Source organism: Streptomyces sp. NBC_01474, from assembly GCF_035918215.1.
In the GTDB taxonomy this organism is placed as follows: Bacteria; Actinomycetota; Actinomycetes; order Streptomycetales; family Streptomycetaceae; genus Streptomyces; species Streptomyces aureus.
In genome coordinates this window covers 7,034,388-7,091,776 of record NZ_CP109449.1, presented here as the reverse complement: position 1 = coordinate 7,091,776, position 57,389 = coordinate 7,034,388, and the positions used below count along the sequence as shown (strand labels likewise).

The window sequence follows — 57,389 nt, the reverse complement described above, 5'->3', positions numbered from 1 at the left end:
AGTAGCGCACGCGTGTGCTCGCGCTGGAGGCGAGCGCGTCGGCGCCCGTGCCCAGTGCCGCAAAGCCGAAGCTGCCCGCCACCGTCAACCCGCCGAGTCCGGCCAGGAGTTGCCTGCGGTTCAGGCCAGGTCGTCCCATTCCCTGCCCCTACTGTTCGATATACCGAATGGTGCTCGTAACTTCGAACGGGACCGTAGGTTCGGGACGCGGCGACGTCAATGGGTTGAGCAACAGAAAGGTGCGGGACCTCCACCGGCGTGGGGGTCCCGCACCCTTCGGGACATTCGTCCGAACTCAGCCCTCGAACGCGGGTTGGGCCAGGCCACGGCCCATGCCGCGCAGGACGAGCAGTGAACCGGCGTACGGGGACGGGGCATCGAGGCCGACGCGCGCCGACGTGACGTACAGGTCGGTGAGGTCCGCGCCGCCGAACGCGCACGCGGTGGGGCGCCGCACGGGCAGCTCCACGACACGATCGAGCGCGCCGGACGGGGTGTAGCGGCGCAGCGCCGAGCCGTCCCAGAGGGCGACCCAGACACAGCCGTCGGCGTCGACGGTCAGCCCGTCGGGGTGCCCGGCACCCTCCTCGACCATCGCGAACTCCCGCCGCCGCACGACCTGTCGGCCGTCCACGTCAAAGACGTCGATGCGCCGCGTCGGGGTGTCGACGTAGTACATGAGGGTGCCGTCGGGGCTCCAGCCGGTGCCGTTGCTGACCGTGACGTCGCCGAGGATCTCAGTCGCGGTCCCGTCGGCGGCGAACCGCATGAGGTTGCCGCCGCCCGGTGCCTCGTCGTACGTCATGCTGCCCACCCAGAGCGAGCCGTCCGGGGCGATCGCCGCGTCGTTGCCGCGCCGCCCGGGCACGGGGTCGCGGTGCAGCCAGCGGAAGTCCTTGCCGCCGGGACCGTACAGGCCGATGCCGTCGCGGAGGTTCACGACGAGTCCCGCCCCGCCGGCCCGCGGCTTGGCCGCACCGACGTGCTGCTCGGTGGCCATGACCGTGCGGCGCCCGGTCGCGGGGTCGTACGTGTGGACCCGGCTCCCGAGGATGTCGACCCAGATCAGCCGGCCGGCCTCCGCGTCCCAGGTGGGGCCCTCCCCGAGCGTGGCCTCCGCGCGGACGGCCACCTCCGGCCTCATCGGCCGGCTCCCCGGTACCCGAGCCGCTCGGACAGGTCGGCGGCGCCCTTCACGGCGAGCTGCGCCAGCTCGTCCTCGCGCGGCGCGCTCCACCGGATCATCGGCACCGACACGGAGAGCGCGGCCACGACCCGTCCGGAGCGGTCGCGCACGGGGGCGGCGACACAGCTGACGTCCGGGTTGGACTCGCGGCTCTCGACGGCGACGCCGCGCTCGCGGATGCCGGCGAGGGCCTCGCGCAGGGCGGCGGGTTCGGTGATGCTGTTGGGCGTCATCGCCACGAGGTCCGCCGAGTCGGGGACGCGGGCGGCGAGTTCGGGCCCGGGCAGCGAGGCGAGGAGCATCTTGCCGACGGAGGTGCAGTGCGCGGGCAGGCGGCGCCCCGCGGCGGAGACCATCCGCACGGCGTGGGTGCTGTCGACCTTCGCGATGTAGATGACGTCGGTGCCCTCGAGGATCGCCACGTGCACGGTCTCGTCGCAGGTCTCGGCGACCTCGCGGGCGACCTGCTGGCCCTCGGCGGCGAGGTCGAGCTGCTCCGCGTACCGGCTGCCGAGCTGGTACGGGCGCACACCGAGGCGGTAGCGGCCGGGCTCGCCCGGCACCGTCACGATGTAGGAACGGGCAGCCAGCGTCGTGACCAGCTCGTGCACGGTGGTGCGGGGCAGCTGGAGCTTGCGGACGATGTCCGGGGCGGACAGGGTGCCGTCCCCGTCCAGGAACAGCTCGAGTATGTCGAGAGCCCGGGTCACGGCGGGTACGAGACGCCCCACGGCCGGCCCCCTCTCTATGTTCGAAATTTCAACAGTCGGTCGGTATCACGAACATAGGCTACTCACAGCCGCGTTGGGCGGGCAATGGCCCGGAGGCGCCTCCGTGCGCCGGCTCGCGGCTTTGTGACTGCACTCACACATCCCGTCCGCGTGTCACAGACGAGGGGGCGTGATCGTCTTAGGGGCATGACGGACGGAGTGCGGGCTTTCCGCCACCGAGGCCAGGGAGGAACCGCATGAGACGGGTCGAGGAGTTCGAGGAGCTGCGGCCTCTGCTGTTCTCGATCGCCTACCGCATCCTGGGCAGCGTGAGCGAGGCCGAGGACGCGGTGCAGGAGACGTGGCTGCGCTTCTCGGCGTCCACGACACAGCCCAGGTCGGCCAAGGCGTTCCTGTCGGCCACGGTCACCCGGATCTCGATCGACGTGCTCGGCTCGGCCCGCGTGCGGCGGGAGGCCTACGTCGGGCCGTGGTTCCCCGAGCCGCTCCTGTCCGACCCCTATGCGGATCCGGCGCGCTCGGTGGAGCTGGCCGACTCGGTTTCCATGGCGGCGCTGCTGCTCCTGGAACGGCTCAGCCCGCTGGAGCGGGCGGTCTTCGTGCTGCGGGAGGTGTTCGCGTTCGGCTTCCCCGAGATCGCCTCGGCCGTGGACCGCTCGGAGGCCGCGTGCCGCCAGCTCGCGGTGCGGGCGCGGCGCCACATGGACGCGGGCCGGCCCCGGTTCGAGGCCGACCGCCAGGAGCGGGAGCAACTGTCGGCTCGGTTCTTCGACGCGTTGCGGGAGGGCGACGTCGACGGCCTGCAAGAGCTGCTCGCCGCCGATGTGTCCCTGGTCGGCGACGGCGGCGGCAACGCCCCGCAGCTCGCCAGGCCCGTCGCGGGCGCGAGCAACGTGGCCCGGCTGCTGGCTTCGGTCTTCCCCGTGATGTTCCGGATCGACGTGACGTCCGAGCCGCACGAGATGAACGGTCAGCCGGGCGCGATCCTGCGCGACCGGGACGGCAGGGTCCTCAACACCGTCACGCTCGACGTGCTCGACGGGCAGATCCAGACGATCCGCTTGGTGATCAACCCCGACAAGCTCGGGCACCTGGGCCCGGTGTCGGACCCGTGGGCGGTCGACCGCGAGGTGCGGCAGGCCCGCCGGCAGCCGAAGGACTGACGGGTCGGTCACGGCCCGCCGTGCAGATCCCTCAACCGCCGTGCCCGCAGCACCAGTTCGAGCTCGAAGCGGCGGTCCGGGTCGTCGATCTCGTCGCCCCACAGCTCGCGGATCTGGCGCAGCCGGTAGCGGACGGTCTGCGGGTGGACGCCGAGCCGGGCGGCCACCTCGGGTGCGCCGCCGCGCGTCTCCAGCCAGGCGAGGAGGGTGTCGGCCATGCGGCGGGCGTGGGTGGGGCCGCAGTGGGCGAGGGGCGCGAGCGCGCGGCGCGACAGGTCGTCGATGAGTTCCTCGGGCTGGAGCAGCACGAGGGCCTGGGTGTGTTCGGTGCAGTGGAGCACCTCGCCCGCCGGGAGCAGCCCGCGCTCCACGAGCCGGACCGCGGCCTCGGCCCAGCGCAGGGACTTCGCCGCGTCGGGCAGCGGCACGGGCGGGCCGATCGCGCCGGACCAGCCGGCCATGGCGCGGCGCAGGAGTTCGGGGCGGCCCGCCGCGTCGGGATCGGGCACGACCATGCGGGGCTGCTCGGTCTCCATGTCGAGGAGCACGCCCTGTCCGACGGCGGGCGCGACGGCCTCGCGCGCGGGGCGCAGGAGGACTCCGACGGAGACCCGGCCGGGCAGGGGCCAGCCGATCCGCGCGGCCCGTTCGGCGAGGGCCCGCGCGGGGTCGGGCGGGGCGGCGGCGCCGCGTTCGGGGTGGCCGGTGTGCTCGGTCTGCTCGGCGAGCAGCAGGTCGATGAGTTTGCGCTGGAGGCGCAGGCGTTCGCCGGCCTGCCGGGCGGCGGCCTCGGCGTAGCCGCGTACGGACTGGTCGACGAGTCCGTCGAGGTACTCGAAGCCCGACTCGGCGAGTTCGTACATGGCGGGTGGCGGGATGAGGGCCCGCTGGCCGAGTTCGGCGAGGCGGCGCCAGGCCAGGCGAACGCCTAGCCGGTACATGGCCTGGAGGGAGTCGAGGCTGCGGCCGTGCAGGCTCTGGCCGCGGCCGAACTCCTGGAAGACGGCCGGATGGGAGCGCGGCCGGTCCTCCGCGTCGGCGAGCTGGAGCTGCACGAATCCCTCGATGGCTCTGCGGATGCCGACGAGCGCCATGGGCTCGCCGGACTCGTCGAGCACGAGGGGTAAGTGGGGGTATTCGCGGCGGATCTCCCGCAGGATGTCCTCCGCGAGGGCGGGCGCCTCGGCCATGGCGAGCCCGGCGAACCGTTTCACCTGGAGCCGGGGCACATCGCGCCAGGCCGAGCGCTCGGGCCGCACGGCGGTGTGGGCGGCAGGGCCGCCGGACGGAACAGGGGGCACCCCTCAGCGCTCCCGGCCGGCCGTCTCGTACGTCACGAGCGGCACGTTCGGCTGGTCCGGGGTGGCGTTCAGGAGGGCGACGACGCCCAGGGAGGCGCCGAGGGCGAGCACGGCACCTGCCGCGACGGTCAGGGCGGCGGCGAGCAGTCGGTTCATCGCAGGGTCAGCCTCTCGTTCTGGAGGTCGAATCCCCACCCGTGCGCAGCGCGTGCCGGGCCCCGTTCCGGCAAGTGCCCAGTCTCTGCAATGCATTGACACTCCGTCAAGGGTGCGCCTACGGTTCCCGGCCCAAAGCCGCGTTGCGCCCGCACCAGACCTCCCTCCCCCACCCCCAGGAGTGCCGGATGCGTCGAACAGCCTCACCTTTCTCCCTGCTCACACTGGGTCTCGGCGCGTTCCTTCTCGCCCTGGCCCCGCTGCTCGCGTGGTACGTCGAGCCGCGCGCCGAACGCACCCCCGTCGACGTCGACACGACGACCGTGTTCACCGGAACCGGAAGCTACTTCGACACCGGCGCGGTGAAGACCGTGCACGGCAGGAGGATCACCGTCACGCGCCAGGTGCGCGGCGATGTGGCCGCGTCCGAGAAGAGCGGCCGGGCGGTGTGGGACGTGTCCACGTCCGTCGACACCGACGCGTCACTGCCCGCGGCGGACCCGCACGACGCGCTCCAGTGGACCCTGGAACGATGGGTCACCGACCGCAGGACCAACGCGCCGGTGCACTGCTGCGGTGAGCAGCCGTCCTTCGAGGGCGAGGCCTACCTCAAGTTCCCCTTCGACGTGCACAAGCGCGCCTACCGCTGGTGGGACAACACGCTCGGCGCGACGGTCACGCTCACCTACCGGGGCACGAAGAGGATCCAGGGCTACGAGGGCTACCGCTTCACCGGCACCGTCCCCGCCACGAAGACCGGGTCACGTCTGGTGCCCGGGACGATCGTGGGACAGCCGAAGCGGAATCAGGTGCTGGCCGAGGAGTGGTACGCGAACCACGGCATCGAACTGGTCGCCGATCCGAAGACGGGCCGGATCGTCTACGCGGCGATCGGCCCGCGCAAGACGCTGCGCGCCCCCGGTTCGGCGAAGGACGCGGTCGTGCTCCTGGACAGCGAGCGCATCGCGTTCACCCCGGCCACGCAGCGGCAGCAGGTCGCTCTCGCCGACGACGACAGCGGCCGGCTCCACCTCCTCGGCGCGACGCTCCCGCTCGGGGCGGGCGCGGCCGGCCTGGCGCTCGCGGCACTGGGTGCCGTGTTCGTCGTACGGGGCAGGGGCGGACGGGGCGGTACGGACGGGAGCGGACCGTCGAATCCCGATTCGTCCCCAACAGTGCTGGAACCCTCCACGATGTGATGAGACGTCAGCTCCGGAAAGCTGAGAATTTGTCACCTCGGTGAGTAGCCGCATCGAACAGCTCGGCGAAAACTGTCCCACCCCACCTCCCGCACAGTTCACGCACGGCCCCCGCACAGCCCCGGCACAGCTCCTTCGTCACAGCCGCCCCGGCACCCCGTTCCGCAGCCCGAGCCAGTCCCCGTAACGGCGCCCGCGAAGGCACCGTCCCCGAACGCTCCACGCAAGTCCCCCCACACAGTTCCGCACCCCGAGACGAGTTGGAGCACCCATGCCCCAGCACGTGCCCACACCCCTGCGCACGCCCCACCCGGGCGACGCACGTCCCCACCCGGCGCTTCCCCCACCGCCGCGCCGGATCGTCTTCCTCGCCCACCGCGACCTCGGCAACCCGGCCGCGGGCGGCTCCGAACTCCTCGTCGACCGGCTGGCCGACGGGCTGACCCGCCTGGGCCACGAGGTGACGCTGCTGTGCGGCGGGCCCGCCGCGTTCCGCGCCTACCGCGTCGTGTCGGCCGGTGGCGACCTCGGCCACTACCTGCGGGCGCGCTCCGCGTTCGCCCGCCAGGTCGGCGACTGCGACCTGCTCGTGGAGGTGTGCAACGGCATGCCGTATCTGGCGCCGCTGTGGCACCGCGGCCCGACGCTGCGCCTGGTCAACCACGTCCACACCGATCTGTGGCGCATGCGCTTCGGCGGGCCGCTCGCGCCGGCCGCGCGACTCGGGCGACGGCTGGAGCACTGGGCGCTGTCCGGCGCCGAGCGCCGCGGTCTGCTGGTGGCCGTCTCGCCGTCGACGGCCACCGCGCTGCGGGCACTCGGCGTCGAACGCGAACGCATCCGCGTCGTCCACAACGGCGTCGAGGAGCCGGGCCCTCGCGCGGACCGCTCCCGTGAGCCGCTCTTCCTCGCGATGGGCAGGCTCGTCGAGTACAAGCGGATCGATCTGCTGCTGCGCCTGTGGGAGCGGGTGCGGCCGGTCACCGGCGGCCGGCTCCTCATCGTCGGCGACGGACCCGAGCGGGACCGGCTCGAACAACTCGCGGGCCCCGGCGTCGAGTTCAGGGGTCATGTCTCCGAGGCCGAGAAGAACCGGCTGCTGTGCGAGGCGTGGCTGCTGCTGCACCCCTCCGCCGTGGAGGGGTGGGGCCTGGTCGTCACGGAGGCCGCCGCGCGCGGGACCCCGGCGATCGGATTCGACGTGCCGGGGCTGCGCGACTCCGTCGAGGACGGGGTCACGGGTCTTCTCGCACGCGGCGAGTCGTCGTTCGCGGCGGCCTGGTGCGCGCTGGCCCTGTCCGGACAGCGGCGCCGGCTGATGGGCAAGGCCGCCGAGGAGCGCGCCGCGACCTTCCGCTGGGCGCACACGGTGCGGCAGTTCAGAGCCGTGGCCGCCGAGGCGGTGAGGAGCCCCGCGCCATGACGCACTCGACACGGACGTCCCCGCCCGACCCGTCGCTTCGCCGCTCGCTCGCCCTGTTCCGCGCGTTCCTGCGCGAACAGCAGGACCCCGAGGCCTGCTACTCCCTGCTGGCCCGCGACGCCGCCGACCAGGTCGAGGCGGTCTGCGGAGGCGTCGCGGGGAAGGTCGTCGTCGATGTGGGCGGCGGATCCGGCTACTTCACGCGGGAGTTCCGGCGGCGCGGCGCGCACGGCTTCCTCTTCGAGCCCGACGCGCAGGAGCTGGGCTCGCGGCCGGCCGCGCCCGCTGTCGTGGCGGACGGCTATCTGCTGCCGCTCGCGGAGGGCGCTGCCGATGTCACGTTCTCCTCGAACGTCCTAGAGCACGTGGACGACCCCCAGACGTTCCTCAGCGAGCTGGTCCGGGTGACGCGGCCGGGCGGGATCGTCTATCTCTCGTTCACCAACTGGCTGTCCCCGTGGGGCGGTCACGAGTGGGCGCCCTGGCACTACCTGGGCGCCGACCGGGCCCGCGCCCGCTATCAGCGGCGCACGGGCAGGCCGCCCAAGCACACGCTCGGCGAGAACCTCTTCGCGCATCACATCGGCCCGACGCTGCGCCAGGTCAGGGCCCGTGACGACATCACCGTCGTCTCCGCGCGCTCCCGCTACTGGCCGTTCCTCGCGGCGACCGTCGCGAAGGTGCCGGGGGTACGCGAGTTCGCCACCTGGAACCTCCTCCTCATCCTCCGGCGGTGTTCTCCATGACGAGCACGGTCCAGGCGCCGCCCCCGGCGGCGGCCCGCCCCGCCCCCTCCCGGCCAGGACACGGGCGGGGGCCGCGCTCACGGCGCTGGCTGCCGGCCTTCTGGGCGACGCTGTTCGTGCTGTTCGTGGCGGTGTCGCCCGGGCGCATGACGTTCGACACGAAGCTGGGTGTCGCGCTCGACCCGTGGAAGTTCCTCACGGACCTGGGCGACCTGTGGCACGACCGGGCGGGCTTCGGCGGGATCTTCGACCAGTACGTGGGCTACTCGTTCCCGATGCTGCCCTACTACGGGCTCGCGCGGCTGACGCACCTGCCGGTGTGGCTGGCCGAGCGGCTGTGGCTGTCGATCATCGTGACGGTGGCGTTCTGGGGTGCCCTGCGCCTCGCGGAGCGCCTCAGGGTCGGCAGCCCGCGGACCCGGCTGCTCGGCGCCGTGGCCTACGCGCTGTGGCCGGCGTTCACGATCGTCGTCGGCTCGACGTCGGCGGCCGCCCTGCCGGGCGCGTTCCTGCCGTGGGTGCTGCTGCCGCTCACGAACGACCGCACGAGCGCCCGCGTCGCGGCGACGCGCTCGGCGCTCCTCATCCCGTTCATGGGCGGGGTGAACGCGGCGGCCACTCTCGCCTCCCTCCTCCCGGTGGGCCTCTATCTCCTCTCCCGCCCGGCGGGCCCGCGCCGCCGCAAGCTGATCGCGTGGTGGACCCCGTCGGTGATCCTCGCGACGGCCTGGTGGATCCTGCCCCTGCTCCTCCTGGGTGTGTACGGCGAGAACTTCCTTCCGTACGTGGAGACTTCACAGACCACGACCGGCACCATGTCGGCCGCCGAGTCACTGCGCGGCGCCGGGAACTGGGTGGCGTACCTGCACTTCGGCGAGGCCTGGCTGCCTGCGGGCTGGACGGTCGCGACGGCGGCCGTGACTGTCGTCGGGTCGGCGCTCGCGGCGGCCTTCGGGCTCGCGGGGCTCGCCCGCCGCGATCTGCCGGAGCGCCGCTGGCTCGTCCTGACGGTCCTCACGGTCGCGCTGATCACCCTCGCGGGCTACGGCGGTGCGCTCGGGGCGCCCTTCCACTCCACGGTGCAGTCCTGGCTGAACGGCGGCCTGGTCCCGTTCCGCAACATCTACAAGTTCCAGACCGGCCTCGGGCTCGCCCTGGCCTTCGGGCTGATGCATGTGACGGCGGTCGCGGCCGAGCCGCGCGGCGCCCGCCCCCTGCGCCACCGCCGGTACGCGCCCCTCCTGGCGGCGGTGCTGATCCTGCCGGGTCTCGCCTGGCCGTACCTCAACGGCTCGATCCTGCAACCGGGTTCGTTCCGCTCCCTGCCCGCGTACTGGGACACGACGGCGCACTGGCTGAAGAAGCACTCGCCCGACTCGCGCGCCCTCGTCGTGCCCGCCACCGCGCACGGCATCTACACCTGGGGCTCCCCCATCGACCAGCCCCTCGACGTCCTCGCCGAGTCGCGCTGGGCGCAGCGCGACTACGTGCCGTTCGGCACTCCCGGCAACCGCCGCGCCCTTGACGCCGTCGAGCAGGCTCTGACCACCGGCGGTGAAGTCCCGGGTCTCCAGGACTACTTGAGCCGGGCGGGCCTGTACTTCGTCGCCGTACGCAACGACCTCGACCCCGACCAGCTGGGCTACGTACCGACCGCGACCGTCAAGCGCACCCTGGAGGAGTCCGGGTACCGGCGCGTCACCGGGTTCGGGCCCGTCACGACCGGCGGACGCATCGCCGAGGGCACCCCGCTCCAGGTCGAGGGGCTCTATCCGCGCCTGCGGGCGGTGGAGATCTACGCACCCGGCTCCGCGCGGCGCCCCGGGCAGGCAGCCCTGCTGCCGGTCTCCGGCACGGCGGAGGTCAGTGGCGGCCCCGAGTCGCTCCTGCCGCTGTCCGCCGACCCGGCGATGCGCGGCAGGCCCACCGTCCTGGCCGGCGACAACCACCCCGGCATCGGAACGCCCGCGCTGCGCACGGCCGGTGACGGCCTTCGCCGCGCCGACACCCGCTTCGGCCTGGTCGGCTCCAACACCTCGTACACGTACACGCCGACCGAGCGGAACTCCCCGGGCAGCACGCAGGACCCGGGGGCGAAGCCGCGGCAGATCCTGCCGGGCGACGGGGTCCGGCATCAGACGACCGCCGTGCTGCGCGGCGCCGCGCAGGTCACGGCGTCGTCGAGCGGGAACTGGCTGTTCCACCTGCCGCAGTACGACCCGGTGAACGCGTTCGACGGGAACCCGGACACGGCGTGGGCGGAGGGCACACCGGGCACGCCCGACGGGCAGTGGCTGCGGATCGCGTTCTCCTCGAAGACACCCGTGCCCGGCACGCTCCAGGTGACCCCCCTGCCGCAGGAGGGAGTCAGGGCCGCGCCGACCCGCATCCGCGTACAGACGGAATCCGGCTCGGCCACTTCGCCCCTTCAGCCGAACGGCAGGCGCCAGACCGTCAAGGCCCCGGCGGGCAACACCAGTTGGCTGCGGGTCACGATCCTGGGCGCGCAGGCGGGGCACACGGGTCTCGCGGGCGCGGGCTTCTCGGACGTCGACATCCCGGGCGTCCGGGTGACCCGGCTGCTTCGGCTGCCCCAGGACTCCACGGACGCACAGCAGTTCAGCTTCCACGCGACCACCGAGGAGCCGAACCTCGGGCGCCGGTTCACGACCGCCGCAGGCGGCACATACACCCTCAAGGCGAGCGCGCGGCCCGCTCCGGGCGACGCGTTCGACAAACTCCTCTACGAGGTGGCGCCCGATCAGCGCCGCCGGATCACGGCCACCGCGGACTCCACGTCCGCGCTCGGCGGCGACCTGTCGGCGCGCAATCTCACGGACGGCGACCTGACCACGGCGTGGATCGCGGGCGACCGGCCCACCCTCCATCTGCGCTGGCCGGACAAGCAGCCGGTGGGAGAAGTCGTACTCGCCGCCGCCGGCGGCCTCTCCACCCGCCCCGAGAAGATCGAGATCAGCTCGCCGGACGGGGCGGCCGTGGCGGGCGTCGACGAGAACGGCGTGGCCCGCTTCGACCCGATCACCACGGACCGCCTGGACATCACCGTCACGGCGACGGCGCCCCTCACCGTCCACAACCCGGTGGCGGACGCCGATCTGCAACTGCCGGTCGGGCTGACGGAGGCGTACCTCCCGGCGCTCGACCGGTACCGCACGCCGCAGCCGTCGCCCACCCGCAAGTTCAGCCTGCCCTGCGGCAAGGGCCCGGACGTCACGGTCGACGGCACACGCCACCACACCGGCGCGAAGGGAACGGTCAGGGACCTCGTGGAGCGCCGCCCCATCGCCGTCACCCTGTGCGGGCAGGCCCCTGCGTCGCCGGCGCTCCCCGCCGGCACCCACACCCTGGAGACACCACAGGACAAGGGCCCCCTCCGCCTCACCGACGCCACTCTCACCCGCACCGACGCACCCTCCACCACCCCGCCCGCCGGCCGCGCCCTGCGCATCCGCGACTGGCTCGGCGACCGCAGGGAGGCGACCGTCGGCTCCGGCCCCGCCACCTATCTGACGACGTACGAGAACGTCAACGACGGCTGGAAGGCGACCCTCGACGGCAAGGAGCTGACCCCGTTGCGCCTGGACGGCTGGCAGCAGGGCTTCCTCGTCCCCCAGGGCGCGGGCGGCACCGTGAAGCTGAGCTACGAACCGGCGCGGACGTACGAGGCGGGGCTGTTCGGCGGGGCCGCGGGCGTGCTCGCGCTGGCCGGGATCGCCCTCTTCCGGCGGCGCGCCGCGACCACAGATGTGACGCCGCCCGCCCCGCCGCCCGGGCTGCTGCTCGGCACGGTGGCGCTCACCCTGGTCGGCGCGGTGATCGCGGGTCCGCTCGCGCTGCTAGTCCCGGTGCTCGCGCTCGTGGCGTGGCGGCGGCACTCGCTCCTCGTCCCGATCGCGTTCCTGGCGATGGCGGGCGCGGGCATCGCCGCCGCGGTGGGAGCCGGGGAACCGTCCCGGTCGTCCGCGGGCGCCTTCGGTCCGGCGGCCCAACTCCTCGCGCTGGTGGCCCTGTTCGCGGCACTGGCCACCACTCACAGGCCGGCGAGGCCGCCGGCCGGTCCGTCGCGGCCGCCCGGCGGCCCCTCGCAGGAAGGATCGGCATGAGCGTGCCGGCCCCCGTCGCGCCGCGACGTGTCCCGTTTCCCGTGGTCGACGAGGTCGCCCGGCACTGTCTCCAGGACGAGGAGCCGGAGACCGTCCACATCGAGGTCCACCTGCCGGGCGCCCCTGACCCCGCCCGGCTGACGGCCGCCTTCGCCGAGGCGCTGCGCCGCCATCCGCGCATCCTGATGCGGGAGGCGGCGGGCCCCTGGTACCGGCGGCGCTACGAGTGGGAGCTGACCCGCGGACCCGATGTGGACGTGGTCACCTTCCCGCCGGCGGGACCGGACGCGCTCAAGGACGCCCGGACGCGCGCGCTGACACACGCCCCGCCGCTGACCGCGTCGCCGCCGATCCGTCTGGAGGTGGTGCGGGAGCGGGAGGACAGTGCCGCGGTCCTCTTCCTCACCATCAACCACACCGCTCTGGACGGCCCGGCCTGCCTGCGCGTCCTCGCGACGGCGGCCGAGATCTACGGGGGCCACGACGACGCCCCCGGCGCGCCTCCGTCACACCGGGCGCCGCCCGGGGCGCCGGGGCCAGCCCTGCGCGGGCCCTCGCCGTGGACGCCGCCCGCCCGCGTCGCCCCCGGCACCCCCGACACCTCACCCGCCCTCTCGCCCGGCAACGGTCTCCTGGTCGCGGACCTGCCCGTGCCGCACCGGCCCGCCGGCGCCCCGTACACCGTCAACGACCAGCTCATGGCCGCCACCGCCCTGATGATCACGCACTGGAACAGGGAGCACGGCGCGCGCCCGCGCCCCCTGCGCATCACGATGCCGGTGGACGACCGGCCCCGGGGCGCGGACATGCCCATCGGCAACGGCACCCGTCTCGTCGAAGTCACCTTCGAGCCACAGGAGTTGACGGCCACCGGCATTCCACTCCTGCTGCATCGCACCTCGGTGCGCACTCGCGCACTCAAGGCCCTCGACCGGCCCCAGCTCGGTCACGGCGCCGCCCTCCTCACCGCCCCGCTCGCCCCGGTCGCCTGGCGCGCCGCGGTCACCCGCGGGCTGCGCAGGGCCGCCGCACCCTGGACGTCGACCACGCTGCTCAGCAACATCGGCCGCGTCCCCTACCCGCTCGACTTCGGCGACGCGGGCCGCGCCCACGCCGTCTGGTTCTCGGCGCCCGCGCGCATGCCGCGCGGCCTGACCGTGACGACCGCGTCCACGGCCGGCCGGCTGCACCTCGCCCTGCGCTGGTCACGCACCCTGCTCGGACCGGGCGACGGCGACCGGCTGCGGGACCTGTTCGAGCACTACCTGCACGCGACGCAGGAGGCGACGCCATGACCACCACGTCCGCCCCGCCCGGGCTGCGGGACTTCTACGAGGACCCGGCAACCCCGGTCGCCTCAGGCGAACAGCGCTCCCACCGCCAGGCCCGCGCGCTCGCCGCCGCGCTCGGCCGGCCCGCGCCCTTCCCCGCCACGGTCGTCGACATCGGCTGCGGCGACGGACAGGCCGCGGCCACCGCGGCGCCGCTCCTCGCGGGCCACCGCATCGTCGGCGTCGACTGGTCGCAGGACGCCCTCAAGCGGGCCAGGGCCCGCATCCCGGACGTGGTGCGCGGTGAACTCACCGCGAGCGGGCTGCCGTTCGCGGCGGGATCCGCCGACGCCGTCCTGTTCAGCGAGGTGATCGAGCACCTCGTCGACCCCGATGCCGCGCTCGACGAGATCCGCCGGATCCTGCGCCCGGGCGGCCATCTCATGCTGTCCACGCCGAACCTCGCCGCCTGGTACAACCGGGCGCTGCTGCTCGCCGGGGTGCAGCCCGTCTTCTCCGAGGTCAGCCTGCGCGGGGTGCACGGCCGCCCGGGCAGCGAGGTCGTGGGCCATCTGCGGCTGTACACGGCCCGCGCGCTGCGCTCGTTCGTCGCCTCGGCGGGCTTCGACGTCGTACGGGTCACGGGCGCGCCCTTCCACGGGGTGCCGCGCCCGCTGCGCCCTCTGGACCGGCTCGCCTGCGCGGCGCCGTCCCTCTCCTCGATCCTCCTGCTGCACGCCAGGAAGACGTGAGCGGGATGACCGCGATGTGGTGGGGCGTCGGCGCGGCGCTGCTCGCGAACGTCCTCTACAGCACCGGGTTCGTCCTGGAGAAGCGGGCGCTCGCCGCGCTGCCGCAGATCAGTGTGCGCCGCCCGGCCCACCTGGTGCGCCTCGTCGCCGGCAGCCCCCTGTGGCTCGGCGGCTCCCTGGCTCTCGCCACCGGGTTCGGGGCACAGCTCGCGGTCTACAGAACGCTTCCCATCGCCGCCGCGCAGGCCATCTTCGTCTCCGGCCTCGTCCTCCTGCTGCTCCTGTCCTCGGCGCTCCTCGGGGAACGCACGACGGGCCGGGAGCGGTACGCGATCGGAGCGATCCTCGCCGCGCTCCTCATGGTCGTACTGTCCCTGCGCCAGGGAAGCGACACGGTCGGCAAGGGCGCCCCCGCCGCGCTGATCCTCGGGGTGTGCGTGCCGACGCTCGCGGCGGGGCTCCTCCTGTACGGCCTCGCCGAGCGCAGGACGCGCCGCAGGCACCGCCTCCCGACGACCGGCGTCGAGTACGGGGTCGCGGTGGGCCTGCTCTACGGCGTGAGCTCGCTGGCCATCAAGGGGGTGGCCGGGTATCTGACCACGGACCGGCTCGGCGCGGCCGCTCTGCACCTGCTGACCTCGCCCTACCCCTATCTCCTGCTGTGCACGGGCGGGTTCGGGCTCGTCATGTCGCAGGCGGCGCTCCAGAGGTGCCGCGCCTCCCTGATCGTGCCCGTGTGCTCGACGGTGACGTGCCTGTTCACGGCCGTGCTCGGCACGCTCGCGTTCGGCGAGTCACTGCCGCGCGAGCCGGTGCCCCTGGCGCTGCGCCTGACCGGCACGGTCCTCGCCGTGTCCGTCCTGCTCCTCATGCCGAAGCACGACGACCAGCCGCCCCCACCACCCTCGCCCGCCAAGGAGTTGGCCCGCCGTGAAGCCCGATGACCCGCTGCTGAGGATCCTGGCCTGCCCGCTCGACAAGGGCCCGCTGCACCTCCTCCCGCCCGAGGAGGACGCCCTCCTGTCGGGCGAGGCGCTCTACAACCCCCGGCTGCGGCGCCGCTACCCGATCGTCGACGGCATCCCCCAGCTCCTGCCCTCGTCGGGCGAGCAGGTCCCGGAGGACGAGCACGAGCGGCTGCTCGATCGGATGTCGCCCTGACGGCGCGGCCGCCGTGCGCGACCATGGACCGTATGTCAGCGCGACGCGGGCCCGCCCCCACCGGTGAGCCCTTCACGGTCACCGACTTCCAGCTGGTCCTGCTGCGCCGCATGGCGGACCACAACCCGGAGCTGGTGGAGGACGCGCGCCGGGAACTCGGCGCGTCGGTGGCGCAGATGCGGGAGGCGAACCGCCGCTACCAGGCCAGACGCCATGTGAGGGGCCCGCTCACCACGCGGTCCCTGTACCGCTCGCTCCTCGGCGCCCCCGAACAGACCGTCAACCGGCAGATCGGGGACCTGACCTGCGAGGCACTCCAATGGCGAGTGCCGCTCTGGCCCGGTCTGCTCTTCGAGGCGCTGGCCGGCCCGAACGGCGCGGTGTGGAACGAGTGGCTGGTCCGGGCCCCCGGCGCGCCCGCACCCACGCTCCGCACCCTCGACGACCTCGTCCCCTGGTCCTGCACCGTGGACGAGGTGTCCGAGGCGTTCCCGCCGGCCCGCCCGCTGGAGGGCTCGGCGCCCACGCGCTGGGGCCTCGCCTTCGCGGCGCCGGACGCGGAGGGGACGCTCAGGGGCGTCAGGGCGGAGTTCACCTACGGGCTGCTCCAGCGCTGGACGCTCACCGGCTGACGCCGACGGCCACCTCGATGATCGCGTCGGCCACGACCGGCAGGGAACCGGGGTGGACCGTCCCGAGGAACAGGTTGGGTTCGACGAGCTCCAGCTCCATGACGCACGGCTTCCCGTCGCTCCCGTCGACCAGGTCGACGCGCGCGTAGAGCAGCTCGGGGGCGCCCGGCACGGCGGCCAGCGCCCGCTCCGCCACGTCGAGTTCGGCGGCCGTGGGCTCCCAGGGCTCCAGCGCCGGATGGGGCGTCTTGTGCGCGTCGTAGGCCACGCCCTCGGCGAGGACGGCGCCCTTGCGGATGGCGTGCAGGAAGCGTCCGCCGCAGAAGACGACGGCGCGCTCGCCGGTGACGTCGATGTCCGTGACGTAGGGCTGCACCATCGCGGTGAGGCCGTCGCCGTGCATGCGGGCGAGCTGGCGCAGGGCGGTGTCGCGCTCTTCGGGCCGGTAGCGGCCCGCGAGCCGGGCGCCCGCGCCCGCGGTCGGCTTGATCACGTACTCGCGGTCGGCGGGCAGCTCGGGGGTGTCGCCCGGCGCGAAGTAACGGGTGGGGACGACGGGTACCCCGCGTGCGGCCAGCTCGCCCAGATACCGCTTGTCGGTGTTCCAGCGCACGACGTCCGCCGGGTTGGCGAGCCGGGTGAGCGCCCCGCACCGCTCGGCCCACGCGACGAACTCGGCGGTGCGCCAGCTGTAGTCCCAGGTGGAGCGGATGACGGCGAGGTCGAACGAGGCCCAGTCGACCTCGGCGTCGTCCCAGAACACGGTCTCGGCCTCGGCGCCCCGCTCACTCAGCGCCTTCACGAGCAGCGGCAGGTCCCCGTCGATCTCGATGCCGGGCCGGCTGGTGACCAGAGCGATCCGGCTCGTGCTGCCGTTGGGGGCGTCTGCCACGGGAACTCCATGCGTCGGTGCGGTCGTACGAATAGCGCTCCGCAGGCTAACAACCCCCCTGGCAGGTACCGGCTATTCGCCCTCGTCCGGGTCCCAGTCCAGGAGCCGCACCTTCGCCACGGTCCGTACATGGCGGCGCATCGCCGCCGCGGCCTGTGCGGGGCGGCCCGTCTCGATCGCCTCGAGGATCGCCCGGTGCTGGGCGAGGGAGCGGGCGGGGCGGCGCGGCTGGCGCAGGGACTCGGTGCGGGACTCGGTGACCTGGTCGGCGATGGACCGCATGAACTCGGCGAGGAGCGCGCTGTGGGCGGCCGCGGTGACGGCCGCGTGGAAGAGCCGGTCGCCCTCGACGCCGTGGCCGCCCTCCTCGATGTCGGCGGCCATGCGGTCGAGCGCCGTGTTCAGGGCGCTGAGGTCCTCGTCGGTGCGGCGTTCGGCGGCCAGCTCGGCGAGCTTGGTCTCCAAGGCCTCGCGGGCCTCCAGGACGTCGGGCAGCCGGCGCCTGCGCTCCACCATGTGCTCGACGGGCTCCGGGTCGAGGCTGTCGCGCATGAGGTACGTGCCGCCGCCGTGCCGGGCCTCCACCAGTCCCTGGACCTCCAGGACGACGATGGCCTGCTTCACGGAGGCGCGGCTCACGCCGAGGCGGGCGGCCAGGTCTCGCTCGGGCGGGAGGCGGTCGCCGGCGCGCAGGCCGCCCTCGGCGACGTAGGCGCGCAGCCGGTCGAGGACCTGCTCGTACAGGCGCGGCCTGGCCGTCATCGGCCGCAGTGCGTCGGTCATGGGGCCCTCCTCCCTGGGGTTCCGCAGCGTAACAGCGGACCGGAGAAATGGCCCAGTGGCTGAACCAATCTTCGGGCGCATCCTTGACGTACGGGCGACGGCACCCCCACATTGGTTCAGCCACTTGGCCACTGCCGTCACTGTCGACCGCCGCTAGGAGCGCCACCCGTGTCCCTGCTCTTCCCCGCCCTGGCCCACGACCCCGACCGCCCCGCCCTGCGCTTCGGCGACCGCTCCCTCACCTACGGGGAGCTGGCCTCGGCGGCCGGAGCCCTGGCCGCGCGCCTCGACGGCGCGAGCCGGGCCGCCGTGTGGGCGACGCCCACCCTGGAGACCGCGGTCGGCGTCGTCGCGGCGCTGCTCGCGGGCGTGCCCGCGGTGCCGCTCAACCCGAAGTCCGGCAGCGGCGAGCTGGCGCACATCGTGGCCGACAGCGCCCCGGACGTCGTGCTCGCCGCACCGGGGACCGAACTCCCGGACGCGCTCGGCGACTTGACGTTCGTCGGCACGGACATCGACACGGCTGCCGCGTCGGGCCCGGCCCGCGAGTGGCCCGAGCCGGACGCGTCGGCGCCGGCGTTCGTCGTCTACACCTCCGGCACGACAGGCCCGCCCAAGGGCGCCGTCCTGCCGCGCCGCGCGGTCACCTCGACCCTGGACGCGCTCCGGGACGCGTGGGAGTGGACCGGCGACGACGTCCTGGTGCACGGCCTGCCGCTGTTCCACGTGCACGGCCTGATCCTGGGCATCCTCGGCCCGCTGCGCCGCGGCGGATCGGTGCGCCACCTGGGCCGGTTCAGCACGGAGGGCGTGGCGCGCGAGCTGGGCAGCGGGGCGACCATGCTGTTCGGGGTGCCGACGATGTACCACCGCATAGCCGAGGCACTGCCCGCCGAGCCGGAGCTGGTGAAGGCCCTGTCCGGGGCGCGGCTCCTGGTGTCCGGTTCCGCGGCGCTGCCCGTGCACGACCACGAGCGGATCGCCGCCGCGACGGGCCGCCGCGTCATCGAGCGGTACGGGATGACGGAGACCCTGATGAACACGAGCGTGCGGGCGGACGGCGAGGCGCGGGCGGGCACGGTCGGCGTGCCGCTGCCGGGCGTCTCGGTGCGGCTCGTGGAGGAGGACGGCGTCACGGAGATCCCGGCCGGCGATCCGGAGACGGTCGGCGAGATCCAGGTCCGGGGCCCGAACCTCTTCACGGAGTATCTGAACCGGCCCGACGCGACGGCCTGCGCGTTCGCCGAGGGCGGCTGGTTCCGCACCGGCGACATGGCGGTCCGCGACCCGGACGGCTACGTCCGCATCGTGGGCCGCAAGGCCACCGACCTCATCAAGAGCGGCGGCTACAAGATCGGCGCGGGCGAGATCGAGAACGCGCTCCTGGAGCACCCCGGGGTGAGCGAGGCCGCCGTCACCGGCGAGCCCGACGACGACCTCGGCGAGCGCATCGTGGCCTGGATCGTCCCGGCCGACGCCGAACACCCTCCGGCCGCCGACGAGTTGGCCTCCCATGTCGCCGACCGCCTCGCCCCGCACAAGCGCCCGCGCGTGGTGCGCTACCTGGAGGCGCTGCCCCGCAACGACATGGGCAAGATCATGAAGCGGGCGCTCCCCCGTGGCTGACACCGTGCGGCTCTCCGCCCGCGAGGCCCTCGCCGCCGTCACCGACCCCGGCACCTTCACCGAACTGCCCGCCCCCGACGGCACGTACGCGCCCGACGGGCCGCTCTCCTGGGACGGCTACGACGCGGCGCGGGCCCGGGCCACCGCCCGCACCGGCGAGGCCGAGTCCGTGGTGTGCGGGACGGCGTCGGTCGGCGGGACCAGGGCCGTGCTGGTCTCCTTCGAGTTCGGCTTCCTCGGCGGCTCGCTCGGCGAGCGCACCGGCGACCGCATAGAGGCCGCGTACACGTTCGCCCGCGCGCACCGGCTCCCCGTCGTGCCCCTGGTCGCGACGGGCGGCAGCCGGATGCAGGAGGGCATGCGGGCGCTGGTCCAGCTCCAGCGCGTGGCACGGCAGTCGGCGCTCACGCGGGAGGCCGGCCTGGCGCAGGTGGCGGTCCTGCGCGACCCGACGACGGGCGGCGGCTGGGCGACGCTCGGCGCGGGCGCCGATGTGATCCTGGCGCTCGAGTCGGCACAGGTGGGGTTCGCGGGCTCGCGGGTGAGGCCCGCGGACGCGGACCCGGCGGCGTACTCGGCACGTGGCCAGTTCGCGGCCGGCGCCGTCGACGCGGTGGTGCGCCATGACGACCTGGCGGGGACCCTCGCCGGGTGGCTGCGGCTGCTCACGCGCCCGTCCGACGACCCCGCCCCGGTCCCGTACGCGCTCGGCCGCGGCGATCTGCCCGCCACGGGCCGCGACGCCGTCCGCCGCGCCCGGGCCGGCGAACGGCCGCGCGCGGACACCTACCTGGACGCCTACTTCACGTCCCGGGTCATGGTCGGCGGCGACCGCTGCGGCGGCACCGACGACGGTGTGCTGTGCGGCTTCGGGGAGAGCGCGCGGGACGGCAGGACGGTCGCGTACGCCGCACAGCTCGGTACGGCGACCCGGCCGGCCGGCTACCGGACGGCGGCGCGCCTGGTGCGGCTCGCCGGGCGGCTCGGCGTGCCCGTGCTGACGCTGGTGGACACGCCGGGCGCGGCCAACGACGCGGAGGCGGAGCGGTCCGGGGCGGGCGCCGCCATCGCGGACCTGTTCACGGCGCTCGCCGCGTCGCCGGTCCCGGTCACCACGCTGGTCGTGGGCGAGGGCGGCTCGGGCGGAGCCCTCGCCCTGGCCGCACCGGAGAACACCTGGGCGACGCCGGACAGCTACTTCTCCGTCATCGCGCCCGAACTCGCCGCCGCGATCCTCAAGCGCGGCCCGGACGAGACGGACGCGACGGCCGACCAACTCCACCTCAGGCCGCAGGACTTGGTGGACCTCGGCGTGGTGCGCGGCATCGCGGGGACGGCGCCGTGAGCAACTCCGCACGACATGACGAGGCATCGCGAACCCTCGCAAATACGAACAGGGGAGCAGTTGTTCCCTGGAACAGGTGATCGTGCCGCCAGGAATTGCATGAGGCGTCGGCGACCAACGATGCTTACGGTGCGCAAGCAACGGGCTGCAGACCGTAATTGCCACCCGGTCCATGTCCCATACGTGGCCGGGGAGTTGGTCCCACACATGCAACACCGCTAGGAGAACGCGCCACCATGAACCTGATCACCGACATCCTCGCCGGCCTCGCCCACTTCGTCGGCTGGCTCGTCTGACGCCAGGCCGCGCAGGTCACGCGGAGTCGACCGCGGCCGCGCCGTCTCCCCCGGTCCCACGGGGAGGCGGCGCCGCCGCGCGTCACGCCCCGCACACCGCGGTCGCGTCCGTGAGGGCACGCAGCCGCGGAAGGACCTCGCCGGCGACGCGGGCCGGCTCGCCGGGACCCGTACAGCCGTAGAGGACGAACTCGTCGATGCCGAGCTGCCGGTAGTCGAACAGCCGTCGCGCCACCTCGTCGTACGTACCGACGACCGTGTCCCCCGCCGGTCCGCTCCTGCCGTCGTCCAGGATCCGGTCCGCCGCCTCCCGCGCCTCGGACGCCTCGGCGCGGCCCACCAGACGCAGGCGGAGCCCGTACCGCAGCCGCGGATTCCGGTCCCGCGAGCGGGCCACGCGCTCCGCGACGACGGCCGGCGGCGCGTTCCTCACCAGCCTCACATCGGCCCGCCGGGCCGCGATGCCGTCGGCGGCCGGGGATTCACCCCCGAAGTAGAGCGGCACCGGATGCTCGACGGCCGGGTCGCTCAACTGGGCGCCCTCGACCTGCACATGCTCCCCCTGGAAGTCGATGCGCCTGCCGTCGAGCAGGTCGCGCACGACGGCCATCACCTCGTCCGTGCGCCCGTAGCGCTGGTCGTGGGTCAGCCCGGCGCCGTGCGCGCCGACGTCGAGCCTGAGGCGGCCGCCCGCGAACCGGCGGAACGCGTCCGCCTGTTGGGCGATGACGGTGGGTCCCGCGCTGCCGGTGGGCAGCGCGACGAGGAAGCTGATCCGCTCGGTGCGACGACAGAGCCCCGACGCGAGCGCCCACGGGTCGGGGCCGCCGGCCGGCATCGAGAGCGAGTCGAACCCGGCACGCTCCGCGGCCAGGGCCGTGGGGGCCAGCGAATCGATGTCGGCCGGCCGCCGGGCCGGCAGGTACCAGTGCAGCAGAGGGTGGTTCTCGGGCATGACGACACCTCGAAAATCGCGCGGGGCGTGGACTACTGCGGGAACGGACGCGGGGCCGCCGGAGCGGCGCGAAGGACACGGGACGCGGGCGGGCCGGGCGAGGAGATGCCTCCCCGGAGCGCCTCAGGAAAGGGCGTCGGTGCCGGCAGCGGCCGGACAGAGCATCGTCGACACACGCAGAAGATCCACGTGGCGGCGCGAGACGAGCACGCGCGAGACGAGTACCGGAGCCATGCACGCATCCTGTCCGCGGCCACAGCGCCCCCACAAGGGCGTTCCCGCATGGCGGACAGCCACGTATCACTGGGTGGACGCCTGGGGTGCCGAGACGCACGCGAAGGCCCGGCGCGGCTGGCTGCCGCGCCGGGCCTTCGGCCAGACATCCGTACAGGTCTACAGGTCAGACATCCGCAGAGGTCAGTACACCCGTACAGGTCAGAACATCCTTACCGGAGGGGCTACTTGACCCCCACCGCCCGGATGACCTCCTGAGTGACCTTGCCACCCCGGTCGTCGCTCGCCGAGGCGCGCAGCGACACGTACTCGGCGTCGCCCGGCACCTTCAGCGTGCCCTTCCAGGACGCGCCCTGCCCGTCGAGCGCGACCTTCGTCCAGGTCTTGCCGTCGTCGTACGACACCTCCAGGGTGCCGCCGCCGATCTTCCCGGTGTCCGGGGCGCCCTTGACGTACTCGGAGCTGATCCCGACGGAGACCCCGTGTCCACCGCGGACATTGCCCGCGAGGTCGGTGTCCACGTCGAAGCCGAGGTTGAGCAGCGGCAGGAACGTCCACCGGTTGTCGGGGGTCTCGGCGGACTTGAACGTCCACTCCGAGTGGCCCTTCGTGGCCAGCTTCCAGCGCGCGGCATCGAGCGTCGTGTCGGTGACGACCTTGTAGGTGTGCTCGGCCGGGTCGGCGTCCCACACGTACACGGCGGAGCTCTTCTTGCGGTCCGCGAGCACCCCGTCGACGTACACCTCGGTGTTCTGCGTCTGGGTGCTGTCGCTCCACACGTCGCCGAAGCCGGTGTGGTCGGGACCGGAGTCGCCCCAGCCGGGCACGTTGAACTGGAGGGTGTTACCGGAGCGCTGCTGGCCCCAGCCGAGGCCGGTGCCGAGCCACGGGTGCCAGACCGGCTTGAACCAGTCGAGCTCCTTGTGGGTGCCGCCCTTGTAGGTGATCAGGCCGCTGCGCTGCTCCAGGTCGGTCGGGCCCGTCTGGACGGACTCGTGCCACTTCTGGCCGGGGCCGGTGGAGACGTAGTCGGTGCGCTCGGCCGGGTAGTCGATCTTCTGCAGGAAGCCGAGACCGATGCGGAAGGTGTCGGTGATGGAGTAGCGGAACTCGCCGCCCGCCTGGGGCTTCACCGCGTGGAACTTGGCGTCGATGACGGCCAGGTCGGACTTGCCCGGCCGATAGGTCAGGTCGCCGCCCGGGACGGTTCCCTTGTGCTCGTCGGTCAGGTCGTACACCCAGGGCGTGTTGCGGGTGCCCGTCATCGTGACGCTGCGGCCCGCCGTCGCGGCCGCGGCGAGCTTCGCGCCGTCCGCGGCGTCGACCGTGGCGATCTGGAGCGGTCGGTCACTGCCGTCGTCCGTGCCGAACCAGGCGTTGAGCCGGCCCGCGGCGTCGTCGGTGACGAACAGCGCCTTGGCGCCCGCGTCCTGCGCGGCCTGGGCGAGTTCGGCCGGGGCGAGCGCGTCGGTGCGCCGCACGAGGACGGCCTTGCCGCGCACGTTCTTGCCCGCGTAGTCGGCGGGCGCGCCGGCCCCGGCGTCCACGAGCGCGAGCCTGCTGCGGCCCTCGGCCAGGGTGGCGCCGGGCTGGACGACGGCCTCACGGAGGCCGTCCACCTGAAGCGAGGGCTTCCCGAGGCGCCACACGGTGCGGTACTCGAAGGACCCGTCGGTGACCTTGTGGGTGGGGGCCGCGAAGATGCTGTCGTACTTGACGGGCAGCTGGACCGCACTCATGTAGTCGGCGCCGCCCGCCTTCCGGTCGGCCTCCATGAGCAGGTGGCGGGTCTCGGTGGTCCGGCCGACATCGGCCTTGAGCTCCTTCAACTGCCGCCCGTCGAGCGTGATCTCGCGGTCCCGGTCGAGCTTGATCTCGGGGTCGGCGAGGTAGCCGAGTCCGAGGGAGTCCTTGCCGTGGCTGCCGTGCACGTCGAGGTAGGACTCGACGTAGTACGAGCCGGGCTTCAGGCGCAGCTGGAGCGTGCCGGAATCACCCACCGTGGCGGGGAACGGATCGGTGTTCCCGACGAGCTGCTGCACGCCGAGATACGCGGCTGTCGGGGCGCCGTCCCGGTCCTTCACATGGACGGTGAGCGTGTACCGCTCCTCCTCCTTGACCATGCCGAACGCGGTGTGCGCGACGGGCTTCCCGGCCACCGACGCGACGATCCGCCCGCTGGTGTTCCCGACGGCGGCCTTGGCGCCGTCGCCGGTCACCGTCGTGGAGGCGGTGCCGTGCGCGGGCACGGTCAGCTTGCTGTCGGCGAGCGAGACGACGCCGTCGGCCGCGCCCTCCGCGGCCAGCGTCAGCTCCACCGCGCTGTCGGAGGAGTTGCTGTAGGTGACCGTCTTCGTGACCGGCTTGTTGCTGTCGTACGGCCACTTGTAGTAGCCGAGGTCGGCGCTGCCGGTCGCGGTGACGTCCGCGGTCACGGCATCCGGCACGCTGACGCGTCCCGAGCCCAGGTCGTAGGCGGAGTCGGCGAGCTCCTTGGACGTCGACATCAGCCCGTCCTTGAGCTGCGCGCCCGTCCAGTCGGGGTGCTTCTGGGCGAGCAGGGCCGCGACACCGGCGACGTGCGGCGTCGCCATCGACGTACCGCTCATGGTGGTGTACGCGCCGCTGCCGGAGACCAGCGAGGAGCGGGCGGCGAGGATGCCGACGCCGGGCGCGGACACATCGGGCTTGAGCCCGTTGTCCCCGAAGCGGGGGCCCTTGCTGGTGAAGTAGGCGGCCTGGTCGGAGGAGTCGACGGCGCCGACGGTGAGGGCGGAGTCGGCGGCGCCGGGCGAGCCGATGGAGCCGGGAGCGCCGGCGTTGCCCGCGGCGATGACGAAGAGGGCGCCCGTCTCCTTGGACAGCGAGTTCACGGCGGCGGCCATCGGGTCGGTGCCGTCGCTGGCCTCGGACGAACCGAGGCTCATCGAGACGACCTTGGCGTGGATGTCCTTGGCGGCCCACTCCATACCGGCGATGATCTGCGACTCGCTGCCCGAACCCTCGTTGCTGAGGACCTTGCCGACGGCGAGGGTCGCGTCGGGGGCGACGCCCTTCTCCTTGCCGTCGGAGGCGGCGCCGCTGCCGCCCACGGTCGAGGTGACGTGGGTGCCGTGGCCGTTGCGGTCCGCGACCTCCTGGCCCTCGATGAAGGACTTGGACTCGGTGACGCGCGACGCGAGGTCGGGGTGCGTGGCGTCGTAGCCGGTGTCGAGGACGGCGACCTTGACGCCCTTGCCGGTGAGCCCGGCCTCCCAGGCCTTCGGGGTGCCGATCTGCTCGTTGCTCTCGGCCATGTCGGCCTTGACGCGGCCGTCGAGCCAGATCTTGCCGATGCCGTCGGCGAAGTCCTTGCCCTCAGGGGCGGTCACGGCGTTCCAGAACGTGCGGCCCTTGCCGGCGTCCACGGCGGCGCCGCCGATGCTGGCGAGAGCGCGGGTCCGGTCGGCGCCCTTCGGGGTGCGCGCCGCGGAGCGGGCACTCTTCCCGCTGTACGACACGATGAGCGGGGTCGCGTCGGCCTTGGTGTCGGACAGGCCCTGGCGTATCAGCTCACTCACGTCGAAGAGCCGGGCGTCCAGCGTCCCGGCCGCCAGGTAGGGGCGCGCCTCGTCGGGCACGACGGTGATCTTGCCGTCGTTCACCTGGGTCCTGACGGCGCCGGTCGCGCCCTTCGCGCGGTCGACGGTGACGGCCTTCTTGTCGCCGCCGAGGTCGGTGACGGTCACCTTGTCGCCGGTCACCAGGGTCACTGTGTGAGCGGCGCGGGCGGCGGGCGTGGTGGCGTGGGCCGCCGGGGTGGTGGTGTCACCGGCGACGGCCTGCCCGCCCGGAAGCAGCGCTAGCGCGAGCCCGGCGGACAGCAGTGCCGCGCCCCGTCTCGCTGGTCCTCTGGTCATCGTTGCCTCTCTTCGTAAGCCTCGGGTCGGGGTGTTACCCGAGCACTGCGAAGAGTGTGAAGTGCCCACTGTTACGGCGACATTGACGGGACCTGGCGGGAAGCTGCCCTGGCGCCTTCCCGCCAGGGAGCGATACGGACGCGATCCGGCCCCCACCCCGATGCCTGCGTCGGGGTGCGGCTGACAGCACCAACACCCCTCGACCACAATGGCGTTGGGCAACTGCCACACGTTTCGACCGGTTTCACACGGGCGGCATGGACGGTTTGGTGGAGTACGAGACCGAGGGCGGCGCACCCGTCGTCTTCGAGGCGTCCGACGAGACGGGGTCCGGCGTACGGCTCGTCTCGCGCGGGGGCCTTCCCACGGCGCAGGCGGTCGGCACGTTCGAGTCCGCGCTCGACGGGGCCCGCTCGGCGGCCGAGTCGGCGCTGCGGGTCTTTCGCGAAGGGCCGCTCAAGCCGGACGGCGTGGAGATCGAGTTCGGCGTGAAGATGTCCGCCGAGGCGGGCGCGGTGATCGCCAAGGGCACGGCCGAAGGCCATTTGGTGGTGAAGCTCAGCTGGTCGGCGACGGACCGTGCGGCCACGGACGGCGCGTGAACAGCGCGCGCCGGCGCGCCAGGACCGAGTGCGGGCGCCAGATCGGGGCCGGCTTCCTGGTGACCGGCCGCAAGGCCGTGACCTGCGCCCACGTGATCGCGGACGGCGGCGCCGCGCCCCTCACGGTCACGTTCCCGCCCGCGGCGGGCGCGGTCGCCGTGCCGGCGCGGGTCGTGTCGCACGGCGGCTGGGGCGGCCGCCCCACCGACCCCGGCGACCTCGCCGTCCTCGCACTCGACGAGGACGCGCCGGTCGACCCGGCCGCCTTCGCCCCGGGCGACGCCGCGTTCGGCGAACCGCCGCGCGAACCCGTCGCGTACGGCTTCCCGCGCGGCTGCTGACCGCGACCGTGGGCCACTTGCAGGCCCGCCTGTGGGAGGTTCCGGGCTGCCCACGTCTGCTCGTGACGTTCCGGCCCGCCGCGGGGAACCGGGGACGCCCCGAGCGCCCTCACGCCGTCGGCTTCCTGGCGTCGTAGTTCAGGAACTTGCGCCATTTCAGGGCGAGGAGCAGGACCGCCACCACGCAGGCCGTACCGCCGCCCGTGATCGCCACCGTGGGGGACGCGAGGTCGGCCGTCGAGCCTGCGACGAAGTCGCCGAGGCGGGGGCCGCCCGCCACGACCACGATGAAGACGCCCTGGAGACGGCCGCGCATCTCGTCGGGGGCCGCGACCTGGAGCATCGTGCCGCGGAAGACCATCGAGACCGTGTCCGCGCAGCCGGCGAGCGCGAGGAAGAAGAGGCCCAGCCAGAGGTTTCTGGTGAGGCCGAAGACGGCGATGGCGAGGCCCCACCCGCACACGGCGATCACGATCGCCAGGCCGTGCCGGTGCACGCGGCCGAGCCAGCCGGAGAACACCCCGCCCAGCAGCGCGCCCACCGCGGGAGCGGCGACGAGCAGGCCGGTGGTCCGGGCGTCGCCGCCGTACCAGAGCAGCGCGACGGCCGGGTACAGCGCCCGCGGATACGCGAGGACCATCGCGCACATGTCCGAGAAGAAGGTCATCCGGAGGCTGGGCCGCCCGGCCAGGAACCGCAGGCCGTCCACCACGGAGGCCCGCTTGCGCCGCTCACCCCCCGGCCCGTCCGGCAGCATCGCAGGCAGCCGCCACATCGCGTACAGAGCCGCCGAGAAGGCGACCGCATCGATCAGGTACGCCGTCTGGTAGCCCCACAGGCCGACCACGACTCCGCCCAGCATGGGGCCGATGAGGGTGCCGGCCGTGGTCGTCATGGAGCCGAGCGCGTTCGCCGCCGGCAGGTGTTCCGGCGGCAGCAGGCGCGGGATCATCGACGTGCGCGCCGGGGAGTTGAGCGCCCCGCACACCGCCTGGAGGGACACGACCGCGTAGAGCAGCCACACCCGGTGATAGCCGGCGAGCGCCGCGACGGCCAGTGCCACGGACAGCGCGCACGAGCCGGACGCGCTGTACAGGCCGAGCTTGCGCCGGTCCATCGTGTCCGCGATGGCACCCCCGTAGAGGCCGAAGACGACCAGCGGGACCAGCGAGAACAGGCCGACGAGGCCCACGGAGAAGCTGGAGCGCGTGATGTCGTACACCTGGAGGGACACCGCGAGCGCGGTCATCGCCTGGCCCGTCCAGGACACCGTGTTGCCGACCCACAGGCGTCGGTAGTCGACGGAGATACGCAGCGGGGTGAGATCGGCGAGAATCCGGCGGCGACCACCCGGCGCGGGGTCCTTCACCGGTGCGGGAGCGGATATCGCGGGGGTCTCGGAAGCGTCTGCCTGGTCCGGCGAGGAGGGGGTGCTGGTCACAGGGGATGCTAACAACGCCCGGCAAGACCACCCGTCCGGCGGAACCCCGCCCGGCTCATTCCAGCGCGCGCCCGGCGCCGCCCCGCCGCAGGATTCCAGAAGGGCCGTTATTTGACGACCCGTCACGGTCTGCGCTCTCGGGAGGATCTGCCATGACCGTCAGTCTGGAGCAGTTGCGCCGCTGCCATCTCGCCGTCGACCTGGGGGCCGCGCGGACCCGGGTGTTCGTGAAGGGCGCGGGCCTCGTCGTCGACGAGCCGAGCGCCGCCGCCGTCAACACCCGCACCGGCGCCCTGATCGCGGTCGGTGAGCTCGCCGAGAGGATGACCGGCCGCACCCCCGACTACATCCGTGTCATGCGCCCCGTCTCCGGCGGCACCGTCATCGACATCGACATGGCCCAGCGCATGCTGCGCCACCTCATCGGCGAGAAGCTGCGCCGCACGCTGCGCCGCAAGCCCCGGCTGCGCGCCGCCGCCTGCACCCCGCACGACGCCGACCCGCTCGCGCAGCGCGCCGCCGTCGAGACCCTGGTCGGACTCGGCGCACGCCGCGTCGAACTCGTCGACACCCTCATCGCCGCCGCCGTCGGCTGCGACCTGCCCGTCGAGCGCCCCGAAGGCACGATGATCATCGTGTGCGGGGCCGCCACGACGCAGATCGCCGTCCTCTCCCTGGGCTCGATCGTGACCGCCGAGCGCATCCCGGTCGGCGGCGACGCCATCGACCACGCGGTGGTCCAGCATCTGCGCCAGCACCACGAACTGATGCTCCCGTCGCAGTCCGTACGTCCCTTGCAGATCGCCCTCAGCGGCAACGGCCTCACCCCGCACGGCCCGGAGTCGACGGAGATCCACGGCCGGGACGTGGCGACGGGCCTGGCCCGTTCGGTGCACGTCGACACGGCGGCCGTGCGCCACGCGATCCACACCCCGCTGACCGCCGTCCTCGACGGCATCGGCAAGGTCCTGCGGGACTGCCCGCCCGACCTGGTGGCCGACCTCGCGGACCGCGGCATCACGATGGTCGGCGGCAGCGCGCTGCTGCCCGGTTTCGACCAGATGCTGCGCGACGCCACGGGAGTGCCGGTCCATATCGCCGAACGCCCGGACATCTGCGCGGTCCTCGGCCTCGGCGCGATGCTGGAGGGCAAGGTCCAGCCCCTCACCCTCACCCCGGTGGCCCGCTGATTCCGGCGACCGGGTTCGACGCGGCGCGGGGAGGACCTTTGATGTCGCGTGTCGCGGGCCCGGTCACACCGTCCGTGCACAGCCGGAGTTGATCCCCCGGCGCGAAGTCGACCTGATGCGGGCGAGCCGGTTCACCGCCGTGCGCACCGAGCCCCAGGGCCGGTGCGCAGGCGGGCGAGCTCGGGCAGTCCACGGCTGCGCCGCGACGCACGAACATCGGGGCCGGCCCGTGGCCACAGTTGAGGAGGACCACCGACCGTTCCGCGCATCGCGCCGGGCAGAGATCACCGAAGAGTCCGAGCCCAGGCACAGGACCAGCTCCGCACTCGCGGGGCGTCATGGCCGAGGAGGCCGGGAGACTCGCCTGTCCTTGGCGGGTCCACGATGTTCATCGTGCCGCGTAGTGGTGGGCTCGCCCTCCCCGCCACTTCACCCATGCCTCGTCATCGAGGAGAGCGCTGTGAACCGTCACGCCGGCCTGGCAGAGGAATTCGACGAGGTCGGCATCACTCCGGGCGATCCCGGCGACGCGCCCCTGGATTGCTACCCGCCGGCCCCCGGTGGGGGTGGGCGGGTGCACGACGATCGGAGTGGAGTCCATACGGCGAACGGTGCTACGGACAGGCCGATCCCGCGCGCGTGGGCTCCGGTGGGGACGTTGCGCTGTTCGCGTGACTGGACACATCAACAGTGACGCGAGGCCGCGCCGCGACCGGTGTCGGGGAACGGCCTGTCCGGGGGCACGGCTGACTGCGGCGGCGTCCGGCCGTCCCCGTCGCACGCCCCCATGCACCTTGCCCACCAAGCGGGTTCGCCTGCGGATACAGCTCCCGGGACCGTCTCATCGCCTGATGGCTCGCCAAAGCCGCTTGCACCGCTCGGTTCAGCCGGGCGGAGCCCCTGTGCGTGACGGATGCAAGGGCTCGCCGGGTACTTCCGCTCAGCCGATCGGCTGACTGCGTCCCCTCGATGCACGGGTGCTGCCGGTTCAGCCGCAAGGCAGCCAGGGACAGGTGAGTTGATCCGCTCGGTCTCCAGGACCTGATCCGAGGATGGGCCCTCGGTGGCCGCAGGACGCGAATTTGTGTGCGCTCCTGGGTTGGAGCACATGTTCAGCCGAAGGCCGCCTCCGTGTACGCCGATTACCGAACCGATTGATCAAGTTCGACCTGCCACTCGGCGACGGCCGTCGAAGATCAGGCTTAGGAGAGGGCGGCCACTCCACCGGCCCCGAACGATTAGTCGTGCGGGGCCGGACACACCGTCATGATCGGCTGAATCGTCGCAGTGGCCCCGCCGGCCCGGACAGCTTAGAGAGAAGCGCCTGAGACGCTTCCGTGAGACGGTTCTCGTCACGCCTTCCCGAGTCCGGACTTCGTGAGGTGTCGAATGGCAAGGCGGGCTGCCAATGCTGTTCGAGGCGCCCTGTCGAACCCTGCTCACAGATCTCGGGCTGAAACGAAGACGGGCGACGAGCGAACTCCCCTGTCGAAGTCTGATCCTGCGACGCCAACTGATTCGCCACGAGATAGATGAGCGTGGCGACCGCGTCCTGATCCACGACCACTGTACGACCACTGCCCACCGGCGCCGCGGGTGCCGAACTCCTTGAATTCCCTCCCGGCGCGATCGGAACGGCCTGCTCCCGCCGTCCGAACTCGCCGGCCAGCGGAACACCGGATGCGCTCACCCTTGAGGGAACGGGGCGAATTCCGAGGGAGTCCCTGCGTTCTTCGATGTAGTCGAACTGTTGGCAGAAACCAGGCAGTTGAGACGTGTTCTTCTCGAATGCCTCGGCGATCTGCTCTCTGCCGCGCAGGAGTTCACGATGCATTTCCCCGTACGCACTGCCCAGCTTGATGGAGTCCTCGCCGCGATCGCTCAGGCCGCTCACATAGGGGGCGGCAATGGCCAGCGCCGCCAGGCCCGACAGCCCGGAGATGAGGACCTGCGCCGTGAGCATCGAGGACTCGGCGACCAGAGGCCAGGCCAGAAGGCCGGTGAGGAGGCTGACGCCGCCGGCGGCGACGCCGTAGAGGCGCTCCTTGCGTACCAGGCGGACGGCTTCGCGCGGCATCCTTCTTGCCCAGTACTCAGAGCTTTCGATGGTCTCTTCAAGTCTTTGCGAGAGTGCTGCAGCGGCCGGAGTCTTCGATTTTCTGAGCGAGCTGTGCGGCATTTTCGTGCATCCCTCGAGTCCAAGGGGGCGGATTCGACGTCACGCATCGACGGAGCAAGGCGGTCCGCGGCCTGGTGAACGCTCAGCCCGTGCACGGTCAGCGATCCCACCCATTGCGGTATTCGGCTGGTCGGCCATGGTGCCGTTTCGTATACCCCCGTCCGTATACGAAATGTGCAACATGACCGACGACAGCCGACGTGACATTGACAGGTAATTCCGAAGATCCGAACGTAAGTGTGGGCGTGCAGCTCGCCCGCGCTTACGACTGCCTGAAGACTCTGCACGTTTCCGGCGAACGAGTCCGCATGGAACGGTGCGAAGCCCTTCAGGCGGCCGGACCCCTGTGAGGCATCCCGATTCGGAGGGCTCGATCGAGGCCTTCTGTCAGACCTCGATCGAGCCCGAAGAACTGGACATACCTCGGCGCGCCTTCGACGAAGCGCGACATGCCCATGGGAGCGCCCGAAATCACCTTCATGCGGGCACGGACGTAAGGCGATCCGTGCAAGCATTAAGCCATCTCGGGCGTGGCGTGCCCGGCTGGGTTAAACTTTCGTTGACCGCCCCGGCCCGATTCCGACGGGCCGGGGCCTCAACTCCAGCGCCAGGTACTACCAGCTGCCGCCGTCGCCGCCGCCGTAGCCGCCGCCGTCGCCGCCGCCGTAGCCACCGCCGAAGCCACCGTGGCCACGGAAGTCGTTGACGACACGGAAGCTGCCTACGACGCCGTGCTTGACGAAGACGCCGCCACGGACCCGGTGGGGAGAGACGCTGTTGCTGGTGCTCCACGGTCCGACCGTGGCAACAGGAGACCCGTTGTCGCAGGTCGCACCGCGGAAGACCTCAACAGTCTTCCGGCTGTCGTTGCGGACGTTGAAGCTGTTCGCACCCAGACCGCTGACCACGGTGATGCAGCCGTCCGAGCCGGCCGAGTAAGACCGCTCGTTGATCTGGATCCGACCCTCGTACCTGAAGTGGTTGTTGTTTCCCTTGTTGTAGTCGTTGTCCTTCTCCTTGCCCTGGCCGGAGTCGCCACCGAGGGGCGCCGCCGCGGGAGCAGCCGCCTGACGAACAGCCGGAGCAGCCGGGGCCGCCTCCGTGCCGGCAGCAGCGGCGTAGTTGATGCCGGTGGCGGCAAGGGCTGCAGCGCCCGCGATGGCGGCGGTGACAGCAATGGAACGCTTGCTCATGTCAGTTTCTTCCTTCTCGGAGAGATCGGCCGGACAGCCGCTCTGTGAATGAAGATACAGAAATCACACCATTCGTCACTTATCAGACGTGCTGAAAATGCGAGAAATAAGCCGTGTGGCCGTATGCGCCCGGGGACGCCTGCCGTCCGCGGCATCCGCGTCGACTCCCAATCACCTTGTTCTGTACGGCAGTTGACGCCCCGCAAGCCCTGTCCGGCGACTCGCTGACAGCTGCTCAAACTTCTGATGCCGTGTCGCAGACTCCGCGTGGCGCGCGGTGGCTCGCGGAGTCCGTCGGTCGGAGCGGAGCTCGCCGACGCCACATGGACCGCGCTTGAGGGCGGTGGCCTCGTCCGGGTTCTTCAGCTCGGTGGACACGTGAAGCCGGCGCTCAGCCCCCTCGCCGCCGTCGCCGTCGCCGCCCGAGATCCTCAGGATCCCCCGGCGTGTCCCGGCTGTTCCGGATGCCTCGGGCACCCCCGGGCGCCTTCGGCGGTCACGGCCATCACCACGCAGACCGGGCCGGTTCGCGACGTGCCCGCCCCCGATCCCGACGTCGATGGCGCCCCTCTTCGCGCCGGGAAGCCGCGACGAAGCAGGGCAGCCGCCCCGTGGGCCGACAGGGAAGGAATGGGAGGAAGGGAGGGGCGGAAGGAGCGGATCGGCCAGATCACCGAGCGCACCAGTCCGGCGCGCCGTCGCGCCCGTGAACGCAGCCTCGCCGGCGTGAAGGGGAAGGCGACACGCCCAAGGCCTCAAGCCCCAGCGCTCTCCCCCTGGGACGTCAGGGGGCTATCGTCAAGCGTCATTGATGACCTACTCGACCGGCTCGCGCTTCCCCCGAGCCGGGTGGCGGGGGTTGCGCCCAACGGCTTGATCGCCGGCTCTTCGGGCCGGCGGCGGGCGGCCGACGATCTACCTGACGGGTAATCACGTCCGCCGAACGACGGACGCTCCGGTGTGTCGCAGGTTAAAACGTTCCTGCATCGGAAACCCTTGGTGGGGCGGGTGGGACTCGAACCCACGGCCGACGGATTATGAGTCCGCTGCTCTAACCGGCTGAGCTACCGCCCCGTTTCGGCGTGGCGCGTACATGTGTGCGCGCCGTCTGCCGCAGCATAGCCGCTCATACGATCTCCTGCTCCGGATGGTCGGCCTTGCTCGGGGTGGAGGACTCCGCACGCCCGCGTACGGTTCCACCTGGCGAGGAAGACGACACGAAAAGACCCCCGGGGCTTCCCGGGGGTCTTGTTCGTCAGCTCTCCCGACTGGACTCGAACCAGTAACCTGCCGGTTAACAGCCGGCTGCTCTGCCAATTGAGCTACAGGAGATCGAGCTCCCCCGACTGGACTCGAACCAGTAACCTGCCGATTAACAGTCGGCTGCTCTGCCAATTGAGCTACAGGGGAATGTCTCGTGCATCGAACGCACCTACCTTGGCACTCGCCAGGGGGCGTGCGCTCGCTGCGACACATACATTAGCGCAAGCAGGGGGGTGCTCCGCCAATCGGTTCCCCCGGTGATCACAAGGGAAGGGTGACAGCCATGCGCTACCGGCTCACATTCGTCGCCGGTCTGGCCCTGGGGTACGTGCTCGGGACCCGGGCCGGACGCGAGCGGTACGAGAAGCTGAAGAAGTCCGCGCGCGAGTTCGCGCAGAACCCCGCCGTCCGGAACACGGCGGAGTCGGCGGCCCAGCAGACGCGTCAGGTCGCGGGCAAGGCGCTGCACTCGGTGAGCGTGAAGGTCGAGAGCCGGGTGCCCGAATCGGTGGCCGGCCGGGTGCGCTCGCTGCGGGAGCGCGGCCAGGGCGGCAACGGCTTCGAGGACGACTGGGGCACCAGCAACACCTGAGCCCCACGGCCCTGGCGAACGCGGGTCTTCGGCCCGGCCCCGGCCCGCGGGGCAGGGCCGCCGCGGAGTGCGGCAGAATTCAGTCATGGGGATAGTCGCCGGGCTGGACAGTTCGCCCGATTTCACTCGGATCGTGGTCTGTGACGCGGACTCCGGTGCCGTGCTCAAGCAGGGCTATGCCCCGCACCCGCTCGAATCCGGCGAGGGCGGTGGCCGTCCCGCCGATGTCGATCCACAGGCGTGGCTCCTCTCGCTCGGCGAGGCCGCGGGCGGCGGGCTGCTCGAAGGCGTGCAGGCCATCGGGGTCTCCGCGCAGCAGAACGCGCTGGTGCCGCTCGACTCGCAGGGCAACACCGTGCGGCCCGCGATGCCCGGGGGCGACAAGCGGACGCAGGCCGCGGCCGCGGATCTCATCGACCGGCTCGGCGGGCGTGAGGAGTGGGCGCAGGCCGTCGGGTGTGTGCCGCAGGCCATGCATCCGGTGACGAAGCTGCGGTGGCTGGCGAGGAACGAGCCGGAGGCCGCACAGCGGGTCGCGCTCGTGCTCCAGGCCCACGACTGGCTGGTGTGGCAGCTCCTCGGCCGGCCGTCGCGGCGGACCACCGACCGGGGCGGGGCCTCGGGCACCGGCTACTGGTCGGCGGCGAGCGGCTCATACCGTCCTGACCTGATCGAGCTGGCGCTCGGGCACCAGACGATGCTGCCGGAGGTGCTCGGACCGGGGGACGCGGCGGGCACCACTCCGGAGGGGCTGATCATCTCGGCCGGTACGGGCGAGACGATGGCCGCGGCGTTCGGGCTCGGGGTGCGCCAGGGCGACGCCGTGGTGTCGCTCGGCGCCTCGGGTTCGGTCATGGCGGTGCACCACGAGGCGCTGGTCGATCCGTCCGGGATGATCACCTCGCTCGCCGACGCGACCGGCATGCATCTGCCCGTCGTCCATACGCTCAATGCGGTGCGGGCCCTTCGCGGTACGGCCGACATGCTCGGGCTCTCCGGGATCGAGGAGCTGTCCGACCTGGCGATGAAGTCGACTCCCGGGTCGCACGGCCTGGTCATGCTGCCGTATCTGGAGGGCGAGAAGACGCCGAATCTGCCGCACACCGCGGGCACCCTGAGCGGGCTGCGGCGGGAGTCGATGAAGCCGGAGCATCTCGCGCGAGCCGCGTTCGAGGGCATGCTGTGCGGGCTCGGGGACGCCATGGACGTACTGCGCGCGCGGGGGGTCGAGGTGCGGCGGATCTTCCTGCTCGGGGCGGCGGCCGAGCTGCCGGCGGTGCAGGCCGCGGCGCCGATGCTGTTCGGGACGCAGGTCGTGGTGCCGCAGCCCGCGGACTACGCGGCGCTCGGTGCGGCGCGGCAGGCCGCGTGGGCGCTGAACGGGCAACTGCCGCAGTGGCAGGGCGCGGCGGCGCAGGTTCTGGAGCCGGGCGAGGAGCTGCCCGTCGGGCAGGCGGTGCGGCAGCAGTTCACCGCCGTACGGGAGCAGACGCACCCCGGAGCCTTCGATTCCGCGATGGCGTGACCGTTTCGTCCCGCTCCACATGGGTTTCTTGGCGGGCTCTTGGCTAAATCGGTTGAGGTAACACGGGTGGAGTGTCGGACGATGAGGGTCGTGCATCACTGACCCCTCATGACGGCCGACTTCGAGAGACCGAGCGTGCTCATACGACTTCTTCGGACCTACCTCGGTCCGTACAAGAAACCCATCGGCGTGCTGGTGCTGCTGCAGTTCCTGCAGACCTGCGCCTCGCTCTATCTGCCCACCCTCAACGCGGACATCATTGACAACGGTGTCGTGAAGGGGGACACGGGCTACATCCTGGCTTTCGGCGCCATCATGATCGCGATCACCGTGGTCCAGATGGTCTGCAACATCGGCGCCGTGTTCTACGGCGCCCGCACCGCATCCGCGCTCGGACGGGACGTCCGGGCCTCCGTGTTCGACCGCGTGCAGTCCTTCTCGGCGCGCGAGATGGGCCAGTTCGGGGCACCGTCCCTGATCACCCGCACGACGAACGACGTGCAACAGGTCCAGATGCTCACGCTCATGACGTTCACGCTGATGGTGTCGGCGCCGATCATGTGCGTCGGCGGCATCGTCATGGCGCTGGGCCAGGACGTGCCCCTGTCGGGCGTGCTGCTCGCCGTGGTCCCGGTCCTCGGGATCAGCGTCAGCCTGATCGTGCGCCGCCTGCGGCCGCTGTTCCGCACCATGCAGGTGCGGCTCGACACGGTGAACCGGGTGCTGCGCGAGCAGATCACCGGTAACCGCGTCATCCGCGCCTTCGTGCGCGACGACTACGAGAAGGAGCGCTTCCGCGAGGCCAACGCCGATCTGACCGAGGTCTCCCTCGGCACCGGCAAGCTCCTCGCGCTGATGTTCCCGATCGTCATGACCGTGGTGAACATCTCATCGATCGCCGTCGTCTGGTTCGGCGCGCACCGCATCGACAGCGGCGGCATGCAGATCGGCGCGCTCACCGCGTTCCTCGCCTATCTGATGCAGATCGTGATGAGCGTCATGATGGCCACCTTCATGTTCATGATGGTGCCGCGCGCCGAGGTCTGCGCCGAGCGCATCCAGGAGGTCCTCTCCACCGAGTCCAGCGTCGTCCCGCCGTCCTCGCCGGTGCGGGAGCTGCGCAGCCACGGCCACCTGGAGATCCGGGACGCGGGCTTCCGCTACCCGGGCGCCGAGGAGCCCGTACTCAAGGCCATCCAGGTCACCGCGCGCCCCGGCGAGACGACCGCCGTCATCGGCTCGACCGGCAGCGGCAAGTCCACCCTTCTCGGCCTGGTGCCGCGCCTGTTCGACGCGACCGACGGCGAGGTCCTGGTGAACGGCGTCGACGTGCGCACCATCGACCCCGCACTGCTCGCCAGGACCGTCGGGCTCGTGCCGCAGAAGCCGTACCTCTTCGCGGGGACGGTCGCGACGAATCTGCGGTACGGCAATCCGGACGCGACCGACGAAGAGCTGTGGAACGCCCTGGAGGTGGCGCAGGCCAAGGACTTCGTGAAGAAGCTGGAGAACGGGCTCGACTCCCCGATCTCCCAGGGCGGCACCAATGTGTCCGGCGGTCAGCGCCAGCGGCTCGCGATCGCGCGGACGCTGGTGCAGCGGCCCGAGATCTATCTCTTCGACGACTCGTTCTCCGCGCTCGACTACGCGACGGACGCCGCACTGCGGGCCGCGCTGGGTCACGAGACCTCCGAGGCGACCGTGGTGATCGTGGCCCAGCGGGTCTCCACCATCCGTGACGCGGACCGCATCGTGGTCCTCGACGAGGGCCATGTCGTGGGCACGGGCACCCATCACGAGCTGATGGCCGGCAATGAGACGTACCGGGAGATCGTTCTCTCCCAGCTGACGGAAGCGGAGGCGGCCTGATGGCGGGGCCAGGCGGGCGGATGATGGCCGGGGGCAGCCCCGACCAGCGTTCGATGGACTTCAAGGGCTCGGGCAAGCGGCTCATCAGGCAGTTCAAGCCCGAGAAGACGACGATGTTCGCGATGGTCGCGTGTGTCGTCCTGAGTGTGGGCCTGTCGGTGCTGGGCCCGAAGATCCTGGGCCGGGCGACCGACCTGGTCTTCGCGGGCATCATCGGGCGTCAGATGCCCGCCGGGAGCAGCAAGGCGCAGGTCATCGAGGGGATGCGGGCCAAGGGTGACTCCGGGGTCGCCGACATGCTCTCCGGGATCGACTTCACGCCCGGCCAGGGCATCGACTTCGGGACCGTGGGCTCCGTGCTCGGGATCGCCCTGTGTACGTTCCTGGGGGCCGGTCTGCTGATGGCCGTGGCGACGCGGCTGTCCAACCGGGCGCTCAACAAGACCGTCTTCCGGATGCGCGAGGACATCCAGGCGAAGCTGTCGCGCCTTCCGCTGTCGTACTTCGACAAGCGGCAGCGCGGTGAGGTCCTCAGCCGCGCCACGAACGACATCGACAACATCGGGCAGACGCTCCAGCAGACGATGGGCCAGCTCATCAACTCGCTGCTCACCATCGTCGGCGTGCTGGTGATGATGTTCTGGATCTCGCCGCTGCTCGCGCTGGTGGCACTGGTGACGGTGCCGCTGTCGTTCCTGATCGCGACGCGTGTCGGCAAGCGGTCGCAGCCGCAGTTCGTGCAGCAGTGGAAGACCACCGGCAAGCTGAACGCGCACATCGAGGAGATGTACACCGGCCACAACCTGGTGAAGGTCTTCGGGCGTCAGGAGGAGTCGGCGAAGGCGTTCGCCGAGCAGAACGACGCTCTCTACGAGGCCGGGTTCAAGGCGCAGTTCAACAGCGGGATGATGCAGCCGCTGATGTTCTTCGTGTCGAACCTGAACTATGTGCTGGTCGCCGTGGTGGGTGGCCTGCGGGTCGCCTCGGGTTCGCTGTCGATCGGTGACGTCCAGGCGTTCATCCAGTACTCGCGGCAGTTCTCCATGCCGCTGACGCAGGTCGCCTCGATGGCGAACCTGGTGCAGTCGGGCGTCGCCTCGGCCGAGCGGATCTTCGAACTGCTCGACGCGGACGAGCAGGAGGCCGACCCGGTGCCGGGCGAGAAGCCCGATCTGCTGCGCGGGCTCGTCGAGTTCGAGAACGTGTCCTTCCGCTACGAGCAGGACAAGCCGCTCATCGAGGACCTCTCCCTCGCCGTGGAGCCGGGGCACACCGTCGCCATCGTCGGCCCGACGGGCGCCGGCAAGACGACGCTGGTCAACCTGCTGCTCCGCTTCTACGAGGTCACCGGCGGGCGCATCACCCTCGACGGGGTCGACGTGGCGAAGATGTCGCGCGACGAACTCCGTTCCGGGATCGGCATGGTGCTCCAGGACACCTGGCTGTTCGGCGGCACGATCGCGGACAACATCGCGTACGGCGCGGCCAAGGACGTCACCCGGGAGCAGATCGAGGAGGCGGCGCGGGCCGCCCACGCGGACCGGTTCATCCGAACGCTGCCCGAGGGCTACGACACCGTGATCGACGACGAGGGGTCGGGGGTCAGCGCCGGTGAGAAGCAGCTCATCACCATCGCACGCGCGTTCCTTTCGGACCCGGTGATACTCGTCCTCGACGAGGCGACGAGCTCCGTCGACACCCGTACCGAGGTGCTCATCCAGAAGGCGATGGCGCGGCTCGCCCACGGGCGGACCAGCTTCGTCATCGCTCACCGGCTGTCCACGATCCGCGACGCCGACACCATCCTGGTGATGGAGAACGGGGACATCGTGGAGCAGGGCACCCACGATGCGCTGCGCGCCGCGGGTGGGGCGTACGAGCGGCTGTACGAGGCTCAGTTCGCGCAGGCCGTGGTGGAGGTGGAGTAGCCGGGTCACAGGGGCGGGGTTCTGTGTGCGGGTCGTTTGTGGCTTGTTCGCGCAGTTCCCCGCGCCCCTGACGATTCTCTCTGCGGGTCGTGGGGGTCGAGCGCGCAGTTCCCCGCGCCCCTTACGGGGCGCTCTTCGTCGCACCCCCCGTCAGTCCAGATAGCCCCGCAGTTGGTCGGCGAACGCGTGGTCGCGCAGCTTGTTGAGGGTCTTGGACTCGATCTGGCGGATGCGTTCTCGGGTCACCCCGAATATGCGGCCGATCTCCTCCAGTGTGCGGGGACGGCCGTCCGCCAGGCCGTAGCGGAGCTGGACCACCTTGCGTTCGCGTTCACCGAGGGTGGAGAGGACCGCCTCCAGGTGTTCGCGCAGGAGGAGGAACGCGGCCGACTCGACGGGGGACGCCGCGTCGCCGTCCTCGATCAGGTCGCCCAGCGCGACGTCGTCCTCCTCGCCCACCGGCGCGTGCAGCGACACCGGTTCCTGGGCCAGGCGCAGGACTTCGCTGACCCGCTCGGGCGGCAGGTCGAGGTGGGCGGCGACCTCTTCGGGCGTGGGTTCGTAGCCGCGTTCCTGGAGCATGCGGCGCTGGACGCGCACGACCCGGTTGATCAGCTCGACCACGTGCACCGGGACGCGGATCGTGCGGGCCTGGTCGGCGAGGGCGCGTGACATGGCCTGCCGGATCCACCAGGTCGCGTACGTCGAGAACTTGTAGCCGCGGGCGTAGTCGAACTTCTCGACCGCCCTGATCAGGCCGAGGTTTCCCTCCTGGACCAGGTCCAGCATGGTCAGGCCGCGGCCCACGTAGCGCTTGGCGACCGAGACGACGAGGCGCAGGTTGGCCTCGATGAGGCGGCGCTTGGCCATCCGGCCCATCACGACGAGTTTGTCGAGGTCGATGGCGAGCTGGGAGTCCGGGTCCGGGGTGCCCGTCAGCTTCTCCTCGGCGAAGAGACCGGCCTCGACCCTGCGGGCCAGGTCGACCTCCTCCGCGGCCGTGAGCAGCGGGATCCGTCCGATCTCGCGCAGGTACTGGCGGAACAGGTCCGAGGAGGGGCCGCCGGTGTCGGTGCGGCCGCGCGAGGGCGGGGGCTCGGGAGTCTCCGCGTCCACGGTGTCGAGGAGGAGGGCGACGGGCGGGCGGGGGCCGGCTTCCCGCGGATCCGGATCCGACTCCGCCTCCGGCTCGGGCAGTTCGGCCGTATCGGCCGGTTGTGGGGTGTCGGCGGGATCGCCGGGCGGGTCGGAGTCCGGACGGTTCTCCGGTCCCCGCTGCTGGGGGACGGCCGGGAGTGCCTCCGCGTCCGTGTCCGGCGCGGGGGTGCCCTGGGCGCTCTGACGCGCGGCACCGCTCTGGCTGAGGGTCTGGGTCTGCACGGGGGCGACCTCCAAGGTGATCGCTGCTGAGGCGTGCGGCAGGGGTACACCGGGATCGGCGACGGCGGCCACACCGCTGTCCGTCCCGTACGCGTTGGGCGGAACCGCGGGGGTGTCGGACCCGTTGTCGGGGTTCCGGCCGCGCTCCGAGGACTCAGGCACCGGGACCCAGTGTGCTGTACGACACAACGCCGCCACGAGGGGCGTGCGGTGACTTTTTGAGTCCGGTGCGTGACCGCTCGGTTACCGTGCACCACGCCTGCCCCTGCGGGACGGGACGAAACCGGCCGGGCGGACCTCTTCCCGGGCCGTCGGGGGCGCAGCGGTCAGAGCGCCTGCGCGCCGAGGTCCTGCAGCGCTCTGTCGTAGCGCTGGAGGACCATCAGCTCCTCCTGGACGGCGGACAGGCGCGCCGGGTCGCTGTGCGTGCCCAGCCGGGTCAGGGAGCCCTGTACGTCCCGGATGCGCCGGTCGACGGCGCGGCGGCGCACGGCGACGAGCTGCTGGCCCGCGTAGACCTCGTCGACGGATCTGCGCAGGATGGCCTCGACGGCGAGCTCGGTGACCATGGCGCGCACCGCGTCGTCGGGAGCCGCCTCCCGTACCCGTACGAGATAGGCCTGCGGGTCCTGGGTGCCGAGGTCGGCGCCGCCCGCCTCGATGATCGCCTCGCGCACCGCGGCGTACGGGGCGGCGGTGAACTCGTCCACTCCGTACGCGTCGAAGGCCGGGGAGACCAACTCGGGCCGCTGGAGGGCGAGTTTGAGCAGCTCGCGCTCGGTGGCGTACACGGGGTTGCGCAGGGTGAGGGCGGGGCCCGCGGCGGACGCGCGGGTCGCCGCGGCCTCGTAGGGCTGCTGCGGACGGGACGGGGCGGGGCCGCGGCCGCCGCGGTCACGGGCCCAGCGGGCGAGCTGCGAGACGCGCTTGACGACGAACTGGGTGTCGAGGATGCCGAGCATGCCGGCGAGCTGGACGGCGACCTCGTGCTGCGCACCGCTGTTCTTGATCCGGGCGACGACGGGGGCTGCCTCGTCGAGCGCGGCGGCGCGGCCTGCGGGAGTCTCCAGGTCGTAGCGGGAGACGATGTGGCGCAGAGCGAACTCGAAGAGGGGGGTGCGGGGTTCGACGAGGTCGGCAACCGCCTCGTCGCCCTTGGCCAGGCGCAGGTCGCAGGGGTCCATACCGTCGGGGGCGACGGCGATGTACGTCTCGGCGGCGAACTTCTGGTCGTCCTCGAAGGCGCGCAGGGCGGCCTTCTGGCCCGCCGAGTCGCCGTCGAAGGTGAAGATCACGCGGGCGCTGCCGTTGTCCATGAGGAGGCGGCGCAGGATCTTGATGTGATCGCCGCCGAAGGCGGTGCCGCAGGTCGCGATGGCGGTCGTGATGCCGGCCAGGTGGCAGGCCATGACGTCCGTGTAGCCCTCGACGACGACCGCGCGGCTCGACTTCGCGATCTCCTTCTTGGCGAGGTCGATGCCGTAGAGGACCTGGGACTTCCGGTAGATCGGCGTCTCGGGCGTGTTCAGGTACTTCGGGCCGTTGTCGTCCTCGCGCAGGCGGCGGGCGCCGAAGCCGACGACCTCGCCGCCGATGTCGCGGATGGGCCACATGAGGCGGCCGCGGAAGCGGTCGATGGGCCCGCGACGGCCCTCCTGGGAGATCCCGGAGGTGATGAGTTCCTTGTCGGTGAAGCCCTTGCCGCGCAGGAAGCGCGTGAGGTGGTCCCAGCCGGCCGGGCTGTAGCCGACGCCGAAGTGCGCGGCGGCGGCCTGGTCGAAGCCGCGCTCGGCGAGGAACTTGCGGCCGATCTCCGCCTCGACGCTCTCCAGCTGGTCCATGTAGAACTGGGCGGCCACCTTGTGCGCCTCGACCAGGCGGATGCGCTCACCGCGCTGGTGCGAGGGGTTGTAGCCGCCCTCCTCGTACCGCAGGGTGATGCCCGCCTGGCCGGCGAGGCGTTCGACGACCTCGGAGAAGGAGAGGTGGTCGACCTTCATCACGAACGTGATGGTGTCGCCGCCCTCCTGGCAGCCGAAGCAATGGAAGAGGCCCTTGCTGGGGCTGACCTGGAAGGACGGCGACTTCTCGTCGTGGAAGGGGCACAGGCCCTTCAGGTTCCCGCCGCCCGCGTTGCGCAGTTGCAGGTACTCGGACACCACGGCGTCGATCGGGACCGCGTCCCGGACCGCCTTCACGTCCTCGTCATTGATCCTGCCTGCCACGCAAGGATTCTACGGCGACCCGCCGACACTCACGTCACCCGTCCTCCCCCTCGAGGAGCGCCGTGAGCGCGACGGACGGATCCGACAGGCGTTCCGCCCCGGGCCTGACCCCGGTGCGGATGAGGGCCTGGATGGTTTCCGTGACGTCCCACACGTTCACGTTCATCCCGGCGAGCACCCGCCCGTCCTTGAGCCAGAACGCGATGAACTGGCGCTTGCCCGCGTCCCCGCGGATGACGACCTGGTCGTACGAGCCCGGGGGCGCCCAGCCCGAGTACTCGAGGCCGACGTCGTACTGGTCGGAGAAGAAGTACGGCACGCGGTCGTACGTCACCTCCTGGCCCAGCATGGCGCGGGCGGCGGCCGGGCCGCCGTTGAGCGCGTTGGCCCAGTGCTCGACGCGCAGCCGGGTCCCGAAGAGGGGGTGCTGCACGGCCGCCACGTCACCGGCCGCGTAGATGTCCGGGTCGGAGGTGCGCAGCGAGGCGTCCACGGCGATGCCGCCGCCCTGCGACCGGTCGGCGAGTTCGATCCCGGCGGACTCGGCGAGCGAGGTGCGCGGGGCGGCGCCGATCGCGGCGAGCACGTCGTGGGCCGGATGCTCGTCGCCGTCGTCGGTGAGGGCGGCGAGGACCATGCCGTCCTGGCCGGTGATGGCGGTGAGGCGGGTCCCGAAGTGGAAGCGGACGCCGTGCTCGGCGTGCAGGTCGGCGAAGATCTGGCCGATCTCCGGGCCGAGGACCGCGTGCAGCGGGGTCGCCTCGGGCTCGACGACGGTGACCTCGGCGCCGTACTCGCGGGCCGCCGCGGCGACCTCCAGGCCGATCCAGCCCGCGCCCGCGATCACGATGTGGCCGTTGTCCCGGCCGAGGGAGGCGAGAACGCCCTTGAGGCGCTCCGCGTGGGCGAGGCGGCGCAGGTGGTGCACGCCGGCGAGCTCGGTGCCCGGGACGTCCATGCGGCGCGGCTCCGCGCCGGTGACCAGGAGCAGCTTGTCGTAGTGGACGACCGTGCCGTCGCCCAGCCGGACGTTCTTCACGGCCGGGTCGACCGCGACGACGGTCTGGCCGAGGTGCAGCTCGATGTCGTTCTGTGCGTACCAGGCCGGTTCGTGGACGAAGACGCTGTCCCGTTCCTCCTTGCCCTGGAGATAGCCCTTGGACAGGGGTGGGCGTTCGTACGGATGATCTCCCTCGTCCCCGATGAGGATCACTCTGCCGTTGAAGCCCTCGGAGCGCAGCGTCTCGGCCGCTTTCGCTCCGGCGAGCCCGCCTCCGACAATGACGAACGTCTGATCCGCGTCGACCACGTGATGCCTCCTCTATGCCATGGCGCCATATGCGAGCGTCCCGCACGGAGCGTGATGCGGGAAGGGGGCATGGCCCGAACAGGGCATCTTTTCGTCACGCCCAGTGGTCGATGGCCGGCTTCGCGACGAGGACGACGACCGTGCGCAGGAGCGCGCCCCGCACGAACCCCGCTCCGCGGCGCGGTGCGGTGCGCGCTGGGGCGACGCCCTCAGGGACGGGGCCCTGTGAGGCGCGCGTGCAGTTCGCGGGCCGAGGCGTCGGTGAGGGAGGCGATCTGGTCGACGATCACGCGCTTGCGGGCGCGGTCGTCACGCGCCGTGTCGAACAAGGCCCGGAACTGCGGGTCGAGACCGTCGGGCGCGCGGCGGGTGAGCGCCTCGGCGAGCTCCGCCACGACGACGCGCTGGTCGGCGCGGAGCCGCTCCTGCTGCGGGCGCTGCATCACGTACCGGTCGGCGACCGCCTTGAGGACCGCGCATTCGTACCGGGCCTCGCGCGGCACCACCAGTTCGGCCTCGTAGCGCGTGAGGCGGCCCGTGCCGTGGCGGGCGCGGGTGGCGCCCTCCGCGGCGAGGCAGAAGCGGCCGATGAGCTGGCTGGTCGCGTCCTTGAGACGGGCCTGGGCGAAAGCCGTGCCGTCGTAGCCGTGCGGCCACCACTCCTGGTCGAGGAGCCGGTCGAGCGCCGCCGCGAGCTCTTCGGAGTCGGTGTCCGCCGGTACGTAACGGCCGATCGCGACCGCGTAGATGTCACGGCGCTCGGGCTCCGCGTGCAGCATGTTCGGGTCGAGGTGGCCGGCGTGCAGCCCGTCCTCCAGGTCGTGCACCGAGTACGCGACATCGTCCGACCAGTCCATGACCTGCGCCTCGAAGCAGGTCCTGCGCTCGGGTGACTCCTTGCGGATCCAGTCGAACACCGGGCGGTCGTCCTCGTACACACCGAACTTGGGCGAGGCCGGGTCGGTGGGGTGGCCGCCGCGGGGCCACGGGTACTTCGTCGCGGCGTCGAGCGCGGCGCGCGTGAGGTTCAGTCCCACGCTGACCAGTTCGTCCGTGTCGGCGCTCTGGACGAAGCGCTTGGGTTCGATACGCGTCAGCAGGCGCAGCGACTGAGCGTTCCCCTCGAAGCCGCCGCAGTCCTGCGCCACCTCGTTCAGCGCCTGTTCGCCGTTGTGCCCGAAGGGCGGGTGGCCCATGTCGTGCGAGAGGCAGGCCGTCTCGACGAGGTCCGGGTCGCAGCCGAGTGCCGCGCCGAGCTCCCGGCCCACCTGCGCGCATTCCAGGGAGTGCGTCAGCCGGGTGCGGGGGCTGGCGTCCCAGGCTCGGTTCATCGTGCCCGGGGTGACGACCTGGGTCTTGCCCGCGAGGCGGCGCAGTGCCGAGGAGTGCAGGACGCGGGCACGGTCGCGCTGGAAGGCGGTGCGGCCGGGGCGTTTGTCGGGCTCGGGGGCCCAGCGCTCCACCGAGGCGGCGTCATAGCCCGACGGGTCGATGGCGTGGGTCGGGGCGGTCGGCGCAGTCGGGGCGGTCGGGTTCTTCGTGGTGGGTGTTTCGCGTTTCGATGCGGGTGTCTCGTGCGTGCCTTCCATGGACTGACAGTAAGGGCATGCGGTGACAAACGGTCAGGCCGACGTGAGTTGCCGCTGTGCGGGGGTGGCCGCCGTGGAGGCGAGGGTCCCGTCGTAGCGGTGGAGGAGGAGGCGGGCCATCGCCGTGTGCGCGCCGAGCGGGGCGGCGGCTATCCAGGGGGCGGCCTGCGCGCACTGGGTGGCGAAGCGGCCCGGCGCCGTGAAGTACGCGGCGACGGCGGCGCGGTGCCTTCCTCTGACGGCGAGTGCGCGCAGCGCGGCCGGGACGGTGGGGGCGGCGGCACTCGCGTAGGCGGGCACGACCGGGACGCCCAGCCGCTCGGCCAGAAGCGCGGCCGTGCGGGCCATGTCGACTGCCGAGTCGGGGTCACGGGAGCCCGCCGCCGCGAGGACCACACCGCTGGTCCTGCGCGTGCGGGCGTCGGGGCGCGGGTCCCAGCCCGCCTCAACCAGGCGGGCGTACAGCGTTTCCACCAGGAGCGGGTGGGGGCCCAGCGGCGGGGCGACGCGGGCCGACAGGTGCGGGGCCGTGGCCAGGGCTGCCGGGATGTCCTGCTTGACGTGGTAGCCGCGCGACAGGAGCAGCGGGGCGAGGACGGCCCGGCCGGGGGCGAGGCCCGCGAGGGTGTCGGTCAGGAGCGGTTCGTTCAGCTCGATGTGGCCGAGGTGGACGGGGAGTCCCGGGCGTTCCTCGCGCACCTTGTCGAGCAGGGCGTGGACCGTGGCGAGCGCCCTCGGGTCGCGGCTGCCGTGCGCCACGACGACCAGGGCGGGCGGGGTGAGCGGGGCGGGCGGTGCCTGCGGGGGTGTGCGGCGGCTGCCGTCGAGCCGGACGTGGCTGAGCTGGGTGCCGAGCTGGCTGGTGATCCTGGTCATGAGTTGCGCCGTACTGTCGAGGTGGGCCGTGCCGGTGAGCTCGTCGCGCTGAGGTTTCGACGCCGTCATGAATTGATCCTGCCCGGGGGAGGTTGCGGCGTCGTTGCGGGGCGGTGACGCGTCGCTTCCCCGGCGCTCACCGGGTGTTCGGGCGGATGTGAGGTCGGCGGCGTCCCGATCGCCGTGTGAACCGGCCGGCGGAAACGTGCGTCCAGTCGTGCGACGACGTTTTCGAGCAGGGGTGGTCAGTGGTGCGGATCCGGTTGCCGCGTACGCGGCGGGGGTGGCGGCGGTTCGTACAGGGCGCGATGGCCGTGTGTGTGCTGGCGCTGTTGCCGGCGGCCTGGCTGTTCGTCGTGACCGGGGACCGGCTGCGTACGGTCGACGATGCGCCGCGCACCGATGTCGCCGTGGTGTTCGGGGCCGGGCTGTGGGAGGGCGAGCCGTCGCCCTATCTCGCGCACCGGCTCGACGCGGCGGCCCAGCTCTACCGCGACGGGCGGATCCGGGTGGTTCTCGTGACCGGCGACAACAGCCGCGAGGACTACGACGAGCCCGACGCGATGCGCGCCTATCTGACCCGGCACGGGGTGCCCGGCAAGGCTGTCGTCAGCGACTACGCCGGGTTCGACACCTGGGACTCGTGCGTGCGGGCCAAGAAGATCTTCGGGGTCGACCGGGCCGTGCTGATCAGCCAGGGCTTCCATATCCGGCGCGCGGTCGCCCTGTGCGAGGCCGCGGGCGTCTCGTCGTACGGCGTCGGTGTCGACGACCGGCACGACGTGACCTGGTACTACGGCGGGGCCCGTGAGGTGTTCGCGGCCGGTAAGGCCGTGGTCGATTCCGTGTTCCGGCCCGATCCCCGGTTTCTGGGCCACCGGGAGCCTGGGGTTCGGGAGGCCCTGGGGGTTCGGGAGGCTCCGGGGGTTCGGCGTCACTGAGCGTCCCTCTGAGGGTGCGGCGTCGCTGATGCGCCTCGTGTGTGGAGGGGCGGGGCCACGGGGGTGTGTCCGTCCTCGCCATCGTGGCGCCTCCGCCTTGTGCCCCTTGACCGGCACCTGCACCTCCGTGCTCCGGGCGGACACACCCCCGCGTCCCCTCGCGACGGATTCGCGGCTGATCCGCCGTTGTTCTCGCCGGCCCACCGGTACGGGTGTCCCCTCGCGACGGATTCGCGGCTGATCCGCCGTTGTTCTCGCCGGCCCACCGGTACGGGTGTCCCCTCGCGACGGATTCGCGGCTGATCCGCCGTTGTTCTCACCCGCCTGCCGGTGGCGCTATGAGGGCGTCGTGTCTTGCGCGTAATCGGGCGTGGGCTGTCGCGTAACAGCGTGCGCGCAAGGTGGGTCCATGCTCACTGTCACGCCCACCCACTGCCCCTACTGCTCCCTCCAGTGCGGGATGAATCTCGTCCCGACTGCCTCTGGCGTTGTCGGGGTCGAGGAGCGTGCCGGGTTTCCCGTCAACCGGGGCGCCCTGTGCGGCAAGGGGCGTACGGCCGCTGCTGTGCTGGCCCCCGGCGTGCGGCTGACCGGGCCGCTGGTCCGCAGGGGCGGCGCGCTGGAGCCGGCCTCGTGGGACGAGGCGCTCCGCCTGGTCGCCGAGGGGCTGTCCCGTACGCGTTCGGCTCATGGCCCGGACGCGTGCGGGGTCTTCGGCGGGGGCGGGCTCACCAACGAGAAGGCGTACGGGCTCGGGAAGTTCGCCCGGGTCGTGCTCGGGACCTCCCAGATCGACTACAACGGTCGGTTCTGCATGTCGTCCGCCGCGGCGGGGCAGCTCGCCGCGTTCGGGCTCGACCGCGGGCTGCCGTTCCCCCTGGAGGACATTCCGCGTACGGGATGTGTGGTCCTCGTCGGGTCGAACATGGCCGAGACCATGCCCCCCGCGGTCCGCTATCTGAACGAACTGCGGGAGAACGGCGGCACGCTGGTCGTCATCGACCCCCGCCGCACGCGCACCGCCGAACTCGCCGACCTCCATCTCGCGCCCCGGCCCGGGACCGATCTCGCCCTTGCTCTCGGGATGCTGCATCTGGTGGTGACCGAGGGGCGGGTCGACGAGGAGTTCGTGCGCGCCCGGACGCGGGGGTGGGAGGACGCGCGGGCCGCCGTGATGGCGCACTGGCCCGAGTACGTGGAGCGCGTGACCGGGGTCGCCGTGCCTCAACTGCGCGAGGCCGTGCGGATGTTCTGCGAGCCCGAGTCAGCCATGGTCCTCACCGCGCGCGGGCCCGAGCAGCAGTCCAAGGGCACCGACACCGTGGGCGCCTGGATCAACCTGTGCCTCGCGACCGGGCGCGCCGGGCGGCCCCTTTCCGGGTACGGGTGCCTGACCGGGCAGGGCAACGGGCAGGGCGGGCGCGAGCACGGGCAGAAGTCCGACCAGCTGCCCGGGTACCGCAAGCTGACCGACCCGGCGGCGCGTGCGCATGTGGCCGGTGTGTGGGGCGTGGACCCCGACTCCCTTCCCGGCCCAGGCCGTTCCGCGTACGAGCTGCTCGACGCGCTGGGGCGGGACGTACGGGCGCTGCTGGTCATGGGGTCCAACCCGGTCGTGTCCGCGCCGCGCGCCGCGCATGTGGAGGAGCGGTTGCGGTCGCTCGACTTCCTGGCCGTGGCGGATGTGGTGCTTTCCGAGACCGCCGCTCTCGCCGATGTGGTGCTGCCCGTGACCCAGTGGGCCGAGGAGACAGGGACGGTGACCAGTCTGGAGGGGCGCGTGCTGCTGCGGCGTCGCGCCGTGGCGCCTCCGGAGGGGGTGCGGAGCGATCTGGAGGTGCTGCGTGAGCTGGCCGGGCGGCTGGGGGTGGAGAAGGGGTTCCCTGCCGATCCGGAGGAGGTCTTCGAGGAGCTGCGGCGGGCCTCGGAGGGGGGAGCCGCTGATTACGCGGGGATCTCCTATCGGCGGCTCGTCGAGGAGGACGGGGTGTTCTGGCCCTGCCCGGAAGAGGAACATCCCGGGACGCCCCGGCTCTTTCTGGAACGGTTCGCCACCGAGGACGGGCGGGCGCGGTTCGCCGCCGTCTCCCATCGTGCTGCCGCCGAGGAGCCGGACGCCGAGTTCCCGGTCCATCTGACGACGGGGCGCGTCGTGTCGCAGTACCAGTCGGGTGCGCAGACCCGGCGCGTGGCCGAGCTGAACGCCGCCGCGCCCGGCCCCTTCGTGGAACTGCATCCGCGGCTCGCCGCGCGGATCGGGGTGGCGGAGGGCGAGCCGGTCGCCGTCGTCTCCCGGCGCGGGCGGGCCGAGGCGCCCGCCCGGATCACCGCGGGCATCCGGCCCGACACGGTGTTCATGCCGTTCCACTGGCCAGGCACCGGGCGCGCCAATAACCTGACCAACCCCGCGCTCGATCCGACGTCCAGGATGCCGGAGTTCAAGGTGTGCGCCGTTCGGGTCGAGGCGGCCGGCACCGGCTCCGGTGACCGCCCGGTCGATGTGGTTCAAGTTTGAAACATGACGGTCGGGCGGTTAGCTTGGGGTTGTAGCTTGAAAGTTCAAGCATGTCGATTTCCGAGTCAGGAGACCCCCACGTGACCTCTCTCGCGAACCAGCTCGGTCCGCTCCGCGCGCCCGGCACCCCCACCCCTGCCGCGCCCGCCCACGCCTATGACCTCGGTCTTCTCGTACTGCGCCTCGCCCTCGGCCTGACCATGGCCGCGCACGGTGCGCAGAAGCTCTTCGGCTGGTTCGGCGGAGGCGGGATCGACGGCACCGGGCAGTTCTTCGCCGCCTCCGGCTACCCGTCGCCGAAGTCGTTCGCCGTTGTCGCCGGGCTCAGCGAGACCCTCGGCGGGCTCGGCCTCGTACTCGGCCTGCTCACCCCGCTGGCCGCCGCGGCCGTGGCCGGCACCCTGGTCAACGCCATCGCCGTGAAGTGGGGCGGCGGATTCTTCGCGCCGCAGGGCATCGAGTACGAGCTCCTGATCGCACTCGGCGCGGTGGCGCTCGCGCTGACCGGCCCCGGCCGCATCGCCGTCGACCGCTTCCTTCCGGGCCTCCGCTCCCACCGCCTCGGATACGGCGTCGGCGCCGTCGTACTCGGTGTGGTGGTGGCGGCGATCACTCTGCTGCTGCGCAAGTGAGACCGTGAATCGGTGAAGTCCGGCCGCCAATCGGTGGCGTCCGGCCGCGGGTTGGTGAAGTCCTGCCGCGGTTTGGTGAAGTCCGGCCGCAAGTTGGTGAGTTGGTGAGCCGGTTGGCTCGTTGGCCGGTGGGCCGGCTAGCTGGTGAGCCGGTTCGTTGTGAGCCGGCTAGCTGGTTGCCGGTGTGCCGGTGTGCGACGCACCGGTGTGCCGGTGTGCCGGTGTGCCGGTGTGCCGGTGTGCCGGTGTGCCGGTGTGCCGGTGAGTCATGGTGGCCCGGGTGCTGACGCGCTCGGGCCGTCGGGCTTTCCGGCTCATGCCGTCAGGCCCCGCCCGTCTCCCCCTCGATCCACGCGAGGTACGCGGCGCTCCCCCGGACCACCGGTGTCGCGATGATCTCCGGGGTGTCGTAGTCGTGCGCCTCCAACAGCCATGACTCCAGGGCCTCGTAGCCGTCGGCCGTGGTCTTGAGGAGCACCTGCCATTCCTGGGCGGTCTCCGTGTTGCCCTGCCAGCGGTAGACCGAGGTGACCGGGCCCGCTATCTGGGCGCAGGCCGCCAGGCGCGCTTCGACCGCTCCCGCGGCAAGGGCGCGGGCCTTGGCCTCGTCGTCGGTCGTGGTGAGGACCATCAGGGCCAGTGCCTTCATGTCCGTTCCTTTCACGGGCCGTGCGCTCCCCATTCTGCACGTGAACACCTATTCACAGCTCCACCACGGGGGCGCTATGGACATGACATGTCATGGCCCCTTAAATCTGAGGCGACATCAGTGTGACCCCCCTCAGCGCGCCCGCGCGCCGTCACTAGGAGCCCGATGAGACCTGCCCGGACCACATCGCGACTCACCACCGCCGGCATAGCCACGGCGGCCGCCACCCTGCTGGCCGCCGCCCTCGCCCCCACCGCTGGCGCCGACACCGCCCCGCCCACCCGGGCCGACGCCGTCCGGAACGCCGCGGCCGCGCTGCACGCGGTGGCCGGGGACGTCGGGCTCACCTCAGCTCAGGGCACCTCCGTGCGGGACGTCGTCGTCGACCCGGACGGCACCCAGCACGTGCGCTACGACCGCACCTTCCGCAAGCTCCCCGTTCTCGGCGGCGACTTCGTCGTCCACCTGAACCGCGACGGCGGCTACCGCTCGGCGAACCGCGCGGTCCGCGGCGACCTCGCCGTGCCGAGCGTGACGCCGGCGCTCCCCGCCCCGAAGGCCGCCGACCTCGCGTCCGCCGCGCTGCGCGCCGCCAACCCGGGCGAGCTCCTGCGCAAGGTCGTCGCCAAGCCCGCGCTCGTCGTGGACGCGCTGCACGGCGCGCCGAAGCTGGCCTGGCGCACCGACGCCGCCGGCAAGGACTCGCTCGGCAACCCGGTCGCCCGTGTCGTCCTCACCGACGCCACCACCGGCAAGCAGATCGACGCCTGGGACAGCATCGAGACCGCGACCGGCGACGGGAAGTCCCTCTACTCGGGCACGGTGCCGCTGGAGACGACCCAGTCCGGGTCGACGTACCAGCTCAAGGACGCGACGCGGGGCGGCACCTACTCGGGTGACGCGCAGAACAAGACCGACGGCTGCATCCTGACCATCTGCTGGAGCCGCGCTCCCGCGGTGGTGTTCACCGACACCGACAACCACTGGGGCACCGGCGCGAACGCCGACCGCTCGTCGGCCGCCGTGGACGCCCAGTACGGGACCGACACGACGTGGGACTACTACAAGAACGTCCACGGCCGTAACGGCATCGGCGGCGACGGCAAGGGCTCGTACAACCGCGTCCACTACGGCAGCAACTACAACAACGCCTTCTGGGACGACACCTGCTTCTGCATGACGTACGGCGACGGTGACGGCTCGACGTTCGGGCCGCTCGTGGCGCTCGACGTCGCCGGGCACGAGATGTCGCACGGTGTCACGTCGAAGACGGCGGGGCTCACCTACTCGGGCGAGTCCGGCGGCCTGAACGAGGCGACGTCCGACATCTTCGGCACGCTCGTCGAGTTCTACGCGAACAACGCGTCCGACCCGGGCGACTGGCTCATCGGCGAGAAGATCGTGAAGCCCGGCTTCGGTCAGCCGGCGCTGCGCTTCATGGACAAGCCCAGCAAGGACGGCAACTCCGCGGACTGCTGGAGCTCGTCGGTCGGCAACCTCGACGTGCACTACTCGTCCGGGGTCGCCAACCACTTCGCGTACCTGCTCGCCGAGGGCAGCGGGCCGAAGGTCATCGGCGGCGTCCAGCACAACAGCACGACGTGCAACGGCTCGACGCTGAGCGGCATCGGCAAGGACAAGCTCGGCAAGATCTGGTACCGGGCCCTGACCGTCTACATGACGTCCTCGACGAACTACGCGGGCGCCCGCACGGCGACGCTCAGCGCGGCGAAGGACCTGTACGGGGCCGGCAGCGCGGAGTACGCCGCCGTGGCCGCGACCTGGTCGGCCGTGTCCGTGGGCTGACATCCCACCTGTGTGAGCGAGGGTCCCCGCCGCCGAACGACCGCGGGGACCTTCGTCCGTCCGGTCTCAACTGCCGTACGGGCGCACCTCCTTCGCCTCCCGCAGCGCCTTCGCCCACCATGCAAGCTGGTCGAGCATCGACTTCGCCGCGGCGGCCGGCGCCTCGGGGTCCCGGTGGGCGCCGGACGCGTCGAAGTGGCTGCCCGCATTGGCGAAGGAGACGGTGTCCCTGACCGTGACGGCGTGCAGCTCGGCGAAGACGGTGCGCAGGTGCTCGACCGCGCGCAGGCCGCCGGAGATCCCGCCGTAGGAGACGAAACCGACGGGCTTGGCCTGCCATTCGGCGTGGTGCCAGTCGATGACGTTCTTGAGGGACGCCGGGTAGGAGTGGTTGTACTCGGGCGTGAGGACGACGAAGGCGTCGGCCGCGGCCAGCTTCGGGGTGACCTTGGCCAGCTCGGCCCGTACCTCGGCGGACGGGTCGTAGGAGAGCGCGGTGGGCAGGTCGGTGGCGGCTACGTCGATCACGTCGACGGCGAAGTCGGGGCGCTCCCCGAGCAGGGACATGAGCCAGTCGGCGACGACGGGACCGAAGCGGCCCTCGCGGTTGCTGCCGATGACGACGGCCACCCGGACGGGGGCCTCGGTGGGGGCGGAAACGGGGGCGGCGGACGGTGCGGCTGTGGTGTTCATGGGACAAGCCTCGTACCTGAAGTTTGGTTGAGGTCAAGCGGGCGCCACGTGGGCCCGGTCACCCGTTCACCGGCGCCGGCCCTCCCTGTGGGTTCTTTTCTCCGACACGGCGATGACCTGCTGGAATGCTCCTGCCGGGGTGTCAGATGACGCCCTTTCACCAGTTTTCTGATGGTGCATCAGGAGGCGTGCCGGGGCGAGTGCCACTTACCTCGGTAGGGCAGGGGCGTGACCGACGCAGCGGCACTTGGGGGTGCCGCGGGCCGTGCCCCCTCGGAGGAGCACGACACGATGCGCACATCCCGCCTGCTGAACGCTGCCGCGCTCGCCGCGGCCGCCGCGGCACTGACCGCCGCGCCCGCGTACGCCGGGTCGGGCGGCCTCGAGGTGTACCCGGCGAACGCCACCGCGGGCGCCACGGTCACCGTCCACACCACCGCGTGCGGTGCGTCCCGCACCGCCGCCGGGGACGCGAGCGCGGTCGGCGCGGGCACCTTCATGCTCGCCCCTGGCACGCATGCGAAGGACGCCGAGGGGCGGTTCCAGGTGCCTCCGTCTGCGCAGCCCGGAACGTACGAGATCGTCGCTGAGTGCTCCGGCGGCGGGCAGGTGACGGGCGATCTGATCGTCGCGCTCCCCTACTCCTCGGACCAGGTCCCTCCGAAGGGCCATGTGAAGACGGGGGTCGGCGGCGCGCTCGGCACCGACCCCGTGAAGACCGCGGCGGGAGTGGCGGCGCTTGCCGTCGCCGCCGCGGGCGGTACCTGGCTCCTGCATCGCCGGGCGAGAGGCGAAGGGATCTGACGGGCGCCGGACGGACGACCTCCGCTGTCCCTCCGGCCCCCTGGTACCGCATGTCCTCTCCTCCCCCGGCCGCGCACCCCCCTCACGCGGCCGGGGGAGGAAGGCGACCCCCACCCGCTTCGACCTGGAGAAGCCGATGCCGCAGGCGCCCCGCCGAAGAGTCAGCAGCGGACTCATAACCGCGGTCACCGCTCTCGCCCTGTGCCTGGGCGCCTGGCTGCTGCACCAGGGCACCGAGACGCAAGGACCGCCGCAGCCGTCCGCCGCGCAGGCCGCGTCCGCGCACCCCGGCACCGGCCACGAGCCGCCCGCCGCGGCCCCCCTCTCCTCCTCGCCGCCCGACCGCATCCGCATCCCCTCGATCCGGGTGGACGCGCCGCTCATGGGACTCGGCCTGACCCCGCAGGGCAGCCTGGACGTCCCGCCGCCGCAGGAGAAGAACCTGGCCGGCTGGTACGAGGCCGGGACCGCGCCCGGCGTCCGCGGCACGGCGGTCGTGGCCGGCCACGTCGACAACGCCGACGGTCCCGCCGTCTTCTACGACCTGGGCGCCCTCGCCAAGGGCCGCCCCATCGAGGTCGACCGCCGCGACGGCTCCGTCGCCGTGTTCACCGTCGACGCCGTCGAGGTCTACGACGCCGGCGCCTTCCCCGATCAGAAGGTGTACGGCGCCGCGGACCGGCCCGAGCTGCGCGTCATCACCTGTGGCGGCGGCTACTCGAAGCAGACCGGCTACCGGGGCAACGTCGTGGTGTTCGCCCATCTGACAGGCAGCCGCTGAGCCCTCACACCGACGCCCCTCGCGCGCTGAGCGCAGCGTTCCCCGTGGGAAACGGGAGGGATGCGGCCGGTTAACACCGGCCCCGCAGGCTGTCGTGCATGACCTATTCGACGGACACCGGGCGCGTGGTGGTGATCGGCACCGGCCTCGCCGGTACCCGGCTCGCCCGGCGCCTGGGCTCGGCCGCCGTACTCATCGGCGAGGAGGCGCACACCCCCTACAACAGGGTGCTGCTCGCCGAGGTCCTCGCGGGCAGCTACGGCGCCGACGTCATCGCGCTGCCCCGCCACACCGGCACCCACCTGCGGACCCGAGCCGTCCGCATCGACCGCGCCGAGCGCGTGGTGCGCTGCGAGGACGGCTCCGACGTCCCGTACGACACCCTCGTGCTCGCCACCGGATCGAACCCGGTCCTGCCGCCGCTGCGCGGCCTGTTCGCGCCGGGCGCGGCGGAGCTTCCCGGCGGGGTGCACGCCTTCCGCACCATGGACGACTGCCTGGCCCTGTCGCGGGCGGTGGCTCCCGGTGTGCGCGCCGTCGTCGTCGGCGGCGGGCTCCTCGGGGTGTCCGCGGCCCGCGCGCTCGCCCTGCGCGGCGCCCAGGTGGTGCTCACACAGCAGTCCGAGCGCCTGATGGAGCGCCAGCTCGACCCCCGGTCCTCGCACCTGGTGCACGAGCACCTCACCGCGCTCGGCGTGGAGGTGCACACACAGTGCCGGGTACGGGGCGTGGGCGTCGCCGACGGAGCGGTCCGCCGCGTCGAGCTCGCCGACGGCTATGTCCTCGGCACGGATCTGACGGTCCTCGCGTGCGGGGTGCGCCCCCGGACCGGTCTCGCGGCGGCGGCCGGGCTCGACGTGCGCGAGGGGATCGTCGTCGACGACGAGCTGCGCACGTCGGACCCCCGCGTCCGCGCGATCGGGGACTGCGCCCAGCACGCGGGCCGCGTCTACGGGCTCGCGACCCCGGCCGTCGAACAGGCCGACGCGCTCGCCGAGAACCTGCTGTCCGGCCGGCGGCGCCCCTACGCGGGCACCCGCACCCTCACCCGGCTGACCCTGCCGCACGAGGCCGGGCCGCTCGACCTGGCCGCGTTCGGCGAGCCCGAGGCGCTGCCCGGTGACGACGTCGTGCAGCTCGCCGACGCCACCCGTGGCACGTACCGCAAGGTCGTCGTCCGCGGTGACCGGC

At 72.2% G+C, this 57,389-nt stretch carries 47 protein-coding genes and 3 tRNA genes (2 of these 50 cut by a window edge); 26 read left to right on the top strand and 24 right to left on the bottom strand.

Annotated elements, in window-relative coordinates:
• The 3 genes from OG758_RS32295 to OG758_RS32285 all read right to left on the bottom strand — a co-directional run.
• On the bottom strand, positions 1 to 139 hold the 5' end (the start) of the coding sequence (locus OG758_RS32295) for an extracellular solute-binding protein (RefSeq protein WP_326713153.1). Its footprint begins 1,220 nt before the window's first position; 139 of the gene's 1,359 nt are visible here — the first part of the coding sequence; its start codon is at positions 137 to 139; the stop codon falls past the left edge of the window.
• Between the two features lie 156 nt (positions 140 to 295).
• A complete protein-coding gene (locus tag OG758_RS32290) occupies positions 296 to 1,144 on the bottom strand; it encodes an SMP-30/gluconolactonase/LRE family protein (protein ID WP_326713152.1) in 849 nt (282 codons plus the stop codon).
• Positions 1,141 to 1,917: an IclR family transcriptional regulator gene (locus OG758_RS32285; protein ID WP_266564555.1), complete on the bottom strand. Its 777-nt coding sequence runs from the start codon at positions 1,915 to 1,917 to the stop codon at positions 1,141 to 1,143. Before OG758_RS32285 ends, OG758_RS32290 begins: the two co-directional genes overlap by 4 nt.
• Positions 1,918 to 2,153: 236 nt before the next feature.
• Here OG758_RS32285 and OG758_RS32280 point away from each other — a divergent pair, with 236 nt between their 5' ends.
• Positions 2,154 to 3,080 (top strand): RNA polymerase sigma-70 factor, encoded by a 927-nt coding sequence (locus OG758_RS32280; RefSeq protein ID WP_326713151.1) that lies wholly within the window; start codon positions 2,154 to 2,156, stop codon positions 3,078 to 3,080.
• 8 nt (positions 3,081 to 3,088) lie between these two features.
• Here the strand turns inward: OG758_RS32280 and OG758_RS32275 are convergent, their stop codons facing one another.
• Positions 3,089 to 4,381, bottom strand: a complete 1,293-nt coding sequence (locus OG758_RS32275; RefSeq protein WP_326713150.1) for a helix-turn-helix domain-containing protein — start codon at positions 4,379 to 4,381, stop codon at positions 3,089 to 3,091.
• Positions 4,382 to 4,384: 3 nt separating this feature from the next.
• Positions 4,385 to 4,537, bottom strand: a complete 153-nt coding sequence (locus tag OG758_RS32270) for a hypothetical protein (RefSeq protein ID WP_165914430.1) — start codon at positions 4,535 to 4,537, stop codon at positions 4,385 to 4,387.
• Between the two features lie 188 nt (positions 4,538 to 4,725).
• Here OG758_RS32270 and OG758_RS32265 point away from each other — a divergent pair, with 188 nt between their 5' ends.
• The 9 genes from OG758_RS32265 (at position 4,726) to OG758_RS32225 (ending at position 15,845) form a co-directional block, all read left to right on the top strand.
• Entirely contained in the window at positions 4,726 to 5,736 is a 1,011-nt protein-coding gene (locus tag OG758_RS32265; RefSeq protein WP_326713149.1) for a DUF3068 domain-containing protein, read from the top strand.
• Between the two features lie 271 nt (positions 5,737 to 6,007).
• Positions 6,008 to 7,159 (top strand): glycosyltransferase family 4 protein, encoded by a 1,152-nt coding sequence (locus OG758_RS32260; protein ID WP_326713148.1) that lies wholly within the window; start codon positions 6,008 to 6,010, stop codon positions 7,157 to 7,159.
• Complete coding sequence (locus tag OG758_RS32255) at positions 7,156 to 7,905, top strand: class I SAM-dependent methyltransferase (protein ID WP_326713147.1); 750 nt, start codon at positions 7,156 to 7,158, stop codon at positions 7,903 to 7,905. Before OG758_RS32260 ends, OG758_RS32255 begins: the two co-directional genes overlap by 4 nt.
• Complete coding sequence (locus OG758_RS32250; RefSeq protein WP_326713146.1) at positions 7,902 to 12,029, top strand: alpha-(1->3)-arabinofuranosyltransferase; 4,128 nt, start codon at positions 7,902 to 7,904, stop codon at positions 12,027 to 12,029. The genes OG758_RS32255 and OG758_RS32250 overlap by 4 nt, the downstream gene beginning before the upstream one ends.
• The gene (locus OG758_RS32245; RefSeq protein WP_326713145.1) at positions 12,026 to 13,324 is read left to right on the top strand and encodes a condensation protein; all 1,299 of its coding nucleotides are present in this window, start codon (positions 12,026 to 12,028) and stop codon (positions 13,322 to 13,324) included. The genes OG758_RS32250 and OG758_RS32245 overlap by 4 nt, the downstream gene beginning before the upstream one ends.
• Positions 13,321 to 14,052, top strand: a complete 732-nt coding sequence (locus OG758_RS32240; protein WP_326713144.1) for a class I SAM-dependent methyltransferase — start codon at positions 13,321 to 13,323, stop codon at positions 14,050 to 14,052. Before OG758_RS32245 ends, OG758_RS32240 begins: the two co-directional genes overlap by 4 nt.
• A 14-nt stretch (positions 14,053 to 14,066) precedes the next feature.
• Positions 14,067 to 14,996 (top strand): hypothetical protein, encoded by a 930-nt coding sequence (locus OG758_RS32235; protein ID WP_326716104.1) that lies wholly within the window; start codon positions 14,067 to 14,069, stop codon positions 14,994 to 14,996.
• Positions 14,983 to 15,213, top strand: coding sequence for a Trm112 family protein (locus tag OG758_RS32230; RefSeq protein ID WP_100591888.1), 231 nt, complete (start codon positions 14,983 to 14,985; stop codon positions 15,211 to 15,213). The genes OG758_RS32235 and OG758_RS32230 overlap by 14 nt, the downstream gene beginning before the upstream one ends.
• 32 nt (positions 15,214 to 15,245) lie before the next feature.
• Positions 15,246 to 15,845: a hypothetical protein gene (locus OG758_RS32225; RefSeq protein ID WP_326713143.1), complete on the top strand. Its 600-nt coding sequence runs from the start codon at positions 15,246 to 15,248 to the stop codon at positions 15,843 to 15,845.
• Here the strand turns inward: OG758_RS32225 and OG758_RS32220 are convergent.
• Positions 15,835 to 16,737 (bottom strand): ATP-grasp domain-containing protein, encoded by a 903-nt coding sequence (locus OG758_RS32220; RefSeq protein ID WP_326713142.1) that lies wholly within the window; start codon positions 16,735 to 16,737, stop codon positions 15,835 to 15,837. The genes OG758_RS32225 and OG758_RS32220 overlap by 11 nt on opposite strands.
• 72 nt (positions 16,738 to 16,809) lie before the next feature.
• Positions 16,810 to 17,520, bottom strand: coding sequence for a FadR/GntR family transcriptional regulator (locus OG758_RS32215; RefSeq protein WP_326713141.1), 711 nt, complete (start codon positions 17,518 to 17,520; stop codon positions 16,810 to 16,812).
• A gap of 168 nt (positions 17,521 to 17,688) precedes the next feature.
• Between OG758_RS32215 and OG758_RS32210 the strand changes: the two genes are divergently transcribed.
• Together OG758_RS32210 and OG758_RS32205 are read left to right on the top strand one after the other, a co-directional pair.
• Positions 17,689 to 19,146, top strand: coding sequence for an acyl-CoA synthetase (locus OG758_RS32210; protein WP_326713140.1), 1,458 nt, complete (start codon positions 17,689 to 17,691; stop codon positions 19,144 to 19,146).
• Complete coding sequence (locus OG758_RS32205) at positions 19,139 to 20,491, top strand: carboxyl transferase domain-containing protein (RefSeq protein WP_326713139.1); 1,353 nt, start codon at positions 19,139 to 19,141, stop codon at positions 20,489 to 20,491. The genes OG758_RS32210 and OG758_RS32205 overlap by 8 nt, the downstream gene beginning before the upstream one ends.
• A 378-nt stretch (positions 20,492 to 20,869) precedes the next feature.
• On the opposite strand, the gene OG758_RS32200 is transcribed toward OG758_RS32205, so the two are convergent.
• Both OG758_RS32200 and OG758_RS32195 read right to left on the bottom strand, forming a co-directional pair.
• On the bottom strand, positions 20,870 to 21,742 hold the full coding sequence (locus OG758_RS32200) for an LLM class flavin-dependent oxidoreductase (RefSeq protein WP_326713138.1): 873 nt from the start codon (positions 21,740 to 21,742) through the stop codon (positions 20,870 to 20,872).
• Between the two features lie 458 nt (positions 21,743 to 22,200).
• Entirely contained in the window at positions 22,201 to 25,875 is a 3,675-nt protein-coding gene (locus OG758_RS32195; RefSeq protein ID WP_326713137.1) for a S8 family serine peptidase, read from the bottom strand.
• Between the two features lie 257 nt (positions 25,876 to 26,132).
• On the opposite strand from OG758_RS32195, the gene OG758_RS32190 reads away from it, so the two are divergent.
• Together OG758_RS32190 and OG758_RS32185 are read left to right on the top strand one after the other, a co-directional pair.
• Entirely contained in the window at positions 26,133 to 26,477 is a 345-nt protein-coding gene (locus tag OG758_RS32190) for a CU044_2847 family protein (RefSeq protein WP_326713136.1), read from the top strand.
• Positions 26,474 to 26,818, top strand: coding sequence for a trypsin-like peptidase domain-containing protein (locus OG758_RS32185; protein ID WP_326713135.1), 345 nt, complete (start codon positions 26,474 to 26,476; stop codon positions 26,816 to 26,818). Before OG758_RS32190 ends, OG758_RS32185 begins: the two co-directional genes overlap by 4 nt.
• Before the next feature lie 109 nt (positions 26,819 to 26,927).
• Here the strand turns inward: OG758_RS32185 and OG758_RS32180 are convergent, their stop codons facing one another.
• Complete coding sequence (locus OG758_RS32180; RefSeq protein ID WP_326716103.1) at positions 26,928 to 28,205, bottom strand: MFS transporter; 1,278 nt, start codon at positions 28,203 to 28,205, stop codon at positions 26,928 to 26,930.
• 206 nt (positions 28,206 to 28,411) lie between these two features.
• On the opposite strand from OG758_RS32180, the gene OG758_RS32175 reads away from it, so the two are divergent.
• Complete coding sequence (locus OG758_RS32175; protein WP_326713134.1) at positions 28,412 to 29,449, top strand: rod shape-determining protein; 1,038 nt, start codon at positions 28,412 to 28,414, stop codon at positions 29,447 to 29,449.
• On the opposite strand, the gene OG758_RS32170 is transcribed toward OG758_RS32175, so the two are convergent.
• The 7 genes from OG758_RS32170 to OG758_RS32140 form a co-directional block, all read right to left on the bottom strand.
• Positions 29,430 to 29,789 (bottom strand): SpoIIE family protein phosphatase, encoded by a 360-nt coding sequence (locus tag OG758_RS32170; RefSeq protein ID WP_326713133.1) that lies wholly within the window; start codon positions 29,787 to 29,789, stop codon positions 29,430 to 29,432. The genes OG758_RS32175 and OG758_RS32170 overlap by 20 nt on opposite strands.
• Positions 29,790 to 29,837: 48 nt before the next feature.
• Positions 29,838 to 30,050 carry a hypothetical protein gene (locus OG758_RS32165; protein ID WP_326713132.1) on the bottom strand — a complete coding sequence of 71 codons (213 nt, stop codon included), beginning with the start codon at positions 30,048 to 30,050 and terminating at the stop codon, positions 29,838 to 29,840.
• A 663-nt stretch (positions 30,051 to 30,713) separates the two neighbouring features.
• Positions 30,714 to 31,628 (bottom strand): hypothetical protein, encoded by a 915-nt coding sequence (locus OG758_RS32160; RefSeq protein ID WP_326713131.1) that lies wholly within the window; start codon positions 31,626 to 31,628, stop codon positions 30,714 to 30,716.
• 614 nt (positions 31,629 to 32,242) lie between these two features.
• On the bottom strand, positions 32,243 to 32,821 hold the full coding sequence (locus tag OG758_RS32155) for a hypothetical protein (protein WP_326713130.1): 579 nt from the start codon (positions 32,819 to 32,821) through the stop codon (positions 32,243 to 32,245).
• A 997-nt stretch (positions 32,822 to 33,818) separates the two neighbouring features.
• Positions 33,819 to 33,895: transfer RNA gene (locus OG758_RS32150), tRNA-Ile, on the bottom strand.
• Positions 33,896 to 34,080: 185 nt separating this feature from the next.
• Positions 34,081 to 34,153 (bottom strand) — tRNA-Asn (locus tag OG758_RS32145).
• A 5-nt stretch (positions 34,154 to 34,158) separates the two neighbouring features.
• Positions 34,159 to 34,231, bottom strand: a tRNA-Asn gene (locus tag OG758_RS32140).
• Positions 34,232 to 34,367: 136 nt separating this feature from the next.
• Between OG758_RS32140 and OG758_RS32135 the strand changes: the two genes are divergently transcribed.
• The 4 genes from OG758_RS32135 to OG758_RS32120 all read left to right on the top strand — a co-directional run bounded on the left by OG758_RS32135 (position 34,368) and on the right by OG758_RS32120 (position 39,998).
• Positions 34,368 to 34,676, top strand: a complete 309-nt coding sequence (locus tag OG758_RS32135) for a YtxH domain-containing protein (protein WP_326713129.1) — start codon at positions 34,368 to 34,370, stop codon at positions 34,674 to 34,676.
• An 85-nt stretch (positions 34,677 to 34,761) separates the two neighbouring features.
• Positions 34,762 to 36,201 carry an FGGY family carbohydrate kinase gene (locus OG758_RS32130; RefSeq protein ID WP_326713128.1) on the top strand — a complete coding sequence of 480 codons (1,440 nt, stop codon included), beginning with the start codon at positions 34,762 to 34,764 and terminating at the stop codon, positions 36,199 to 36,201.
• A gap of 135 nt (positions 36,202 to 36,336) precedes the next feature.
• Positions 36,337 to 38,070, top strand: a complete 1,734-nt coding sequence (locus OG758_RS32125) for an ABC transporter ATP-binding protein (RefSeq protein ID WP_326716102.1) — start codon at positions 36,337 to 36,339, stop codon at positions 38,068 to 38,070.
• On the top strand, positions 38,070 to 39,998 hold the full coding sequence (locus OG758_RS32120) for an ABC transporter ATP-binding protein (RefSeq protein ID WP_326713127.1): 1,929 nt from the start codon (positions 38,070 to 38,072) through the stop codon (positions 39,996 to 39,998). The genes OG758_RS32125 and OG758_RS32120 overlap by 1 nt, the downstream gene beginning before the upstream one ends.
• Positions 39,999 to 40,148: 150 nt before the next feature.
• Here OG758_RS32120 and OG758_RS32115 read toward each other — a convergent pair whose 3' ends face one another.
• The 5 genes from OG758_RS32115 to OG758_RS32095 form a co-directional block, all read right to left on the bottom strand.
• Positions 40,149 to 41,540 carry an RNA polymerase sigma factor gene (locus tag OG758_RS32115; protein ID WP_326713126.1) on the bottom strand — a complete coding sequence of 464 codons (1,392 nt, stop codon included), beginning with the start codon at positions 41,538 to 41,540 and terminating at the stop codon, positions 40,149 to 40,151.
• A 164-nt stretch (positions 41,541 to 41,704) separates the two neighbouring features.
• The gene (dnaG, locus tag OG758_RS32110; RefSeq protein WP_326713125.1) at positions 41,705 to 43,603 is read right to left on the bottom strand and encodes a DNA primase; all 1,899 of its coding nucleotides are present in this window, start codon (positions 43,601 to 43,603) and stop codon (positions 41,705 to 41,707) included.
• Between the two features lie 34 nt (positions 43,604 to 43,637).
• A complete protein-coding gene (locus tag OG758_RS32105) occupies positions 43,638 to 44,912 on the bottom strand; it encodes an NAD(P)/FAD-dependent oxidoreductase (RefSeq protein WP_326713124.1) in 1,275 nt (424 codons plus the stop codon).
• Between the two features lie 209 nt (positions 44,913 to 45,121).
• Positions 45,122 to 46,501: a deoxyguanosinetriphosphate triphosphohydrolase gene (locus OG758_RS32100; RefSeq protein WP_326713123.1), complete on the bottom strand. Its 1,380-nt coding sequence runs from the start codon at positions 46,499 to 46,501 to the stop codon at positions 45,122 to 45,124.
• 33 nt (positions 46,502 to 46,534) lie between these two features.
• A complete protein-coding gene (locus OG758_RS32095; RefSeq protein WP_326713122.1) occupies positions 46,535 to 47,446 on the bottom strand; it encodes a sirohydrochlorin chelatase in 912 nt (303 codons plus the stop codon).
• 239 nt (positions 47,447 to 47,685) lie between these two features.
• Here OG758_RS32095 and OG758_RS32090 point away from each other — a divergent pair, with 239 nt between their 5' ends.
• The 3 genes from OG758_RS32090 to OG758_RS32080 all read left to right on the top strand — a co-directional run bounded on the left by OG758_RS32090 (position 47,686) and on the right by OG758_RS32080 (position 51,465).
• A complete protein-coding gene (locus OG758_RS32090; protein ID WP_326716101.1) occupies positions 47,686 to 48,318 on the top strand; it encodes a SanA/YdcF family protein in 633 nt (210 codons plus the stop codon).
• Positions 48,319 to 48,727: 409 nt separating this feature from the next.
• Positions 48,728 to 50,833 carry a molybdopterin oxidoreductase family protein gene (locus OG758_RS32085; protein WP_326713121.1) on the top strand — a complete coding sequence of 702 codons (2,106 nt, stop codon included), beginning with the start codon at positions 48,728 to 48,730 and terminating at the stop codon, positions 50,831 to 50,833.
• 80 nt (positions 50,834 to 50,913) lie between these two features.
• A complete protein-coding gene (locus OG758_RS32080) occupies positions 50,914 to 51,465 on the top strand; it encodes a DoxX family protein (protein WP_372563487.1) in 552 nt (183 codons plus the stop codon).
• Positions 51,466 to 51,787: 322 nt separating this feature from the next.
• On the opposite strand, the gene cutA is transcribed toward OG758_RS32080, so the two are convergent.
• Entirely contained in the window at positions 51,788 to 52,114 is a 327-nt protein-coding gene (cutA, locus tag OG758_RS32075; protein ID WP_326713120.1) for a divalent-cation tolerance protein CutA, read from the bottom strand.
• A gap of 165 nt (positions 52,115 to 52,279) precedes the next feature.
• On the opposite strand from cutA, the gene OG758_RS32070 reads away from it, so the two are divergent.
• Entirely contained in the window at positions 52,280 to 53,920 is a 1,641-nt protein-coding gene (locus tag OG758_RS32070) for a M4 family metallopeptidase (protein ID WP_326713119.1), read from the top strand.
• Positions 53,921 to 53,986: 66 nt separating this feature from the next.
• Here the strand turns inward: OG758_RS32070 and OG758_RS32065 are convergent, their stop codons facing one another.
• The gene (locus OG758_RS32065) at positions 53,987 to 54,613 is read right to left on the bottom strand and encodes an NADPH-dependent FMN reductase (RefSeq protein WP_326713118.1); all 627 of its coding nucleotides are present in this window, start codon (positions 54,611 to 54,613) and stop codon (positions 53,987 to 53,989) included.
• Between the two features lie 291 nt (positions 54,614 to 54,904).
• Between OG758_RS32065 and OG758_RS32060 the strand changes: the two genes are divergently transcribed.
• The 3 genes from OG758_RS32060 to OG758_RS32050 all read left to right on the top strand — a co-directional run.
• Positions 54,905 to 55,417: a hypothetical protein gene (locus tag OG758_RS32060; RefSeq protein WP_326713117.1), complete on the top strand. Its 513-nt coding sequence runs from the start codon at positions 54,905 to 54,907 to the stop codon at positions 55,415 to 55,417.
• 136 nt (positions 55,418 to 55,553) lie between these two features.
• The gene (locus OG758_RS32055) at positions 55,554 to 56,198 is read left to right on the top strand and encodes a class F sortase (protein ID WP_326713116.1); all 645 of its coding nucleotides are present in this window, start codon (positions 55,554 to 55,556) and stop codon (positions 56,196 to 56,198) included.
• A gap of 98 nt (positions 56,199 to 56,296) precedes the next feature.
• On the top strand, positions 56,297 to 57,389 hold the 5' portion of the coding sequence (locus OG758_RS32050) for an NAD(P)/FAD-dependent oxidoreductase (protein ID WP_326713115.1). It continues 131 nt past the right edge of the window; 1,093 of the gene's 1,224 nt are visible here — the first part of the coding sequence; it begins with the start codon at positions 56,297 to 56,299; the stop codon falls past the right edge of the window.

Coding starts and splice junctions, on each gene's coding strand:
- OG758_RS32290 (WP_326713152.1), bottom strand. CDS start 1,144: ATGAGGCCGGAGGTGGCCGTCCGCGCGGAGGCCACGCTCGGGGAGGGC.
- OG758_RS32280 (WP_326713151.1), top strand. CDS start 2,154: ATGAGACGGGTCGAGGAGTTCGAGGAGCTGCGGCCTCTGCTGTTCTCG.
- OG758_RS32270 (WP_165914430.1), bottom strand. CDS start 4,537: ATGAACCGACTGCTCGCCGCCGCCCTGACCGTCGCGGCAGGTGCCGTG.
- OG758_RS32265 (WP_326713149.1), top strand. CDS start 4,726: ATGCGTCGAACAGCCTCACCTTTCTCCCTGCTCACACTGGGTCTCGGC.
- OG758_RS32260 (WP_326713148.1), top strand. CDS start 6,008: ATGCCCCAGCACGTGCCCACACCCCTGCGCACGCCCCACCCGGGCGAC.
- OG758_RS32255 (WP_326713147.1), top strand. CDS start 7,156: ATGACGCACTCGACACGGACGTCCCCGCCCGACCCGTCGCTTCGCCGC.
- OG758_RS32250 (WP_326713146.1), top strand. CDS start 7,902: ATGACGAGCACGGTCCAGGCGCCGCCCCCGGCGGCGGCCCGCCCCGCC.
- OG758_RS32245 (WP_326713145.1), top strand. CDS start 12,026: ATGAGCGTGCCGGCCCCCGTCGCGCCGCGACGTGTCCCGTTTCCCGTG.
- OG758_RS32240 (WP_326713144.1), top strand. CDS start 13,321: ATGACCACCACGTCCGCCCCGCCCGGGCTGCGGGACTTCTACGAGGAC.
- OG758_RS32235 (WP_326716104.1), top strand. CDS start 14,067: ATGTGGTGGGGCGTCGGCGCGGCGCTGCTCGCGAACGTCCTCTACAGC.
- OG758_RS32225 (WP_326713143.1), top strand. CDS start 15,246: ATGTCAGCGCGACGCGGGCCCGCCCCCACCGGTGAGCCCTTCACGGTC.
- OG758_RS32215 (WP_326713141.1), bottom strand. CDS start 17,520: ATGACCGACGCACTGCGGCCGATGACGGCCAGGCCGCGCCTGTACGAG.
- OG758_RS32200 (WP_326713138.1), bottom strand. CDS start 21,742: ATGCCCGAGAACCACCCTCTGCTGCACTGGTACCTGCCGGCCCGGCGG.
- OG758_RS32195 (WP_326713137.1), bottom strand. CDS start 25,875: ATGACCAGAGGACCAGCGAGACGGGGCGCGGCACTGCTGTCCGCCGGG.
- OG758_RS32190 (WP_326713136.1), top strand. CDS start 26,133: ATGGACGGTTTGGTGGAGTACGAGACCGAGGGCGGCGCACCCGTCGTC.
- OG758_RS32175 (WP_326713134.1), top strand. CDS start 28,412: ATGACCGTCAGTCTGGAGCAGTTGCGCCGCTGCCATCTCGCCGTCGAC.
- OG758_RS32170 (WP_326713133.1), bottom strand. CDS start 29,789: ATGACGCCCCGCGAGTGCGGAGCTGGTCCTGTGCCTGGGCTCGGACTC.
- OG758_RS32165 (WP_326713132.1), bottom strand. CDS start 30,050: ATGGACTCCACTCCGATCGTCGTGCACCCGCCCACCCCCACCGGGGGC.
- OG758_RS32160 (WP_326713131.1), bottom strand. CDS start 31,628: ATGCCGCACAGCTCGCTCAGAAAATCGAAGACTCCGGCCGCTGCAGCA.
- OG758_RS32155 (WP_326713130.1), bottom strand. CDS start 32,821: ATGAGCAAGCGTTCCATTGCTGTCACCGCCGCCATCGCGGGCGCTGCA.
- OG758_RS32135 (WP_326713129.1), top strand. CDS start 34,368: ATGCGCTACCGGCTCACATTCGTCGCCGGTCTGGCCCTGGGGTACGTG.
- OG758_RS32130 (WP_326713128.1), top strand. CDS start 34,762: ATGGGGATAGTCGCCGGGCTGGACAGTTCGCCCGATTTCACTCGGATC.
- OG758_RS32120 (WP_326713127.1), top strand. CDS start 38,070: ATGGCGGGGCCAGGCGGGCGGATGATGGCCGGGGGCAGCCCCGACCAG.
- OG758_RS32100 (WP_326713123.1), bottom strand. CDS start 46,501: ATGGAAGGCACGCACGAGACACCCGCATCGAAACGCGAAACACCCACC.
- OG758_RS32095 (WP_326713122.1), bottom strand. CDS start 47,446: ATGACGGCGTCGAAACCTCAGCGCGACGAGCTCACCGGCACGGCCCAC.
- OG758_RS32090 (WP_326716101.1), top strand. CDS start 47,686: ATGGCCGTGTGTGTGCTGGCGCTGTTGCCGGCGGCCTGGCTGTTCGTC.
- OG758_RS32085 (WP_326713121.1), top strand. CDS start 48,728: ATGCTCACTGTCACGCCCACCCACTGCCCCTACTGCTCCCTCCAGTGC.
- cutA (WP_326713120.1), bottom strand. CDS start 52,114: ATGAAGGCACTGGCCCTGATGGTCCTCACCACGACCGACGACGAGGCC.
- OG758_RS32070 (WP_326713119.1), top strand. CDS start 52,280: ATGAGACCTGCCCGGACCACATCGCGACTCACCACCGCCGGCATAGCC.
- OG758_RS32065 (WP_326713118.1), bottom strand. CDS start 54,613: ATGAACACCACAGCCGCACCGTCCGCCGCCCCCGTTTCCGCCCCCACC.
- OG758_RS32060 (WP_326713117.1), top strand. CDS start 54,905: ATGCGCACATCCCGCCTGCTGAACGCTGCCGCGCTCGCCGCGGCCGCC.
- OG758_RS32055 (WP_326713116.1), top strand. CDS start 55,554: ATGCCGCAGGCGCCCCGCCGAAGAGTCAGCAGCGGACTCATAACCGCG.